Origin of the sequence: Streptococcus mitis SK564 (assembly GCF_000148525.1) — a bacterium.
GTDB lineage: Bacteria > Bacillota > Bacilli > Lactobacillales > Streptococcaceae > Streptococcus > Streptococcus mitis_H.
The window spans coordinates 1-50,276 of record NZ_AEDU01000003.1; the positions used below are offsets into that span (position 1 = coordinate 1).

At 40.2% G+C, this 50,276-nt stretch carries 44 protein-coding genes and 4 pseudogenes; 45 read left to right on the forward strand and 3 right to left on the reverse strand.

Annotation, left to right across the window (positions count from 1 at the left end; translation table 11 throughout):
• From SMSK564_RS0101920 to SMSK564_RS03455, 13 genes are all read left to right on the forward strand, one after another.
• Positions 1-529 (forward strand): LPXTG cell wall anchor domain-containing protein (locus tag SMSK564_RS0101920; RefSeq protein ID WP_000296811.1); only part of this gene is annotated, 529 nt, incomplete at its 5' end.
• Between the two features lie 163 nt (positions 530-692).
• On the forward strand, positions 693-983 hold the full coding sequence (gene rpsF / locus SMSK564_RS03400) for a 30S ribosomal protein S6 (protein WP_001151778.1): 291 nt from the start codon (positions 693-695) through the stop codon (positions 981-983).
• A gap of 11 nt (positions 984-994) precedes the next feature.
• Positions 995-1,465, forward strand: coding sequence for a single-stranded DNA-binding protein SsbA (gene ssbA, locus SMSK564_RS03405; protein ID WP_000609603.1), 471 nt, complete (start codon positions 995-997; stop codon positions 1,463-1,465).
• 31 nt (positions 1,466-1,496) lie between these two features.
• A complete protein-coding gene (rpsR, locus tag SMSK564_RS03410; protein ID WP_000068664.1) occupies positions 1,497-1,736 on the forward strand; it encodes a 30S ribosomal protein S18 in 240 nt (79 codons plus the stop codon).
• 210 nt (positions 1,737-1,946) lie between these two features.
• Complete coding sequence (locus SMSK564_RS03415; protein WP_000858587.1) at positions 1,947-2,456, forward strand: GNAT family N-acetyltransferase; 510 nt, start codon at positions 1,947-1,949, stop codon at positions 2,454-2,456.
• 81 nt (positions 2,457-2,537) lie between these two features.
• Positions 2,538-3,938, forward strand: coding sequence for a bifunctional Cof-type HAD-IIB family hydrolase/peptidylprolyl isomerase (locus SMSK564_RS03420; protein ID WP_000339007.1), 1,401 nt, complete (start codon positions 2,538-2,540; stop codon positions 3,936-3,938).
• Between the two features lies 1 nt (position 3,939).
• Positions 3,940-4,302 carry a S1 RNA-binding domain-containing protein gene (locus tag SMSK564_RS03425; RefSeq protein ID WP_000689590.1) on the forward strand — a complete coding sequence of 121 codons (363 nt, stop codon included), beginning with the start codon at positions 3,940-3,942 and terminating at the stop codon, positions 4,300-4,302.
• Positions 4,303-4,354: 52 nt separating this feature from the next.
• Entirely contained in the window at positions 4,355-5,104 is a 750-nt protein-coding gene (locus SMSK564_RS03430) for a tRNA1(Val) (adenine(37)-N6)-methyltransferase (RefSeq protein ID WP_000390771.1), read from the forward strand.
• Positions 5,094-5,378 carry a GIY-YIG nuclease family protein gene (locus tag SMSK564_RS03435; RefSeq protein ID WP_000349610.1) on the forward strand — a complete coding sequence of 95 codons (285 nt, stop codon included), beginning with the start codon at positions 5,094-5,096 and terminating at the stop codon, positions 5,376-5,378. Before SMSK564_RS03430 ends, SMSK564_RS03435 begins: the two co-directional genes overlap by 11 nt.
• A gap of 85 nt (positions 5,379-5,463) precedes the next feature.
• Complete coding sequence (locus SMSK564_RS03440; RefSeq protein WP_000036054.1) at positions 5,464-6,399, forward strand: manganese-dependent inorganic pyrophosphatase; 936 nt, start codon at positions 5,464-5,466, stop codon at positions 6,397-6,399.
• Positions 6,400-6,485: 86 nt separating this feature from the next.
• The gene (locus tag SMSK564_RS03445; protein ID WP_000892235.1) at positions 6,486-6,998 is read left to right on the forward strand and encodes a YiiX/YebB-like N1pC/P60 family cysteine hydrolase; all 513 of its coding nucleotides are present in this window, start codon (positions 6,486-6,488) and stop codon (positions 6,996-6,998) included.
• A complete protein-coding gene (locus tag SMSK564_RS03450) occupies positions 6,982-7,632 on the forward strand; it encodes a DUF1803 domain-containing protein (RefSeq protein WP_000614469.1) in 651 nt (216 codons plus the stop codon). Before SMSK564_RS03445 ends, SMSK564_RS03450 begins: the two co-directional genes overlap by 17 nt.
• Positions 7,633-7,733: 101 nt before the next feature.
• Positions 7,734-7,925, forward strand: coding sequence for a CsbD family protein (locus SMSK564_RS03455; RefSeq protein ID WP_000051188.1), 192 nt, complete (start codon positions 7,734-7,736; stop codon positions 7,923-7,925).
• A 47-nt stretch (positions 7,926-7,972) separates the two neighbouring features.
• Here the strand turns inward: SMSK564_RS03455 and SMSK564_RS03460 are convergent, their stop codons facing one another.
• A complete protein-coding gene (locus SMSK564_RS03460) occupies positions 7,973-9,418 on the reverse strand; it encodes a UDP-N-acetylmuramoyl-L-alanyl-D-glutamate--L-lysine ligase (protein WP_000590325.1) in 1,446 nt (481 codons plus the stop codon).
• A gap of 105 nt (positions 9,419-9,523) precedes the next feature.
• On the opposite strand from SMSK564_RS03460, the gene SMSK564_RS03465 reads away from it, so the two are divergent.
• From SMSK564_RS03465 to SMSK564_RS03525, 14 genes and pseudogenes are all read left to right on the forward strand, one after another.
• Positions 9,524-11,146: a putative polysaccharide biosynthesis protein gene (locus SMSK564_RS03465; protein WP_000064187.1), complete on the forward strand. Its 1,623-nt coding sequence runs from the start codon at positions 9,524-9,526 to the stop codon at positions 11,144-11,146.
• Between the two features lie 207 nt (positions 11,147-11,353).
• Positions 11,354-13,312 carry a peptide ABC transporter substrate-binding protein gene (locus tag SMSK564_RS03470; protein ID WP_000748896.1) on the forward strand — a complete coding sequence of 653 codons (1,959 nt, stop codon included), beginning with the start codon at positions 11,354-11,356 and terminating at the stop codon, positions 13,310-13,312.
• 312 nt (positions 13,313-13,624) lie between these two features.
• A complete protein-coding gene (locus tag SMSK564_RS03475) occupies positions 13,625-14,080 on the forward strand; it encodes a hypothetical protein (RefSeq protein ID WP_000500946.1) in 456 nt (151 codons plus the stop codon).
• Positions 14,081-14,244: 164 nt separating this feature from the next.
• Complete coding sequence (locus tag SMSK564_RS03480) at positions 14,245-15,339, forward strand: cystathionine gamma-synthase (RefSeq protein ID WP_000031955.1); 1,095 nt, start codon at positions 14,245-14,247, stop codon at positions 15,337-15,339.
• Positions 15,340-15,346: 7 nt separating this feature from the next.
• Positions 15,347-16,513 carry a MalY/PatB family protein gene (locus SMSK564_RS03485; RefSeq protein ID WP_000521357.1) on the forward strand — a complete coding sequence of 389 codons (1,167 nt, stop codon included), beginning with the start codon at positions 15,347-15,349 and terminating at the stop codon, positions 16,511-16,513.
• Between the two features lie 92 nt (positions 16,514-16,605).
• Complete coding sequence (locus SMSK564_RS03490; RefSeq protein WP_001096276.1) at positions 16,606-19,704, forward strand: pilus expression-regulating Snf2 family helicase; 3,099 nt, start codon at positions 16,606-16,608, stop codon at positions 19,702-19,704.
• A gap of 47 nt (positions 19,705-19,751) precedes the next feature.
• Entirely contained in the window at positions 19,752-20,369 is a 618-nt protein-coding gene (locus SMSK564_RS03495) for a divisome accessory protein ZapJ (protein ID WP_000808227.1), read from the forward strand.
• Positions 20,370-20,379: 10 nt separating this feature from the next.
• Positions 20,380-21,714: a UDP-N-acetylmuramate--L-alanine ligase gene (murC, locus tag SMSK564_RS03500; RefSeq protein ID WP_001127122.1), complete on the forward strand. Its 1,335-nt coding sequence runs from the start codon at positions 20,380-20,382 to the stop codon at positions 21,712-21,714.
• A gap of 9 nt (positions 21,715-21,723) precedes the next feature.
• Positions 21,724-22,206: a GNAT family N-acetyltransferase gene (locus tag SMSK564_RS03505; RefSeq protein ID WP_000405281.1), complete on the forward strand. Its 483-nt coding sequence runs from the start codon at positions 21,724-21,726 to the stop codon at positions 22,204-22,206.
• Positions 22,182-22,676 (forward strand): GNAT family N-acetyltransferase, encoded by a 495-nt coding sequence (locus tag SMSK564_RS03510; RefSeq protein ID WP_000405745.1) that lies wholly within the window; start codon positions 22,182-22,184, stop codon positions 22,674-22,676. Before SMSK564_RS03505 ends, SMSK564_RS03510 begins: the two co-directional genes overlap by 25 nt.
• 79 nt (positions 22,677-22,755) lie before the next feature.
• Positions 22,756-23,089: pseudogene (locus SMSK564_RS13915) on the forward strand (endolytic transglycosylase MltG); the annotation flags it as partial.
• Between the two features lie 71 nt (positions 23,090-23,160).
• A pseudogene (gene mltG / locus SMSK564_RS03515) lies at positions 23,161-24,498 on the forward strand (endolytic transglycosylase MltG); the annotation flags it as partial.
• A gap of 61 nt (positions 24,499-24,559) precedes the next feature.
• Positions 24,560-25,042, forward strand: coding sequence for a transcription elongation factor GreA (gene greA / locus SMSK564_RS03520; RefSeq protein ID WP_000818767.1), 483 nt, complete (start codon positions 24,560-24,562; stop codon positions 25,040-25,042).
• 184 nt (positions 25,043-25,226) lie between these two features.
• The gene (locus SMSK564_RS03525; protein WP_000095646.1) at positions 25,227-26,591 is read left to right on the forward strand and encodes an amino acid permease; all 1,365 of its coding nucleotides are present in this window, start codon (positions 25,227-25,229) and stop codon (positions 26,589-26,591) included.
• 244 nt (positions 26,592-26,835) lie between these two features.
• On the opposite strand, the pseudogene SMSK564_RS12480 reads toward SMSK564_RS03525, so the two are convergent.
• Positions 26,836-26,974: pseudogene (locus SMSK564_RS12480) on the reverse strand (IS630 family transposase); the annotation flags it as partial.
• Between the two features lie 236 nt (positions 26,975-27,210).
• Between SMSK564_RS12480 and SMSK564_RS03530 the strand changes: the two are divergent.
• Together SMSK564_RS03530 and SMSK564_RS03535 are read left to right on the forward strand one after the other, a co-directional pair.
• Positions 27,211-27,774 (forward strand): DivIVA domain-containing protein, encoded by a 564-nt coding sequence (locus SMSK564_RS03530; protein ID WP_000247238.1) that lies wholly within the window; start codon positions 27,211-27,213, stop codon positions 27,772-27,774.
• Between the two features lie 2 nt (positions 27,775-27,776).
• Positions 27,777-35,159, forward strand: coding sequence for an SIALI-17 repeat-containing surface protein (locus tag SMSK564_RS03535; protein WP_004236020.1), 7,383 nt, complete (start codon positions 27,777-27,779; stop codon positions 35,157-35,159).
• Positions 35,160-35,485: 326 nt separating this feature from the next.
• Here SMSK564_RS03535 and SMSK564_RS13100 read toward each other — a convergent pair.
• Positions 35,486-35,623, reverse strand: a pseudogene (locus tag SMSK564_RS13100) (IS630 family transposase); the annotation flags it as partial.
• 90 nt (positions 35,624-35,713) lie between these two features.
• Here SMSK564_RS13100 and SMSK564_RS03545 point away from each other — a divergent pair.
• The 16 genes from SMSK564_RS03545 to SMSK564_RS0101930 form a co-directional block, all read left to right on the forward strand.
• The gene (locus tag SMSK564_RS03545) at positions 35,714-36,124 is read left to right on the forward strand and encodes a GNAT family N-acetyltransferase (protein WP_000273899.1); all 411 of its coding nucleotides are present in this window, start codon (positions 35,714-35,716) and stop codon (positions 36,122-36,124) included.
• 381 nt (positions 36,125-36,505) lie between these two features.
• Positions 36,506-37,351 (forward strand): ABC transporter ATP-binding protein, encoded by an 846-nt coding sequence (locus SMSK564_RS03550; RefSeq protein WP_000452053.1) that lies wholly within the window; start codon positions 36,506-36,508, stop codon positions 37,349-37,351.
• Positions 37,352-37,366: 15 nt separating this feature from the next.
• Positions 37,367-38,095, forward strand: a complete 729-nt coding sequence (locus SMSK564_RS03555) for an ABC transporter permease (protein WP_000773483.1) — start codon at positions 37,367-37,369, stop codon at positions 38,093-38,095.
• Positions 38,096-38,471: 376 nt separating this feature from the next.
• A complete protein-coding gene (locus SMSK564_RS03560; RefSeq protein WP_001107500.1) occupies positions 38,472-38,681 on the forward strand; it encodes a helix-turn-helix transcriptional regulator in 210 nt (69 codons plus the stop codon).
• Positions 38,671-39,159, forward strand: a complete 489-nt coding sequence (locus tag SMSK564_RS03565) for a DUF6773 family protein (RefSeq protein WP_000247411.1) — start codon at positions 38,671-38,673, stop codon at positions 39,157-39,159. The genes SMSK564_RS03560 and SMSK564_RS03565 overlap by 11 nt, the downstream gene beginning before the upstream one ends.
• Positions 39,160-39,274: 115 nt before the next feature.
• Complete coding sequence (locus tag SMSK564_RS03570) at positions 39,275-40,735, forward strand: nicotinate phosphoribosyltransferase (RefSeq protein ID WP_000283123.1); 1,461 nt, start codon at positions 39,275-39,277, stop codon at positions 40,733-40,735.
• Entirely contained in the window at positions 40,732-41,556 is an 825-nt protein-coding gene (gene nadE / locus SMSK564_RS03575) for an ammonia-dependent NAD(+) synthetase (protein ID WP_000058025.1), read from the forward strand. Before SMSK564_RS03570 ends, nadE begins: the two co-directional genes overlap by 4 nt.
• 157 nt (positions 41,557-41,713) lie before the next feature.
• Entirely contained in the window at positions 41,714-42,265 is a 552-nt protein-coding gene (locus SMSK564_RS03580) for a GNAT family N-acetyltransferase (protein ID WP_000835664.1), read from the forward strand.
• 146 nt (positions 42,266-42,411) lie between these two features.
• Positions 42,412-43,311, forward strand: coding sequence for an Rpn family recombination-promoting nuclease/putative transposase (locus SMSK564_RS03585; protein ID WP_000603352.1), 900 nt, complete (start codon positions 42,412-42,414; stop codon positions 43,309-43,311).
• Between the two features lie 328 nt (positions 43,312-43,639).
• Entirely contained in the window at positions 43,640-44,350 is a 711-nt protein-coding gene (ccdA2, locus tag SMSK564_RS03590; protein WP_000368752.1) for a thiol-disulfide oxidoreductase-associated membrane protein CcdA2, read from the forward strand.
• Positions 44,351-44,363: 13 nt separating this feature from the next.
• Positions 44,364-44,927: a redoxin family protein gene (locus SMSK564_RS03595; protein WP_000759260.1), complete on the forward strand. Its 564-nt coding sequence runs from the start codon at positions 44,364-44,366 to the stop codon at positions 44,925-44,927.
• Between the two features lie 9 nt (positions 44,928-44,936).
• The gene (gene msrB / locus SMSK564_RS03600; RefSeq protein ID WP_000998574.1) at positions 44,937-46,049 is read left to right on the forward strand and encodes a peptide-methionine (R)-S-oxide reductase MsrB; all 1,113 of its coding nucleotides are present in this window, start codon (positions 44,937-44,939) and stop codon (positions 46,047-46,049) included.
• Between the two features lie 70 nt (positions 46,050-46,119).
• Entirely contained in the window at positions 46,120-46,857 is a 738-nt protein-coding gene (locus SMSK564_RS03605) for a response regulator transcription factor (RefSeq protein WP_000222630.1), read from the forward strand.
• The gene (locus SMSK564_RS03610) at positions 46,854-48,545 is read left to right on the forward strand and encodes a cache domain-containing sensor histidine kinase (RefSeq protein WP_000831066.1); all 1,692 of its coding nucleotides are present in this window, start codon (positions 46,854-46,856) and stop codon (positions 48,543-48,545) included. Before SMSK564_RS03605 ends, SMSK564_RS03610 begins: the two co-directional genes overlap by 4 nt.
• Positions 48,546-48,659: 114 nt before the next feature.
• Positions 48,660-49,223, forward strand: a complete 564-nt coding sequence (locus SMSK564_RS03615) for a TIGR01440 family protein (RefSeq protein WP_000659513.1) — start codon at positions 48,660-48,662, stop codon at positions 49,221-49,223.
• Positions 49,224-49,225: 2 nt separating this feature from the next.
• A partial coding sequence (locus SMSK564_RS0101930) for a G5 domain-containing protein (RefSeq protein ID WP_001232694.1) occupies positions 49,226-50,276 on the forward strand: 1,051 nt, incomplete at its 3' end.

The following is a 50,276-nucleotide window of genomic DNA, read 5'->3' on the forward strand; positions in this document are numbered from 1 at the left end:
CCCAGAGTACAGATTCGTAGAAACGAAGAAACTGCCAAATGGAGATACAGAACATGTTTACGAAAAAGTAACACCACCAGCTCCAACACCTTTACCTGTTCCTCAACCAAATCCAGGTAAGCAAAATACAACTACTTGGACTGATGAGAATGGAAATCCATTGAAACCAACTGAGCCAGGTTCTAAAGAACCGGGAACAATTCCAGGTTACGAATATGTGAAGACTGTGACAGGTTCAAAAGGAAATATCAGACATATCTTCCGCAAAGTTGAGATGCCAACTCCAACACCGGTTGAACCAGTACAACCAGTTTCTCCACAAGAGCCAGAGACCCCAGAGCAACCAGTGACTCCGGAAATGCCAACAGTACCTGAGCAACCAAAACAACCAACAACACCTAAATATGTTGATGGTCAAAAAGAATTGCCATATACTGGTACAGAAGCTAACGCTAGTCTTGCAGCACTTGGACTTCTTGGAGCCCTTAGTGGATTTGGACTTCTTTCTCGCAAGAAAAAAGAAGACTAAAAACTCATAGTTTTTGAGAAGATGATTCGTCATCTTCTTTTTTTATTTCGGTGTTTTTACTTGCGTAAAAAATTTTTTTCTAGTATAATAGTTTATTGTGAGCGAACCTCACTTACCCCTTGCAAAGTCTTGGGGTCATTAGACCAAAAGGAGGAACATATCAATGGCTAAATACGAAATTCTTTATATCATTCGTCCAAACATTGAAGAAGAAGCTAAAAACGCTTTGGTAGCACGTTTTGACTCTATTTTGACTGACAACGGTGCAACTGTTGTTGAATCAAAATCTTGGGAAAAACGTCGTCTTGCATACGAAATCAAAGATTTCCGTGAAGGACTTTACCACATCGTTAACGTTGAAGCAAACGACGACGCAGCTCTTAAAGAGTTTGACCGTCTTTCAAAAATCAACGCTGACATTCTTCGTCACATGATCGTCAAAACTGACGCGTAAGAAGGTAAACTATGATTAACAATGTTGTACTTGTAGGGCGTATGACACGTGACGCTGAGTTGCGTTATACCCCATCAAATGTAGCAGTTGCGACTTTTACTCTTGCAGTAAACCGTACATTTAAGAGTCAAAATGGCGAACGTGAGGCTGATTTTATCAATGTCGTTATGTGGCGCCAACAGGCTGAAAACCTTGCTAACTGGGCTAAAAAAGGCTCACTTATCGGGGTGACAGGTCGTATCCAGACTCGTAGTTACGATAACCAGCAAGGACAACGTGTCTACGTGACAGAGGTCGTGGCTGAGAATTTCCAAATGTTGGAAAGCCGTAGTGTGCGTGAGGGTCACACAGGCGGAGCTTATTCTGCACCAAGTTCAAACTATTCAGCACCTACAAATTCAGTACCAGACTTTTCACGTGATGAAAATCCATTTGGAGCAACAAATTCATTGGATATTTCAGATGACGATTTACCATTCTAATGGACAACTAAAATTATAAAGGAGAAAAAACATGGCTCAACAACGTCGTGGCGGATTCAAACGCCGTAAAAAAGTTGATTACATCGCAGCAAACAAAATTGAATATGTTGATTACAAAGATACTGAGCTTCTTAGCCGTTTCGTTTCAGAACGTGGGAAAATCCTTCCTCGTCGTGTAACAGGAACTTCAGCTAAAAACCAACGTAAAGTAACAACAGCTATCAAACGCGCTCGCGTAATGGCTTTGATGCCTTTCGTAAACGAAGATTAAAGAAAAGACCCCGACGGGTCTTTTTTTCACGAGCCTTGAAATGAGAGAGCGAGTTGGGGTCCAGTGGACCTTTTTTTCAGACTTTTCCAGGACTCTGTTAGAATGGAGTCCCCTTTTGACCTAGTAAGATTCTTTTGTCTTACTAGGTTTTTTCTTTTAATCTTTATTATCGTGCTATAATGGTAGGAGAAAGCTTTAAAGGAGCAACTTATGAAGACGACATGTTCAATTAGAAAAATGCAAGAATCTGACATTAAAGATCTATCTCGAGGATTTATGAATCAAGGTTGGCCTGGTAGAGAGGGAATTTTGGCTAGATATTTTCTGGAACAGGAAAGTGGGGAGAGAGAAGTCTTAGTTGCAGAGATTGATGCTGCTGTAGCGGGCTACGTTACTATTTTGCCCTCTGCTAAACATGGTCCTTTTGCAGAAGTCTATCCAGAATTATCAGATTTTAATGTGTTTGAGCCTTTTCGAAATCAAGGGATTGGGAATCAACTGCTAGAAGAAGCAGAAAAACGAGTCAGGGTTGTTTCGAGTAAGGTCACTCTTGGTGTAGGTTTGCACTTAGGCTATGGCCCTGCCCAGAGATTGTATATCAGACGGGGCTACATTCTAGATGGGACAGGTGTCTGGTATCGAAATCAACCCTTGGAAATGAATGCAACTAGCCAAAATAATGATGATTTGGTTTTGTATCTAGTAAAGGAATTCGGATAAGAGATAAGGATTTTATTGGGGATGTGGGATTTCTCTACTTTATGGTATAATGGAAAGAGTTAGATTGAAAGAGGTAGTGAGATGGATGCCAAATTAAGATACAAGGCAAAAAAGATTAAGATTGTCTTTTTTGATATCGATGATACATTGCGGAATTCAAAGACAGGTTTTATTCCAGCTTCAATCCCAACTGTTTTTAAGCAATTACGTGAGAAAGGAATCTTGACAGGTATTGCTTCTGGACGAGGGATTTTTGGTGTCGTTCCAGAGATTCGTGAACTCAAGCCTGACTTTTTTGTAACCCTGAATGGGGCTTATATCGAAGATAAAAAAGGTCAGGTTATTTATCAACATCAGATCGAGAAGTCAGATGTTGAGGAGTATATCTCTTGGGCTAAGCAAGAAGGAATTGAGTATGGCTTGGTTGGGAGTCATGATGCTAAACTCTCCGCTCGAACTGAGATGATCAGTGAGGCTATTGATCCGATTTATCCAAACTTGGACGTGGATCCTGACTTCCATGAAAAAGTAGATATTTATCAGATGTGGACTTTTGAAGATAAGGGAGATGACTTGCACTTGCCTGACAGTCTCTCAGACAAACTTCGCATGGTTCGTTGGCATCAACATTCGTCTGATATTGTGCCGATTTCAGGCTCCAAAGCGACGGGTGTGGAAAAGGTTGTGGAACATCTTGGCTTGAAACCAGAGAACGTCATGGTTTTTGGAGATGGGCTGAATGACTTGGAACTCTTTGATTATGCTGGAATCAGCGTTGCAATGGGAATTTCTCATGATAACATCAAAGAAAAAGCAGATTATATTACAAAAACATTAGAAGAAGGTGGCATTTTTGATGCCTTAGAAGGATTTGGTATGGTAGAAAAAGAATTGCATTTCCCACAAGTAGACATTGAAACAGTAGAAGGTCCTCTTGCGACTATTAAGACTAATCATGGAGACTTGCGTATTAAGCTCTTCCCTGAACATGCTCCTAAAACAGTAGCTAACTTTGTAGCTCTTTCAAAAGATGGCTACTATGATGGTGTCATTTTCCACCGTATTATAAAGGATTTTATGATCCAAGGTGGAGACCCAACTGGAACTGGTATGGGTGGCGAGTCAATCTACGGCGAATCATTTGAGGATGAATTCTCAGAAGAACTTTACAATATCCGTGGTGCCCTTTCCATGGCCAATGCTGGTCCAAATACCAACGGCAGTCAGTTCTTTATCGTGCAAAATCAACATTTGCCTTATTCTAAGAAAGAAATTGCTCGTGGTGGTTGGCCAGAACCGATTGCGGAAATCTATGCAGAGCAAGGAGGAACTCCTCACCTAGACCGTCGTCATACTGTATTTGGTCAGCTAGCTGATGAAGCTTCTTACGCTGTCTTGGATGCCATTGCTGCTGTTGAGACTGGGGCTATGGACAAGCCAGTTGAAGATGTCGTGATTGAAACTATTGAAATCGAGGACTAAGATGAAAATCGGTGATAAGCTAAAGGGGCGTATTACAGGGATTCAGCCCTACGGTGCCTTTGTTGAACTAGAGACGGGTGATACGGGGCTGATTCACATTTCGGAGATTCGGACAGGATTTATTGAAAATATTCATGAAGCCTTGAAAGTCGATGAAGAGGTTCTGGTTCAGGTAGTGGATTTAGATGAATTTACAGGGAAAGCTAGTCTTTCAATCCGCACTTTGGAGGAAGAAAAGCACCAGTTTCCGAGACGGCGACGCTTTTCAAGCGACCGTTTTAACTACGGCTTTGCTCCTCTTAAACGAATGATGCCAATTTGGACCAAGGAAGCCCTTCAACATTTGAAGAAGCAGAAGCACTAGTTAGAAATCTCTATCTTTTGTAATGTTAATATAAATTTGCTATAATAGAACCATGGAAGAAGAACAATTATTAAAATCAGGAGAGCGCATTAACCAGCTCTTTTCGACAGATATTAAAATCATTCAAAATAGAGAGGTTTTTAGCTATTCGGTGGATAGTGTTCTCTTGTCACGATTTCCACGTTTTCCTAAAAAGGGCTTGATAGTGGATTTCTGCGCTGGGAATGGAGCAGTGGGGCTTTTTGCCAGCACCCGTACTCAGGCACAGATTTTGGCTGTTGAGATTCAGGAGCGTTTGGCGGATATGGCTGAACGCTCTGTCCGTTTGAATGGTTTGGAAGAGCAGATGGAGGTCATCTGTGATGATTTGAAAAATATGCCTTCTCGTATACAGGGAAGTAAGGTGGATATGATTTTGTGTAATCCGCCTTATTTCAAGGTGGATCCTCATTCAAACCTGAACGAGAGCGAACATTATCTCTTGGCGCGCCATGAAATCACGACCAATTTGCAGGAAATCTGTCGTAGTGCCCAGAGTATTCTCAAGTCTAATGGACGGTTGGCCATGGTTCATCGTCCTGATCGACTTCTGGATATTTTGGATACCTTACAACGGCATAATCTAGCCCCTAAGCGCCTGCAGTTTGTTTATCCAAAAAGAGAAAAGGAAGCCAATATGCTTTTGATTGAGGCTATCAAGGATGGCTCAACAAGCGGTTTTAAGGTCTTGCCACCTCTCATTGTCCACAATGATGATGGCTCTTATACGCCGGAACTCGAAGAGATTTATTATGGATCATAAGGCTTATATGTACGTGCTGGAGTGTCGTGATGGATCTTACTATACAGGCTATACGACTGATGTGAGAAGACGCCTCGCTGTCCACAATAGTGGGAAGGGAGCCAAATACACACGAGCACGCTTGCCAGTCAAACTCATCTATGCTCAAGGTTTTGCCAGTAAGGCAGAAGCCATGTCGGCTGAAGCCCTTCTAAAGCGTAAGAAGAGGTTACAGAAGGAGCAATTTTTATCTGAAAATCAAGATAGAAATTTGCTCAGTTATTTTGAAGAGTAGCGGGGAGTCCTTTGACTCCTCTTACTTTTGTCAAAAAGCGAAAAAAATGCTACAATAAAGAGAATAAACAAAATGAGGTATTATCATGTCTAAGATTCTAGTATTTGGTCACCAAAATCCAGACTCAGATGCCATCGGGTCATCTGTAGCCTTTGCCTACCTTGCAAAAGAAGCTTACGGTTTGGATACGGAAGCTGTTGCCCTTGGAACTCCAAATGAAGAAACAGCCTTTGTCTTGAACTATTTTGGTGTGGAAGCACCGCGTGTTATCACTTCTGCTAAAGCAGAAGGTGCAGAGCAAGTTATCTTGACTGACCACAATGAATTCCAACAATCTGTATCAGATATCGCTGAAGTAGAAGTTTATGGTGTTGTAGACCACCACCGTGTGGCTAACTTTGAAACTGCAAGTCCACTTTACATGCGTTTGGAGCCAGTTGGTTCAGCGTCTTCAATCGTTTACCGTATGTTCAAAGAACATGGTGTGGCTGTGCCTAAAGAGATTGCTGGTTTGATGCTTTCAGGTTTGATTTCAGATACTCTTCTTTTGAAATCACCAACAACACACCCAACAGATACAGTCATTGCTCCTGAATTGGCTGAATTGGCTGGTGTCAACTTGGAGGAATATGGTTTGGCAATGTTGAAAGCTGGTACAAACTTGGCCAGCAAATCTGCTGAAGAATTGATTGATATCGATGCTAAGACTTTTGAATTGAACGGAAATAATGTCCGTGTTGCTCAAGTAAATACAGTTGACATCGCTGAAGTCTTGGAACGTCAAGCAGAAATTGAAGCTGCAATGCAAGCGGCCAACACAGCAAACGGCTACTCTGACTTTGTCTTGATGATTACAGATATCGTCAACTCAAACTCAGAAATCTTGGCTCTTGGTGCCAATATGGGCAAGGTCGAAGCGGCTTTCAACTTCAAACTTGAAAACAACCATGCTTTCCTTGCTGGTGCTGTTTCACGTAAGAAACAAGTGGTGCCTCAATTGACTGAAAGCTTTAATGCTTAAGATTTTGGGTGTCAGTTCAAAATCGGAAAGTCTAGTTTGAATTATATCGAAGGGAGTTTCGGCTCCTTTTTTTCTAGGAGTGAAGTATGTTAGAAAATGGCGATTTGATTTTTGTGAGAGATGAGTCAGATATGGGACAGGCCATCCTGACTTCCACAGGCAACTATAACCATGTTGCCATTTATTTGGATGGGATGATTTACCATGCTAGTGGAAAATTTGGTGTTATCTGTCAAGAACCAGCAGACTTCTTTGAGTCCAATCATTTGTACGACCTCTATGTCTACCCAGAACTAGACATCCAGTCTGTCAAGGAAAGAGCTTGCAAACATCTTGGGGCTCCCTACAATACTTCTTTCTATCCAGATGGAGCTGGTTTCTACTGTTCCCAGTATATGGCAGAAATCCTACCGATTTTTGAAACCATACCTATGAAATTTGGGGATGGGGAGCAGGAGATTAGTGATTTTTGGAGGGAGTATTATAGAGAACTAGGTCTGCCTGTTCCTCTAAACCAAGCTGGGACCAATCCCAGTCAGTTGGCAGCATCGCCTCTGTTAAAATGTAAAGAAAGGAATCTTCATGATTCAGATTTTTAATCCATCTCGTTTGACGAGACAGCCATTTTTTGGAGAATTAATCCGCTATCTGGACCAGCATGAGGATGTGATTCTACGGGAAATTAAGGCCAAGTTTCCAGATGTAGCAGTTGACAAACTCATGGAAGAGTATATAAAGGCAGGTTTGATTCTACGGGAAAATAAGCGCTATTACCTTAGTCTTCCTATGCTTGAATCACTCGATAGTCTTGAACTGGATCAAGAGATTTTTGTCAAAGAAGATAGTCCGACCTATCAAGCTTTGTTGCAGAAGAGTTTTGAGACAGAATTGCGCAATCAGACCAATGCAGCTATTTTAGTTGAAAAGACGGACTTTGCTAGATCAAAAATGACCCTGTCCAATTATTTCTACAAGGTCAAACATCAGTATCCTTTGACAAAAAAACAGCAGGAGCTCTATGACATTTTGGGAGATGTCAATCCTGAGTATGCTCTCAAATATATGACGACTTTTTTGTTGAAATTTCTTAAAAAAGCCCAGCTTATGCAGAAACGCCGTGATATCTTTGTGGACAGTTTAGTTCTCCTAGGTTATATTGGCCAAAATGAAGATGGAAAGTATGAGTTGGCTATCGATTTGGATAAGGAAAGATTAACTTTCTACTTGGTCTGATTTCTTGTTTCTGAGCACATTGTTTGACTTTCCTTAGTATTCGGTATAAACTATATGTAACCGGTAACACATATCGGAATAAAACTAAAGGAGACAATCAAATGTCACTTGAAAACAAATTGGAACAAGCAACAGGCGCTATCAAAGAAGGATTTGGTAAAGTTACTGGGGATAGCAAGACAGAACTTGAAGGAGCTGTTGAAAAGACAGTTGCTAAGGCAAAAGAAGTAGTTGAAGATGCTAAAGATGCTGCAGAAGGTGCTGTTGAAGGTTTGAAAAACGCTTTCAAATAAAGATAGAAAAAATCAAGGGTTTCATTTCCCTTGATTTTTTTACTATCTTATAAATAATTTTCTGCGACAGCTGCATCTCCAGGATAGGCTTCTTTCTTGCCTTGGACGATTTGGTAGCAATCTGCTCCCTTACCAGCAATAATAACTGCATCTAATTCGTGATTTGTGATAGCCATCGCTGCCTTGATGGCTTCTTGGCGATCCGCAATTTTTTCAACAGGATGATCGATATAGCTACTAATTTCATCCGCAATAGCCATTGGGTTTTCGTAGTTGGGGTCATCAGCAGTCAGAAAGACTTGAATCTCAGGATGTTGATTAAGGAGGAGGCCAAAGTCTTTACGACGGCTTTCTCCTTTATTTCCTGTTGAACCCAGAACCAGAGCAATTTTTCCAGTTTGATGAGTTTCAACCACATTGATGAGTTTTTTGAGACTATCACCATTGTGGGCATAGTCGATGAAGACCTTGGCTCCATTTTTCTGGGTGAGGACTTCCATACGACCAGGAACACGGGTTGCTGCGATTCCTTTTTTGATGTCCTCAAGACTAGCGCCCAGACGGAGACAGGCAAGTCCTGCAGCGACTGCATTTTCTTGGTTGAAGTGGCCAATCAGTTGGATATCATAATCACCAGCGAGTTTACCAGTAGCTGAAAAGCTAAAGGCTTTGGAATTCTCGATTTGGTTACTTGACTGGCTACCATAGAAATCATGCTCTTGATCTTCCACCTGTTCTTTCAAGACTGAGAAATGGTCCATGTCACTATTAATGATGACTGCTCGGCTATTTTCCATCAAGAGTCGCTTGTGGTAGAAGTAGTCTTCAAAGCTAGGGTGTTCAATAGGGCCAATATGGTCTGGGCTGATATTGAGGAAAACTCCCACATCAAAGGTTAGACCATAGACACGTTTGACCAGATAGGCTTGACTGGATACTTCCATGATGAGGTGGGTACGGTCATTTTGCACAGCTTGATTCATCATATCAAAGAGGTCAATGCTCTCAGGAGTTGTCAATGCAGACTTAAAGAAAGTTTTGCCGTCTAGAGTTGTATTCATGGTCGAGAGCATAGCAGGTCGATGCCCTTGAGACAAAATGTTATAGGCGAAGTAGGCTGCTGTTGTCTTACCCTTGGTTCCAGTAAAGGCCAGGAGTTTAAGTTTTTCCTGTGGATTGCCGTAAAACTCCATAGCAATCAAACTCATGGCTTTCTTTATATCACTGACGATAATGGCAGGAATACCAACCTCATAGTCCTTTTCAGCCACATACCAACCGAGGCCTTGAGAGATGGCTGAAAGAAGAAATTCCTTCTTAAAGGCAGCACCTTTGACGAAAAAGAGGCTCTTCTCTTTGGCCTTGCGGCTGTCATAGCAGATGGTGTCAAAGACGACATCGCTATAGTTGTAGTGGTAATGTCCTTGGTCAATAATCTCACGGAAGAGACTATCTTTCTTTAATATATCTAATACGGTTTCAATCTTAATCATACTTTCTATTGTAAACCGAAAGTCGTAAATTTACAAGTGACAAGGAAAAGTTTATAATGGAAGATGAGGAATTTTTCCTAGTGATTAAAATAAAATGAGGAATCTATGTCTAACGAAAACAATCACCAGCAGGCCCAGATGTTACGGGGGACTGCTTGGCTAACGGCTAGTAACTTTATCAGTCGCCTGCTAGGGGCCATTTATATTATCCCCTGGTATATCTGGATGGGGTCTTATGCGGCTACGGCCAATGGTCTCTTTACCATGGGCTACAATATCTATGCCTGGTTCTTGCTAGTTTCAACAGCGGGTATTCCAGTTGCGGTGGCCAAGCAAGTTGCCAAGTATAATACCATGCGAGAAGAGGAGCATAGCTTTGCCCTGATTCGGAGTTTTTTAGGCTTTATGACGGGACTAGGTCTGGTCTTTGCTCTGGTCTTATATGTCTTTGCTCCTTGGCTAGCAGATTTGTCGGGTGTAGGGAAAGACCTGATCCCAATTATGCAGAGCTTGGCTTGGGCGGTCTTGATTTTCCCATCTATGAGTGTTATCCGAGGCTTCTTCCAAGGAATGAATAATCTCAAACCTTATGCCATGAGCCAAATCGCTGAGCAGGTCATTCGTGTTATCTGGATGCTCCTAGCTACCTTTATGATTATGAAAATGGGCTCAGGAGATTATCTAGCAGCAGTTACCCAATCCACCTTTGCTGCCTTTGTCGGCATGGTAGCCAGTTTTGCAGTTTTGATTTATTTCCTTGCAAAAGAAGGTTTACTAAAAAGAGTTCTTGAAACAGGGGATAAGATTAATAGTAAGCGTCTCTTGGTCGATACCATTAAGGAAGCCATTCCTTTTATCCTGACAGGGTCTGCCATCCAACTTTTCCAGATTCTGGACCAGATGACCTTTATCAATAGTATGAGTTGGTTTACCAATTATAGCAATGAAGACTTGGTTGTCATGTTTTCTTATTTCTCAGCCAACCCTAATAAAATCACTATGATTTTGATTTCTGTTGGGGTTTCGATTGGGAGTGTAGGCTTGCCACTTTTGACTGAAAACTACGTCAAGGGAGATTTGAGGGCAGCTTCTCGTCTCGTTCAGGACAGTATTACCATGCTTTTCTTATTCCTACTGCCAGCAACGGTTGGAGTGGTTATGGTAGGAGAACCTCTCTATACTGTCTTCTATGGCAAGCCAGATAGTTTGGCTATGGGCTTGTTTGTATTTGCAGTTTTGCAGTCTACTATTTTAGGCTTGTACATGGTCTTGTCTCCAATGCTTCAGGCCATGTTCCGCAACCGCAAGGCTGTTCTCTATTTTATCTATGGTTCAATTGCCAAGCTAGTCTTGCAAATTCCAACCATTGCCCTCTTCCACAGTTATGGTCCCTTGATTTCTACAACCATCGGTCTTATCATTCCTAACATCTTGATGTATCGGGATATTTGTAAGGTAACAGGTGTCAAGCGCAAGATTATTGTGAAGCGAACCATTTTAATCAGTTTGTTAACTCTTTTCATGCTTCTTGTAGTAGGAACAATACAGTGGATTTTAGGATTTGTCTTCCAACCAAGTGGACGTTTGTGGAGCTTCCTTTATGTAGCTCTTGTTGGTGCCATGGGAGGAGGAATTTACGGATTCTTGAGCCTTCGTACTCGTTTATTGGACAAGGTGATTGGACAAGCTCAAGCAGATCGCCTGCGATCAAAATTAAAAATTTCTTAAAAAATAATTTATAAATAAAATGAATAAGTTGAGTTTTTTTAAAATCAAAACACTCTCTTATTCATTTTTTATTGTTAGAATTGGATATGAAATGTAAAACAGAGAATAAATAACGAAAGTAATTGAATTTTATGTCAAAAAAACACTTGACTAAAAAGTAGTTAGTTTGTATAATAAAACAAATATTTAAATCAGGAGGTTCTGGAGATGAAAAAGTCTAAGGTCAAGTATGCAACACTTGCAGGTGTCGTGTTAAGTGCAGGTATTTTATTAAGCGCGTGTGGAAATTCTAGCACAGGGTCAAAAACATATAACTATGTTTACTCAAGCGATCCATCTAGTTTGAACTATCTAGCAGAAAATCGTGCAACAACAAATGATATTGTGACCAATCTGGTAGATGGTCTCATGGAAAATGACCAATACGGGAACTATGTTCCATCCTTGGCAGAGGATTGGAGTGTTTCTAAGGACGGTTTGACCTATACCTACAAACTTCGTAAGGATATTAAGTGGTATACTTCAGATGGGGAAGAATATGCTCCTGTAACTGCCCAAGATTTTGTGACAGGTTTGAAATATGCGGCTGATAAAAAATCAGAAGCCTTGTACTTAGTGCAAGAATCTGTTGCTGGTTTAGATGACTATATCACTGGTAAAACAACAGACTTTTCAACTGTCGGAGTCAAGGCTCTTGATGACCAGACTGTTCAATATACCTTGACACGACCTGAATCTTACTGGAACTCAAAAACAACGTCAACTATTCTCTTCCCAGTTAATGCAGATTTCTTGAAATCAAAAGGGGATGATTTTGGCAAGGTAGACCCATCTAGCATTTTGTATAATGGACCTTTCTTGATGAAATCCTTTGTTTCAAAATCTGTCATCGAATTCAAGAAAAATCCTAACTACTGGGATGCTAAAAATGTCTTTGTAGATGATGTGAAATTGGCTTATTTTGATGGTAGTGACCAAGATGCACTGGCTCGTAACTTTGTGGAGGGGGCTTATAGCTACGCTCGTCTCTATCCAAATAGTTCAAGTTTTGAAGGGATTAAAGAAAAGAATAAGGACAATATCATTTATAGCATGCAAGATGCTACATCTTATTTCTTAAACTTTAACCTGGATAGAAAATCTTATAAATTTACTTCCAAGACAAGTGATGCTGAAAAGAAATCGACTCAGGAAGCGGTTCTTAATAAAAACTTCCGTCAAGCCATTAACTTTGCCTATGACCGTACAGCTTACGGGGCTCAATCTCAAGGAGAGGATGGTGCAACTAAGATTTTACGTAACCTCGTCGTTCCTCCAAACTTCGTAAGTATCAATGGAAAAGACTTTGGTGAAGTAGTAGCCTCTAAGATGGTGAATTATGGCAAAGAATGGCAAGGAATCAACTTTGCAGATGCCCAGGATCCATACTACAATCCCGAAAAAGCCAAGGCTAAATTTGCAGAAGCTAAGAAAGAACTTCAAGCCAAAGGAGTCCAATTCCCTATCCACTTAGATAAAGCAGTAGATTTGACGAATAAGGCAGAGATTCAAGGAATTAATTCCATGAAACAATCAATTGAATCTGTCTTGGGTTCAGATAATGTTGTGATTGATGTTCACCAACTCTCTACTGAAGACTTTGATAATACAAGCTATTTGGCTCAAACTGCTGCTCAGAAAGATTATGATCTTTACAATGGTGGTTGGAGTGCAGATTATCAAGACCCTTCAACCTATCTTGATGTCTTTAATGTTAATTCTGGTGGTTTGATGCAAAATCTAGGTTTAGAGCCAGGTGAAGTCAATGACAAGGCCAAGGCTGTTGGATTGGATGTCTACACTCAAATGTTGGAAGAAGCCAATAAGGAGCAAGATCCAGCTAAACGTTATGAAAAATATGCTGATGCTCAGGCTTGGTTAGTAGATAGCTCTCTAGCAATTCCAAATGTTTCACTAGGCGGAACACCAACATTGAGAAAAATTGTTCCTTTCTCAACACCATATTCATTGGCTGGTAATAAAGGGGTTGAATCATATAAATACCTCAAATTACAAGATAAGACAGTCACAAAAGACGAATATGAAAAAGCCAAAGAAAAATGGCTAAAAGAAAAAGAAGAATCTAATAAAAAAGCTCAAGAAGAATTGGCAAAACACGTCAAATAAGGATTTTTCCAGCAAAACGATGGTTTCGAAAGAAGCTGTCGTTTTTTAATAGAATGATGGTAAATTTGGAAGAAAAATCTCACATTTTTTTCTTTGTTTCTTGAGTTTATGTTATAATGAATATAACATAAATGTGAGACGCTATTTTCGAAAATCTACCCAATGTTGATTGAAGTATGCATATGCTAGGGTAATGTTATAGGAGGGATGCCGTCTACTGAAAAAGTAAGATAAAACGTAATAATTGATAAGTTCTTCTTTATGTGAAGAATTCTTATCTGCCTATTTACTAATCGTTATGGAGGTATCATCATGGGCGCTATTATGGAGTTTGCAACAGAAAAACAGATTGAATCATTTCTCTCAACTTGCCACATTGAAGGGCAAAAGAATTTTCTGATGGCTTTCAAGAAAAAGACATGGTTCAAATCCTTTATTGATTTTTTCATAATAGGTGGTTCCTACTATGTTCAGTCGAGTGTGAAGCCTAAGATTCTGGCATTCACACCTAAGGGAATCTACTTGATGGACATCAGTGGTGTAACTGGAAATCGTTCTAATCACGTCGTAGAGATGCCTTGGAATCAAGTTCAAGATTTTACTTATAAGCCAGTCTTGAATACGATTAGGCTGAACTGGAACTATCAAAATGAAGCCTATATTTTTTCCGTGGATGTCGGTCAGATTAGTCAGCATGTAGGTCAGTATCAATTTAACAAAGACCATTATGACTATTTATCCCAACAGGATTTCTTTCAGTCTAAGTAAGCCCTAGCAATCATTTTCACAAAAGAATCTGGAGTGTTTTCTGGATTCTTTTTAGCTTTACTCGATAAGTCTATAGTTTGAAACTATAACTAGCTCTTGAAAAGAAGAAAATGAGTTGGTGAAAATAAGTGGTACAATAGTTACTATAGATTTGGAGGAATTGTATGAGCAAGGAATTACACATTAACACAATTTTGGCCCAGGCGGGTATTAAGTCAGATGAAGCGACAGGTGCATTGGTGACACCGCTTCATTTTTCAACGACCTATCAGCATCCAGAGTTTGGTCAATCTACTGGATTTGACTATACGCGCACCAAAAACCCAACTCGCAGTAAGGCAGAAGAAGTCTTGGCAGCTATTGAGTCCGCAGACTATGCCCTAGCTACTAGCTCAGGAATGTCAGCAATTGTATTGGCCTTTAGTGTCTTCCCAGTAGGAAGTAAGGTCTTGGCTGTCCGTGACCTTTACGGTGGTTCTTTCCGCTGGTTCAATCAAGTGGAGCAGGAAGGCCGTTTCCATTTTACCTATGCCAATACAGAAGAAGAGTTGATTGCCGAGTTAGAAAAGGACGTGGATGTTCTCTATATCGAAACGCCAACCAATCCCTTGATGTTGGAATTTGATATCGAAAAACTAGCAAAATTGGCTCATGCTAAGGGTGCCAAAGTGGTGGTGGACAATACCTTCTACAGCCCTATCTACCAACGTCCGGTTGAAGATGGAGCAGATATCGTTCTTCATTCAGCAACCAAGTATCTAGCAGGCCACAATGATGTCTTGGCTGGAGTGGTTGTGACCAATAGTTTAGAACTATACGAAAAGCTTTTCTACAATCTCAATACGACAGGGGCAGTCTTGTCTCCATTTGACAGTTATCAATTGATTCGTGGTCTCAAGACCTTGTCTCTTCGTATGGAGCGCTCAACAGCTAACGCCCAAGAAGTGGTTGCCTTTTTGAAGGATTCTCCAGCAGTTAAGGAAGTTCTTTACACTGGTCGTGGAGGCATGATTTCCTTTAAAGTAGCGGATGAAACACGCATTCCTCATGTTTTGAACAGTCTTAAGGTCTTCTCTTTTGCGGAAAGTTTGGGTGGGGTAGAAAGTCTCATTACTTATCCAACGACGCAAACTCACGCTGATATTCCAGCAGAAGTACGTCATTCTTATGGTTTGACAGATGATCTCTTGCGCTTGTCAATTGGGATTGAGGATGCTAGAGATTTGATTGCAGATTTGCGCCAAGCATTAGAAGGATAAGACAAAGATGGGAAAATATGATTTTACAAGCCTGCCCAACCGTTTAGGGCACCATACCTATAAATGGAAAGAAGCAGAAACGGATAGTGAAGTCCTACCAGCTTGGATAGCGGATATGGACTTTGTAGTCTTGCCTGAAATCCGCCAAGCTGTGCAGACTTACGCAGACCAACTGGTTTATGGCTATACTTATGCCAGTGAAGAGTTAATTAAGGAAGTTCAAAAGTGGGAAGCCACACAACACGGTTACCACTTTGACAAAGAGGCTCTTGTCTTTATCGAGGGTGTGGTACCAGCCATCTCAACAGCTATTCAAGCTTTCACAAAAGAAGGCGAAGCGGTTCTGATTAACACACCTGTCTATCCCCCCTTTGCTCGTAGTGTCAAGTTGAACAACCGTAGATTGATTACCAATTCTTTGGTGGAAAAGGATGGTCTGTTTGAGATTGACTTTGACCGACTTGAAAAGGATTTGGTGGAAGAGGATGTCAAACTTTATATTCTCTGCAACCCTCACAATCCTGGTGGACGTGTTTGGGAAAAGGAAGTGTTGGAGAAGATTGGCCAACTCTGTCAAAAACACGGTGTTTTCTTGATTTCGGATGAGATTCATCAAGATTTGGCCCTCTTTGGTCACAAACACCAGTCTTTCAATACTGTCAACCCTGACTTTAAAGAATTTGCGATCGTCTTGACCAGTGCAACTAAAACCTTTAATATTGCTGGAACAAAAAATTCCTATGCAGTCATTGAAAATCCTAAGTTGAGACTGGCTTACCAGAAACGCCAGTTGGCCAATAACCAGCATGAAATTTCAGGCTTGGGCTATTTGGCGACAGAAGCTGCTTATCGCTATGGGAAGGATTGGCTAGAGGAGCTCAAGCAAGTCTTTGAAGAACACATCAACTATGTGGTCGATCTATTTGAAAAAGAAACTAAAATCAAGGTTATGAAACCGCAAGGAACCTACTTGATTTGGCTTGATTTTTCAGCCTATGACCTGACTGATGAAATATTGCAAGAGCTGTTGAGAAATGAAGCCAAGGTTATCCTCAACCGTGGTTTGGATTTTGGGGAGGAAGGGAGTCTCCATGCCCGTCTCAATGTAGCCATGCCTAAATCCCTGCTGCAAGAAGTTTGTCAGCGAATTGTGACGACTTTTGCCAAACGTTAAAAATCCAGCCTTCTAGGAGAAAAGTATCTCTAGAAGGCTATTTTCATAGGGGAAAATATGGTATAATAAAAAGATAAGGTAAAGGTGAAAATATGGCTAAATTGATTCCGGGGAAAGTCCGTATCGAAGGCGTTGCCCTTTATGAAACTGGTAAGGTTGACATCATCAAGGAAAAGAACAATCGGCTCTACGCTCGCGTTGCAGAAGAAGAACTGCGCTATAGTTTAGAGGATGATTTGGTTTTTTGTGCCTGCGATTTTTTCCAAAAGAGGGGCTACTGCGTGCATTTGGCGGCTCTGGAGCATTTTTTAAAAAATGATGAGCGTGGTCAGGAAATCTTGCAGAGTCTGGAAGAAGGTCATGAGGAAAAAGAGGCCGTTGAAACCAAGGTGACCTTGGGTGGCAAATTTTTGGACCGAATCTTGTCTCCAAAATCAGACCGAGCCTATGAGTTATCGGCTGTGGGGCAAGTGGAAGCAGGAACCAATCATATCTTGTGGACCTTGAGAATCGGGAAAATCAATAGCCAAAAATACTATGTCATTCGAGATATTCCACTCTTTTTAAGGATTGTCGAGAAAAGAAAGTCTTATATGATTGGCAAGATTTATGAGGAATCCTTGTCTTGGGAATCCTTTGATGAGGCCAGTCAAGAACTTCTGACTTTCTTACGCGGACTAACGGAAGAAGAACAGGCTCCAGATTTCTTTTTCCAAAACCAAGGTCGGCACCTCTTTTTCCCTCTGACTTTTTTTGAGCAGGGTGTGAATTTACTGATGACCTTGCCTCATTTTCAATTTGACCATCAAGTGGATAGCTACCAGACTCTGCTTTTTCAGGATATGCATGCTGATGCCAATCTATTTGCCTTTACAGTAACAGAATACTCGGACTATTTTGAAATGGAAATCAGTGAGAGTCCAAGAGTTAATGCCTTTTATCAGGGAGCTGTGCTTTTCCATAAAGGACAGGTTTATTTTCTAACAGACCAGCAGATGCGTCTTCTCAAGGAAATCAAAGCGCTGCCTTTGGATCAACATGGAAAGAAATACCTGCAATTTGATAGTAGTGACCGAGATAAGTTAGCTTCCTGTCTAACGCTCTTTAGCCAGATGGGCACCGTTTCAGCTCCAGAACGGTTACAAATCAAAACTTTTTCGCCCTCTTTTTACTTTGACAGGGAAGAAGATAATCGGATTCGTTTAGAAATTCAGTTTGATTATGGGGATAGGCAGGTATCTAGCCGACAAGAGTTAGAAGAATTACCATTTTCGAGTGACGCGGACTTAGAAGAAAGAATTTTCCAAGTCTGTTTGCTTGCAGGTTTTGAAGCAGACTTTCAATCTTGGCGTCAGGCCCTAAAAGCAGAGTCTGTTTATCATTTCTTCCACGAAATCATTCCAGTCTTTGAAAAACTCGGGAATGTTGACCTATCAGACAAGCTAGAAGAGCTTTATAGCCTAGCGAGTCCTCAAGTGCAGATTGCTTCCAAGGGAGGCCTCTTGGAAATCCAATTTGATTTTCAAGATATTGCCCAAGAGGAAATCGACCAAGCCATGCAGGCCTTGGTTGCCAATCAAGATTTTTACATTGATTCGTCTAATCAAGTCTACTTTTTCGATGAAGAAACCAAGAAAATTCGTCAAAATCTACAGGAGCTGGGGCAGTTTGAACTAAAAGATGGCTCCTTGCAGGCTCGGAAATCCTTGGCTTATAGTTTAGCTCATCTTTTTGAAGGGCGAGATCGTGTTTCTTTTTCACAAGAATTCCAGAATCTGGCTCATGATTTGACGCATCCAGAGGACTTCCCTAGACAAGCAACTCAGGTTCAGGCTGATTTGCGAGATTATCAGGAAAAGGGAATCTGCTGGCTGCAAATGCTCCATCATTATGGTTTTGGTGGGATTTTGGCTGATGATATGGGACTTGGTAAAACCCTGCAGACTATTGCTTTTTTGACCAGCCAAGTGACAAAAGAAAGTCGGGTCTTGATTTTAGCTCCGTCAGGTTTGATTTACAACTGGGCAGATGAGTTTCAAAAATTTGCCCCACAGTTGGATGTGGCTGTTGTTCATGGTTTGAAAGCTAGTCGTGAAGAGATTCTTGCTGAGAGCCATCAAATCTATGTGACCAGCTATGCCACCTTCCGTCAGGATAGTGAACTTTATCAGGGGATGGCCTTTGACTTCCTTTTCTTAGATGAGGCTCAGGTCATGAAGAACGCCCAGACCAAGATTGCCCAGACCTTGAGACAATTTGTGGTGCCGTCAGTTTTTGCCTTGTCAGGAACTCCTATTGAAAACCATCTGGGTGAGTTGTGGTCTATTTTCCACATCGTCATGCCAGGACTTTTGCCAAGCAAGAAAGAATTTATGAAATTGCCAGCCGAGCGTGTGGCTCAGTTTATCAAGCCTTTCGTGATGAGGCGCAAGAAAGAAGAAGTTCTGACCGAATTGCCAGACTTAATCGAAGTAGTTTATAAGAATGAACTGGAAGACCAGCAAAAGGCTATTTACCTAGCCCAGTTGCAACAGATGCGGGACCGTCTGGCTCAAGTGTCAGACCAGGAATTTCAGCGAAGTCGTGTGGAAATCTTGTCTGGTCTGATGCGCTTGCGTCAAATCTGTGATACCCCTGCCCTCTTTATGGAAGATTATCAGGGAGCCAGTGGCAAACTGGATAGTCTCCGAGACCTGCTGGTCCAGGTGGCAGACGGCGGACACCGTGTCTTGATTTTCTCGCAGTTCAAGGGAATGTTGGAGAAAGTTGAACAAGAACTGCCAGACTTGGGCATGACATCTTTTAAAATTACCGGTTCAACCCCAGCCAAGGAAAGACAAGACATGACCAAGGCCTTTAATCAAGGGGAAAGAGATGCCTTTCTGATTTCCCTCAAGGCTGGTGGTGTCGGTCTGAATCTGACAGGTGCTGATACGGTTATTTTGGTTGACCTTTGGTGGAATCCTGCGGTGGAAGCGCAAGCCATTAGCCGTGCCCATCGGATGGGACAGGAAGAAACGGTTGAGGTCTATCGCTTGGTGACCAAGGGAACCATTGAAGAAAAAATTCAGGAACTCCAAGAACAGAAGAAACATCTGGTGTCACAAGTATTGGATGGCACAGAGTCACGTGGCAGTCTCACCCTAGCAGAAATTAGAGAAATTTTGGGAATTTCTGAAGCCAGCACTTGAAAAATCAAGACAATACGCTATAATGAAGTGTTGAAAGGAAATAGAAAATGAAACAAGAACGATTTCCATTGGTGTCAGATGACGAGGTCATGTTGACTGAAATGCCAGTCATGAATCTCTATGATGAGTCTGATCTGATCAGTAATATCAAGGGTGAGTATCGAGATAAAAATTATTTAGAATGGGCTCCTATTACTGAAGAGGCGCCAGTAAAACCGATTGAAAAGCAAGTAGAGAAACCTAAAAAGGCTCCTTTAGGGGTTAAAAAAGAAGGAAAGAGTTATGCTGAGGTGGCGCGTGAAGAAGCGCGTGCAGACTTGAAAAAGAAACGCTCTGCTAACTATTTAACTCAGGATTTCAGCCGTGCGAGACGTCATTCTAAATCAGGCCTTCTTAGACAGGGCAATCAACCTACCGCGCCTTTCCAAAAGGAAAATCCTGGAGAATTGGTTAAATATAGCCAAAAATTGACCCAGTCTCAGTACATCTTGGCGGAAGAAGTTCATTCTATCCCTACCAAGAATGAAGAAGTGTCAGCACCTGCTCCAAAGAAAAACAACTATGATTTTCTAAAGAAGAGCCAAATCTACAATAAAAAAAGTAAACAAACAGAACAAGAACGTCAGGTTGCCCAAGAGTTGAATCTGACAAGAATTACAGAATAGGGGAGAAAACATGCCAAAGACATATCATTTTATCGGAATTAAGGGATCAGGGATGAGTGCCTTGGCCTTGATGTTGCACCAAATGGGGCATAAGGTACAGGGATCAGATGTTGAAAAGTACTACTTTACTCAACGTGGTCTTGAGCAGGCAGGAATTACTATTCTTCCTTTTGATGAAAAGAACCTAGACGGTGATATGGAAATTATCGCTGGAAATGCCTTTCGCCCAGATAACAACGTTGAAATTGCCTATGCGGACCAAAATGGCATCAGCTACAAACGTTACCATGAGTTCCTAGGTAGCTTTATGCGTGACTTTGTTAGCATGGGAGTAGCTGGAGCGCATGGAAAAACTTCAACGACAGGTATGTTGTCTCATGTCTTGTCTCACATCACAGACACTAGCTTCTTGATTGGGGATGGGACAGGTCGTGGTTCGGCCAATGCCAAATATTTTGTCTTTGAATCTGACGAATATGAGCGCCACTTTATGCCTTACCATCCAGAATACTCTATTATCACCAACATTGACTTTGACCATCCAGACTATTTCACAAGTCTAGAGGATGTTTTCAATGCTTTTAACGACTATGCCAAACAAATTACCAAGGGTCTTTTTGTCTATGGTGAAGATGCAGAATTGCGTAAAATTACGTCTGATGCACCAATTTATTATTATGGTTTTGAAGCTGAGGGTAATGATTTTGTAGCTAGTGAGCTTCTTCGTTCTACGACTGGTTCAACCTTCACCGTTCATTTCCGTGGACAAGACTTGGGTCAATTCCACATCCCAACCTTTGGTCGTCACAATATCATGAATGCGACAGCCGTTATTGGTCTTCTTTACACAGCAGGATTTGATTTGAACTTGGTGCGTGAGCACTTGAAAACATTTGCCGGTGTTAAGCGTCGTTTCACTGAGAAAATTGTCAATGACACAGTGATTATCGATGACTTTGCTCACCATCCAACAGAAATTATTGCGACCTTGGATGCGGCTCGTCAGAAATACCCAAGCAAGGAAATTGTAGCAGTCTTCCAACCGCATACCTTTACAAGAACCATTGCCTTGTTGGACGAATTTGCTCACGCTTTGAACCAAGCGGATGCTGTTTACCTAGCGCAAATTTATGGGTCAGCTCGTGAAGTAGATCATGGTGACGTTAAGGTAGAAGACCTAGCCAAAAAAATCAACAAAAAACACCAAGTCATCACTGTTGAAAATGTTTCTCCACTCCTAGACCATGACAATGCTGTCTATGTCTTTATGGGAGCAGGAGACATCCAAACCTATGAATACTCATTTGAACGTCTCTTGTCTAACTTGACAAGCAATGTTCAATAGGATGCTCCCATGGAAATTCCAATTAAGATTATTCAGGCAAGCAAGTCTGATTTGCCTGAGATAGAGGCACTTCAGACCTCGTCTTTTCCAGCTGAAAAGCAGCAACCTTCTCATATTTTAGAAGAAAGTATCCGTAAGTGTGCGGATACCTTTCTTCTAGCTAGGGATGAAAATCAACTTTTAGGCTATATTTTATCAAGTCCCCAGTCAGACAATCCGCAATGTCTAAAAGTACATTCTTTAGTCATTGAGTCTGACCATCAGAGACAGGGCTTGGGAACACTTCTTCTTGCAGCCTTGAAAGAGGTGGCAGTTGAGCTGGATTACAAAGGGATTCGTTTGAAGAGTCCTGATGAGTTGCTTTCCTATTTTGAAATGAACGGTTTTATTGATGAAGAAACTTCCCTTTATGAAACTAGCCAGGGTTTTAGTATGATTTGGTTTAATCCCTTTTATCTGGAGGCACAATGGAAATTAGGAAAGCAAGATTAGAAGATTTGGATCGGATTGTTGAGATTGAACTAGAAAATTTCTCGATTGAAGAAGCCATTCCTCGCTCTGTTTTTGAGGCGCATTTGCGAGAAATTCAGACCTCGTTTCTGGTTGCAGAAAAAGAGGGTAGAATCATGGGGTATATAGAAGGACCAGTTGGCCCCCACCGCTATCTGCAAGACCAGTCTTTTACAGAGGAGATAGAAGACCATAGTCATGAGACTGGTGGCTATATCTCTGTGACCTGTCTCTCTATTGCCAAGGAGGCACAGGGACTCGGACTGGGTCAGAAATTGCTAACAGCCTTGAAAGACCTGGCTCTTACCAACGAAAGAGAAGGTATTAATTTAACCTGTCATGACTATCTCATCGCCTACTATGAAAAGAATGGATTTGTCAATGAAGGTCTGTCTCAGTCAACCTTTGCAGGGGAAACCTGGTATGATATGGTCTGGGAAGCTAAAAAATAGGCTAGAAAAGCATGCTAGGTTGCTTTTCTTTCGTTTTTAAGATATAATATTATGGATTGTCAACGAGGAGGAAAAACTTTTGAGTGAAAAATCAAGAGAAGACGAAAAATTAAGCTTTAAAGAGCAGATTTTACGTGATTTAGAACGAGTTAAAAAACATGAAGAAGATCAGGAAGAAGTTAATTTAGCTTCAATAAAACCCCAACTTTCTTCTAAAAATGATCAGTCAATAGAAGATTTGATGGAAGATTCTCTATCAGCTGTAGAGGATATTATGAGAAACGCTCCTACCGTGCCGACTCACCCCAGCCAAGATTTACCAGCTTCTCCATCAGATGAGATAAAAAGAGAAACTCTTACTGTTCCAAGCCATCCAAGTCAAGATGTTCCTTCTTCTCCCGCAGAAGAGGCTGCAAGACAAGCTTCACTTACTACTAGTCACCCGAGTCAAGAAGGACCTTCTATTCCATCAGCGGAAGGAGTATCAAGACCAACTCCAGAACCTGTTAGTCCTAGAAACATAGAGAAGGAATTTAATGAAATCCCAACAAGGGTAGCTGTTTCTTATAAGACAGAAGGTCAGAGAGAGGTAAAAAGAGAAGTTCCTACTTCAAAACCAGTAGTGGAAAAGAAAGCTGTAGAAGAAATGCCTGAAACTCCACGTCGTAGTCGCCGTGAGACAGTTAAACCAGTTAAGAAGAAAAAATCACATTTGAAGGCTTTCTTCATTTCACTACTCATTTTCCTAGGTTTGATTTCAGCAGGTGCTTACTTCGGTTATCAGTATGTTCAGTCATCTTTACAGCCTGTGGATGCTTCATCTAAACAATATGTGACAGTGCAAATCCCAGAAGGAGCTAATGTTCAAACAATTGGTTCAACTCTTGAAAAGTCTGGTTTGATTAAACACGGAGTGATTTTTGCTTTTTATGCGAAATATAAAAATTATTCAGATTTGAAGTCTGGCTATTACAATTTGCAAAAGAGTATGAGTACAGAAGATATCATCCATGAATTGCAAAAAGGTGGAACAGCTGAAGCTCAAGAACCTGCGCTTGCGAATTTAACAATTCCAGAAGGTTATACGATTGATCAAATGGCACAAGCGGTAGGTCAATTGCAAGGTGACTTCAAAGAGCCTTTGACAGCGGATGCCTTTCTGGCAAAAGTTCAAGATGAAAACTTTATTAGTCAAGAAGTTGCCAAATATCCGAGTCTACTTGAAAGCTTGCCTACAAAGGAAAGTGGGGCTCGTTATCGTTTGGAAGGATACCTTTTCCCAGCTACATACTCTATCAAGGAAAGCACAACTGTTGAAAGCTTGATTGATGAGATGTTGGCGGCTACGGATAAGAACCTATCTCCTTACTATAGTACTATCAAATCTAAAAACTTGACTGTCAATGAGTTGTTGACCATTGCTTCCTTGGTCGAAAAAGAAGGTGCCAAGACAGAAGATCGTAAGCTCATTGCAGGTGTATTCTACAATCGTTTGAATCGTGATATGCCACTTCAAAGTAATATTGCAATCTTGTATGCCCAAGGAAAACTGGGGCAAAATATCAGCCTAGCTGAGGATGTTGCGATTGATACCAACATTGATTCACCTTATAATGTTTATAAAAATGTAGGTCTCATGCCTGGTCCAGTCGATAGTCCAAGTCTGGATGCGATTGAGTCAAGCATCAATCAAACTAAGAGCGATAACCTCTACTTTGTAGCAGATGTCACAGATGGCAAGGTCTACTATGCTAACAATCAAGAAGACCACGATCGCAATGTTGCTGAACATGTCAACAGCAAATTAAACCAAACAAACTAAAATTATGTGATACTTCACATAATTTTCTTTCGAAAATATCATCAGAAGAAAGTTGAGAAAAATGGCAGAAAAAACATATCCTATGACCCTTGAGGAAAAGGAAAAACTTGAAAAAGAATTAGAAGAATTGAAATTAGTTCGTCGACCAGAAGTGGTAGAACGCATTAAGATTGCCCGTTCATACGGTGACCTTTCAGAAAACAGTGAGTACGAAGCAGCTAAGGATGAACAAGCTTTTGTCGAAGGACAAATCTCTAGCTTGGAAACAAAAATCCGTTACGCTGAAATCGTCAATAGTGACTCAGTTGCAGATGATGAAGTAGCGATTGGTAAAACAGTCACTATCCAAGAAATTGGTGAGGACGAAGAAGAAGTTTATATTATTGTAGGTTCAGCGGGTGCGGATGCCTTTGCAGGTAAAGTTTCAAATGAAAGCCCAATTGGACAAGCCTTGATTGGCAAGAAAACAGGTGACACAGCAACCATTGAAACACCTGTTGGTAGCTATGATGTAAAAATCTTAAAGGTTGAAAAAACAGCCTAAAAACAAAAAAGGAGTGGGGAGGCTGTGCGCTTCACTCACTCCTTTTTCCATTTTGCTACTCTTCGAAAATCAAATTCAAACCACGTCAGCGTAGCCTTGCCGTACTCAAGTACAGCCTGCGGCTAGCTTCATAGTTTGCTCTTTGATTTTCATTGAGTATAAATTAAATTGAATTGGAGACGATATGAGTTCAAAGAAGAAAAAAAATAAGATGGAGCGTGGTCTGACCAATCGTCACGTGCAGGTTATGGCCATTGCTGGGACAATCGGAACAGGACTCTTTTTGGGAGCAGGTCGCTCAATTAGCCTAACAGGTCCTTCCATTGTATTGATTTATATGATTACTGGGGCTTTCATGTTCCTCATGATGCGTGCGGTTGGAGAAATGCTCTACCAAGACCCTGAGCAACATACCTTTATCAACTTTATCACGCGCCATTTGGGTAAGGGCTGGGGCTATTTCTCAGTTTGGTCTTACTGGCTATCCGTTGTCTTTATCGGTATGGCGGAAATCACAGCTATCTCTCACTATGTTCAGTTTTGGTTTCCTAGCTGGCCAAGTTGGATGATTGAGATTGGATTTTTGACCATTCTAGCCTTAGTCAATCTGATTGCAGTGAAGCTCTTTGGGGAAGTTGAGTTTTGGTTTGCTATGGTCAAGATTGTGGCTATTTTAGCCATGATTGCAACAGGGGTCTTTATGGTCTTGACAGGCTTTAAGACACCACATGGAGTAGCAAGTTTGGCCAATATCGCCGATAATTTCTCCCTCTTCCCAAATGGTGGAGTGAACTTTGTCATGGCCTTTCAGATGGTTTTCTTTGCTTATCTAATGATTGAGTTTATTGGAGTAACAACTTCTGAAACCAAAAATCCACGTCAGGTCTTGCCAAAAGCCGTTAAGGAAATTCCTTTGCGAATCGCCTTTTTCTACGGTGGTGCCCTCTTAGCCATCATGGCTATCATTCCGTGGCGTGAACTTGCATCGGCTGATTCTCCTTTTGTAACAGTATTTGAATTGGCAGGTATCAAGTGGGCAGCGGCCTTGATTAACTTTGTCGTTTTGACGTCAGCAGCATCTGCTCTTAATTCAACCCTTTATTCAACAGGTCGTCATTTGTATCAGATTGCCCATGATTCGCCCAATCCATTCTTAAAGGCTATCAAGGCAGATACTCTTTCCCGTCACAACGTACCACAAAATGCCATCATCGCCTCAGCAATTTTGATTGCCCTAGCAGCCTTTATCAACGTATTGCCAGGTGTTTCCGATGCCTTTGCCTTGATTACGGCATCATCATCAGGTGTCTATATCGCCATTTATATCTTGATTATGCTGGCTCACCTTAAATACCGCAAGTCACCAGACTTTATGGTAGATGGTTATCTCATGCCCCATTATCGTTTCCTAAATCCTTTAACCATGCTCTTCTTTGCCTTTGTCTTTGTAACCCTCTTTTTACAAGAGTCTACATTTGTCGGAGCAATCGGTTCAGCTATTTGGATTATCGGTTTCGGGATTTATAGCCAGTGGAAATTTAGAAAATAGATTTGAAACTCATCAACTAAGGTTGGTGGGTTTTTCTTTGTTTAAAAATATAGCGGCTTGGATCTAGGATAGTACGCTGTATTATATCAGTATTATTTTTGAGCTGTCAGGTTTAATCTCTTAGGAAAACAGGAGCTACGTAAAGAAAATGTAATAAAAACTTAACATAAAAATCATTGACAATTTCGGGGGGGGGGTAATAGAATTAATATGAGACTTTGTGTAACTAAAGTAAAGAGCATGGTCAATTGAAACAAGAAGAGAATAAAATAGTCTCGTAAAATGTATTGCAACTTGGTAATACTTTTTGAGGCGCTTTTTGATTGAGCCCATGTTTTCTCAATGGGATTGTACTCAGGTGAGTAGGGAGGAAGAGGTAAAAATGTATAGTTGTTAAAATAGCATACGGAAAATAAGTTAGAAACCATGTAATGTTATAAATTTTATATGTTTTTGGTGCATATATATTTTAGTTAAATGAAAGTTGAGGAAAGGAACAATGATGAAAAATCACTTGGATTTCAAGTTGATAATAATGATGGTTTGGTGAAGTAGAATAAAGAAATACAAATGTGGTAAATCTGACTATGTATCAGGCGTTGCAAAAGAGGAAATAAATATGGTGAATATAAGAAGAAGTCTTTTTGGATATAACAAAAAGGAAGTTGATGATGTGATTAGCAGTTTAGAGGGGGATAAAGAACGCCTCAAACAAGAACTTGAAGGGAAAGCACAAATGATTGAAGAGTTGAATGTTCAACTACATGGATTTCGCTCTCAAGAGGAGCTTATTTCTGAGGTTATTATTGATGCGAAACAATTGTCAAAACGTTTAGTGGAAGAGGCTAAGCAAGAAGCAACGGAGTTGCTATATAATGCTAACAAAACAATATCAGATGAATTTGCACGTTTTCATCAATCGATGGAAATTTTAAACGGAATCAAAAATAGAGTTGTTGCGCAGAAAGAGGAGTTATCTAAAGAATTGCAAGACACTTTGAGACGATATAAAGATGCTTTTGAAAACTCGGAGACCGAGGACTTTGCTCGAATAAAAGAACAAATAGAAATAGATATTACTCGAACAGAAGATGTTTGTGAGAATTCAAAACAGGTTATCTTTCTCCCGCGCCTTAATAAATCAAATTGTATTAAAGTAGAAAAAATAGAAAAGGAGAACTAGTAGTGAAAAAAGAACATAAGGAAATCTTTTCAATCCGTAAGTATAAGGCATATGGAGCTAATTCGGCTTTGATTGGATTAGTGGGTCCGGCTGTTTTAATGGGGGTACTGATGTCTCCTGTACAAGCAGAAGAAAGTGCTTCTATTCCTGATTTGAAGCCATTGGATAGGGCGGAGAGTAGTGAATCAAGTACCCGAGATATTGAAACAAATCATCTTATTGTTACATCGTCTCATCCAGAAGAAAATGCGACTGAAACAGCTGCTTCAGGGGTAGAAACAGGAATAAGAGCAAGTGAAGAACTTACAACTCCTAAAAGAGCAGTAAGTATTGTCTATAAAGTACGCTATGTAGATCGCAAATCTCATCAAGTAGTTCATGAGGTAACGAAGACGAAGACGGTAGAAACTACTGAAGCAAAAGCAAAAGTTATCGTTACAGAAATTGGTGGAGAGCTAGCAAATGATAGTCAATTAGAAAGTTACTATGTTCCAGATGGTAATCCAACAACCTTTACAAAAGAAATTGTTGAAGGGGAGGACAATGTTTTTGTCTACGAAGTAGAGGGATTTGGGAAATCAGAAGCTACAGACCGTACTGTCACGCTTAAGTATACAGTTGAATACGTTGATGAAAAGACGGGGCTTGTCCTAGATAGTGAGGACAAGGAAGAAACGGTTTCTACCTTTGAAGCAGTTGTGAAAAAGGAAGTGACTGTTCAAGCTTCCATTGATGGAAACGAATCCCTCAAGGGATGGAGTATCTCTGATAATGCGACAAGTCATCAAACTATTACCTTATCAGAAGGGGTTCCTGTAAAGGTTATTTTTAAACTCCATAACTCTGATAAGGGAAAGGTGAGGCAAAAGAGGAAAGTAGAGTATCCTTCCCCTGCCGTTACTGGGCAACCATACTTAACACTAGAAAAGATAACTCCGGGCAATTTAGGTGAAGAAAGTATTACTCTTGCTGGAAATGCTCAGCATACTTATGAAATAAGGTATAAGGTTGGTTTTTCAAACATTGATGCTTCGGACCTGGAAATGACTCAAGGGGCAAAGGATTTAGGCTTTAATTTAGACTTGGAAGGTGGCTGGTTAACTGCTACCCTTAAGCCAACAAGAGCAATGGGAGGAAACTATGAAGTTGGATTCCAATCCCGTTCACATCCTGAAGTGAAAGTAGCTGGATTTATAAACATTACGACAACAACTCACTTTGGATTTATGGTGTTAGCAACTTCAGGGAAAGAAAATCGTTTGTTGTATTTTTCCAATAATAGAGATGATAGGACTGAGTCAACATATGATGGTAGCATAACAGATCCTTATCGAACTTCTCCTGTTATTTATAAAGGAGTAAGTGATTTGAATAATCTATATAAAGATTCTTCTGGACCAAAAACAGACATCACGATTGATGGAATCAGAATGCCAACGACTCCCTTTGGTTATTTTATGGATTCTGGTAATCAAACTGTTGAAAATGCTACTGCAGATACGAAACGTTATTATGCCATGATTCCAATCTTTGCTCCAATGGATCGTTCTACAGATTATGCTAATAATAATAAACAAGGATTATCTATTACAGATTTTCGGTTGTTATCCGCTTCAGATGGAGTAGAAGTTAAGTTGGTGGACTTGAGGAAAGACAAGGCTCCAGATAAGGGAGTTTACAGTAATACTGTAGATTTCCAAACAATGCCAGGGTATGATTTGTCAAGTGGATTGTTGAAAGATGACATGCGTGGTATCTTGGATAAAACTCCATATTATCTTCAATTTACGAAATTGCCTAAAACAGCAGGTAACTATTCAGTGAAATTTCAAATGACTGATAGCTTGAACTTAGTCAAAACGATTACATTGAATTTTACAACTTATGAAAATTCTATTTCTAGTGAACGCTCAGACTCCAACGCTTCAGATAATCGTACTTATGCGCTAACCAATGCAGATGCTCTTTTTGAACCCAATGAAGACTATGTAGATAAATCTACTGATAAGGTTACGCTTCCGATTTCTGATGAAGAACAAATCTTAGGAAAAGTAACTCTCAATAAAGATAATGCCTATATAAAAGCAGATAGTTTTCCAGCAGGGGTTGAGTTGAGGGCAGTTCCTGGAAAGGTTACGGAAGGACATCCGACAGAAGCCTATGTTGTCAAAAAATCAGGTATTAAAGTTGCGAAGGGAAAATATTCTTTTTCAGTGAATGCCTATGATGGTCACTATCAGACTGGTGCTCCGCGGACATTTGAGTTTGAGATAGTAGACGCTATTAATCCGATTCCAAACCAGCATTGGCATGAGGGAACAGTTCCAACCCCTATTCCAGTTTCTATGGAAAACAACTCCAAAATAACAGGAATTCGTGTGGAATCAAGTGGCGGTTATGCCTTTTTTGAAGGGAACCCTAATGACTCTACTATTTCTATTTACGGTTTGAAACACACGTCGTCACAACAAAAGGCGCGTGTTTATGTGACATTTACAGATGACGAAGGGAAAAAACATGAAACCTTTACCGATTTTTATTATGTGATAGAATCTAATACAGTAGACGATTTAGCGGTTAATGTTACTAATACAGATCAAACAATTTCCGAGGGTGAAGATTGGAAAGAAATGGTCATCACAACGACTCCAAGTGAAGGTGTGACCATTAAAGTTGATAAGACAAAACTTCCAAAAGGGACACGATTTGTTGATAATAAAATTATAGGGAAAGGTCTTTATGAAGGGCAGTATGAAGTTCCAGTACTTGCTGTTAAGGGAGATGTTGTTAAGTCGACTGTTGTGCGTCTAACTGTGAAGCCGAAGGAATTTGTCGTTCCTCCAGAAAACACAGAAGTTTCGGTCTTATCCAAGGTATCTGCTCTTGGATTGCAAGAGGTACCTGACGATGCAGTGGTAACTTATCGTGCGAATGATTCCTATAATTTTTCTAATTCTGGTCTAAAAATTAGTAATGATGGGACTAAAATTACAGGGATACCGACTGCAGTTGGTCGCTATGAGCTCACTGCAACAATTAGTAGAAGAGGTTCAAATGGGCTTGTTCGTACTACAACTACTACCTATACCATTAACGTAACAGGGCTAAGTCCGAGCTTGACAATCGGATCAGGAACTCAAGCAACAGATGCTTATACTTCTAATGAAACACGTCTCCTAGCATCGATTGGAACAGAGATTCCACCTATTACAATCAAGCATGATTCGCATTCAAAACTGACAGTCGATTCAAATTCTTTACCAGCTGGTTTGAGTTATTCGTATGATGAGTCGACACATACAGGAACTATTACAGGAATTCCAAGTGCAATGTCCTACGAGGGATATGTTTATCAAATTTTAGTTCAGACCGAAATGCCGTATAACTATGCAGATAGCAACGTTCGCAGAACTATTTGGAAGACAATTTATATTGAAGTTACTCCTATAACATCAGCTCTTAGTATTAACAATGAAAACCAGACATTTGCTGCAGATAAAGAGATGATTCCAATTACGGTATCGGATTTTGATGAACGTGCAACAATTGATTTAGAGAATGCTCCGTCTGGAGTGAGATATGATGCATCCAATCATCAAATTATAGGAAGTCCAACAGAAGGGGTAGGTACCTATGAATTTAATATTCGGGCGGTTATGCCACAGGCACTTGGAGGTCAAGTGACAAGAAGGCAGGTAACTCTTCGTGTAGAACCGTTAACACCGATTTTAGAGGCAGATAGGTCATCTGTTGAAGTAACAGCCGAGGATTCTATTCCGACTATTACAGTCACCAAGGAACCACATTCTACCTTACAACTAAATGTACTGGTGAAGGAACGTGACTATAGTTATTTTGGTTCTCTATCTGATATTGGCTTAAGCTATGATGCGTCAACAGGTAAGATTACGGGAATACCTACAGTCGTTGGGAATCACAGAATCTATTTGTCAACATTCTTAGACAAAAATTTCACAGGAGTTGCTGGTGGTGTTAGAAATGAATTAACGATTCCATTGACGGTGACTGCTAAGGAATTTAACTTTATGGATAATCAGGAACGACATACGACTGTTATGTCAGCGATTGCTCCAGTGGCGGTGAGTGTACCAGATGGGATAGAGGTTAGTGTAGAAAGCGGGACTCTTCCTCAGGGGATTATTTACAATAGCGATAAGAAGGTGATTGAAGGAACGCCTACTCAAGCTGGAACCTTTACAATTACAATGGTTGCTAACCCAAGTGGTATACGTGGTAATGAAAGAAAAGCTACAGTGACTATTCAGGTAGATCCACTTCCAGCTACTATTAGGATTCCCCACAATCATCAAACCATCCAAGTAGGGACTCCTATGGAACCCTCAACGATAGAACTAAATGATCATGCAAAGATTTACGGTAGTGATGCATTACTTGATTCTTTTGGCAGTAGTGGATATATTAATCATGCTAGTGAAAGAGGTATGGAGGAATCGTACATTGATGCATTCTTAAAGATGTTTTATGGATTGACCTATGACGCCAGCACACACACCATTAGTGGGACTCCTACGCGAACGGGTACTATAACTTTTACTTTTATTGCGCGAAATGATGATCTATTAGGTAGTGGTGAAGCTAGAGAAACCTTTGTCTTGAATGTAGTAGAAGTTATTTCTAAGATTCCTATTATTACAGATGCGAAAGAAGGTTCTAATGTAATTAAAGGAAGCGGTGTTGCAGGAGCTACGGTTACCGTTACGCTTCCAGATGGAGTTGAGAAAACAGCTTTAGTGGTAGAGGATGGAACATGGATGGTAGATACGCCAGCACCTCTTGTAAAAGGACAAAGTATTTCTGCTCGACAAAAAGAAGTAAACAAAACGATTAGTAATGACATCAGTGCCACTGTTGTTCCTCAATCGGGATTAGTTGTATCCAAGGAAGCGATGGTAGATGCCATTATCGAAGGTGTTACAACGATTACAGGAACAGGGATAACAGATTCTACTATTAGTGTTACCCTTCCAGATAGTACCGTTAAAACAGCTACAGTTTCGGAGGGAACATGGTCAGTTACTTTAGACAAAGCCGTGGTGAAAGGTGATAATATTTTTGTAACACAAACTGAACCAAATAAAGCTACTAGTCCATTAGTTACAGCAACTGTGGTTCCTAAAATTACAAAAGGTGATAAAGGTGAAACAGGAGCAAACGGAGCAGATGGTAAATCACCAGTTGTAACGATGACAGATAATGGAGATGGCACATACTCTATTACAGTACGCAATGGAGATGGCTCTGAATCAACTACTAAAGTCAAAGATGGCAAAGACGGTAAAACTGCTACTATTACAACAACAGATAATCCAGATGGAAGTCATACAATCACTGTAACAAATCCAGACGGAACAACAAAAGAAACAGTTGTTAAAAACGGTAAAGACGGTAAGACTCCAAAAGTTGAAGTGACTGATAACAATGATGGAACTCATACTTTTAAAGTTACGGATGAAGATGGCAATGTTACGAATGCTATTATCAAAGATGGTAAAGACGGTAAAACTGCCAATATCACAACAACAGAAAATCCAGATGGAAGCCATACAATTACTGTAACAAATCCAGATGGAACAACTAAAGAAACAGTTGTTAAAAACGGTAAAGACGGCAAGACTCCAAAAGTTGAAGTAACAGATAATAACGATGGAACTCACACTGTTAAAGTGATAGATGGAGAAGGTAATATTACAAATGCTATTATCAAAGATGGTAAAGATGGTAAAGCTGCTTCAGCTACAACAAGAGAAAATCCAGACGGAAGCCACACAGTAACTATTACAAACCCAGATGGAACTAAGAATGAATTTGTTGTGAAAAATGGACGTGACGGTGTTGACGGACGTACTCCAACCGCATCAGTTCGTGATAATGGAGACGGAAGTCATACAATCGTTATTACAAATCCAGAAGGTGTGACAACTGAAACTACAGTTCGTGATGGTAAATCACCAAAAGTTACTATAACTGATGAACAAAATGGAACACATAAGATTTCAGTTTTAAATGGAGATGGAACAACTACTGAAACCATTGTTAAAGATGGTAAATCACCAGTAGCCACTGTTACTGATAACCATGATGGTACTTACACAATTCGTGTAGAAAACGGTAATGGTACTGTTTCTGAAACTACAGTTCGTGACGGTAAATCACCAACTGCTAAGGTTGTGGCTAACGGATATGGAACTCACACTATCACAGTTGTGAACTCAGACGGTACAACTACAACAACTACAGTTCGTGATGGTAAAGCACCAAAACTTGAAGTGATTGATAACAACAATGGTTCACACACTATTAAGGTGACAGGAACTGATGGTAAAGAAACGACAACTACAATCTTTGATGGTAAATCACCAAAAGCGAACATCGTTGATAACGGAGACGGAACTCACACCTTAACAATCGTTGATTCTGATGGTCGTGAATACAAATCTATTATCAAAGATGGCAAAGATGGCGTTTCACCAACTGTAACTGTTAAAAATAATAACGATGGAACTCACGTTGTTACAATTATTAATCCTGATGGAAGTAAGACAGAAATGGTGATTAAAGACGGTAAAGATGGTAAATCACCAAAAGTTTCTGTTGAAGATAATGGAGATGGTAGTCATACAATCACAATCATCAATTCTGACGGAACTGTGACAAAAATAGTTGTTAAAGACGGTAAAGATGGTCGTGATGGACGTGATGGCAAAGACGGTAAGGATGGCAAAGATGATAAATGTGGATGCCAAGACAAACCAGTAACACCATCAAATGACAAACCAGTTCCTCCAACACCAAATGTGCCAGAAGGACCAACATTTGCAATGCCAGAACCACCAGTTCATGAATTGCCAGAATTCAACGGTGGTGTGCCAGGAATGCCAGAAGTTCATGAATTGCCAGAATTCAATGGTGGAGTACCAGGAATGCCTGAAAATCACGAATTACCAGAATTCAATGGTGGAGTACCAGGAATGCCTGAAAATCACGAATTACCAGAATTCAATGGTGGAGTACCAGGAATGCCAGAAGTACAAGAGGTACCAAAATTAGATATTCCAACAGTACCAGCGCAACCAACACCAAATGTGCCAGTACAACCAACTCCAGTTGTTCCAACTCCAGTTGTTCCAACACCAGAAGTACCGGTTAAACCAGAACCACCAGTAGTACCAACACCGGGTCAACCAGCAACTCCAGTAAATGCTAACCCAGTAGTAGCAACTCCAGTTAAAGAAAACCATGGGGAAAAATTACCAGAAACTGGAAGTCAATCTGATTATATATCTGTTCTTTTAGGTAGCGGTATTCTATTGAGCCTATATGTAGGTCGAAGAAAAGAAGATTAAATATAATGTGTAAGATTAGCAGAGGAATATTGTAGCTGAAAATATAGTTAAAAATTATGTTATTTAAACTTTTGTAAGCGTCTCATGATATTTGATATACAAGCGATTTGAAGTTTTGGAACATATCCTACTGATTATTTCTTACTTGATTGGATAGATAGGTTTCCTGCATAACGATTAATATTTTATATTTGTTATGCAGGTATTTTACGGTGTACATCTAATAATGGAACATTAAGGTTATTTATACAGATTATAATTCGTTTAATACAGTTCCTCTTAGTCTCTTTACAAAATGACGAGCAATTAAATTGGAGATTTTATAGTCAATTGAAAAAATAACAAGACAAAAGAGCCTCAAAAAAAGTATTGCAACTTGGTAATACCTTTTTGAGGTGCTTTTTGATATGAGCCCATGTTTTTTAAATAGGATTGTACTCAGGTGAGTAGGGAGGAAGAGGTATAGTATATTGAATCTAGAATAGTGCACCGCAACTTCTAAATCCTTGTAATAAATTTATAATCAAGCTGTATCAGTTTTCAAGGAGGTTTAGATGTACTTTAGATTGGAAAATAAGGAGTCTCAGAAAGCACAAGAAATTGGGAATTTGATTCGTGCTTATAACCGTTCAAAAAGAGAAGAGGCTGAAAGTGAGCCACTTAATCTTTATGTCGAAGATGAAAAGGGCAATCTCCTGGCAGGTTTGATAGCAGAGACTTTTGGAAATTGGCTAGAAATCGAGTATTTGTTTGTGAAAGAGGAGCTACGAGGACAAGGAATCGGTTCAAGACTATTGCAGCAAGCAGAAACTGAAGCTAAGAATCGAAACTGTCGTTTTGCTTTTGTCAATACCTACCAGTTTCAAGCTCCAGATTTTTATAAAAGGCATGGCTACAAGGAAGTCTTTACCTTACAAGACTATCCCTACATTGGGCAAAGATATTATTACCAAAAGGATTTGTAAGGAGAATATGAAAGCATAAATCAAAGAGGGGGGATTGACATAAGTATGAAGTAGATTCTCGATAAATACCAGTTAAATCCTACACATTGTGTCTTTCTAGGTGATATTGAGGACAATACAATTGCATCTGAGAAATTGGGAATCAAGTCTTATCAGGTTAAGAAAAGAAGTGATGTCGTCGATATTTTGAAATCCTATATTTAAACTTAACACTCTCTATTTTGTGGTAGAGAGTTTTTTTGTTAATAAAATTTTACAAAATGACATTTATATATTGCATTGAGTTAGATATATGATATAATGTTGTTAAAAAGAGGCGCAACTTTTTAAAATTAATGAGAATCAAAGAGAAAACCAAGAATATTAATGGAGGAATAAAAAATGGAAGTTATAAATGTAAGTAAGCATTATGGTCATTCAATCATTCTCAAAGATATAAATTTTACACTTAATAAGGGTGAAATTGTTGGTCTAGTAGGGAGAAACGGAGTTGGCAAGAGTACATTGATGAAAATTCTTGTTCAGAATAATCAACCGACTTCAGGGAATATTATAAGTAGTGATAATGTCGGGTATTTAATTGAAGAACCAAAATTATTTTTATCTAAAACAGGTTTTGAGAATTTAAAATATTTGTCAAATTTATATGGTGTTAACTACAATCAAGAAAGATTTGGGAGTTTAATTCAAGAGTTAGATTTGATTCAGTCTATTAATAAAAAAGTAAAGACCTATTCTTTGGGTACAAAACAAAAATTAGCTTTGCTTCTAACCCTCGTTACGGAACCTGATATATTGATTTTAGATGAACCGACTAATGGTTTAGATATTGAATCATCACAAATAGTTTTGGCAGTTCTAAAAAATTTAGCTTTACATGAAAATGTGGGAATTTTAATATCGAGTCATAAATTAGAAGACATTGAAGAAATTTGTGAGAGGGTTCTTTTCTTGGAGAACGGGTTTTTGACATTCCAAAAAGTAGGAAAAGATAGTCATAATTGCTTGTTTGAGATAGCTTTTTCATCAGCTACAGATAAAGACATTTTCATTACCAAACAAGAATTTGGGGATATTGTTCAGGAAGAGGGACTGAGAATTACTATGTCTGGGAATATTCAAAGTAGTGAGCTTTTTAAATTTTTTAACGAAAACTCTATTAAAGTAGTTGATTTTGAAACTAAAAAAGAGACGCTTAAAGATATTTATCTAAATCGTTCAAAATAAAGGAAGGTTATAATCATGAAATTAAATAAATTGAATTTTCTTAAGGAAAATATAAGGGATTTATATTCATCAGGCGTAATATATCTCGGTTTGATTATCTCGTTTATACCGCCGATACTGGTTACATTCTTTATTCTAAAGACTCAAGGGACATCGCTTGGTATTAAGCATATTTCAAACTTTTATGCTATGCTCGGTATGTTAATGGCTGTTATACATGCTAACCGAATTATTAGCAGGGATTTTTCCCACAATACGATAAGTTTATTTTATAATCAACAGAAAAATCGGATGATTTACGTCTTGTCTAATTTTCTATATGCCATCTCAGTTTCCATTATTTATGCTTTGAATGGTATTGTGTTACTAGTCATCGTAAGTAAATTGGGTGTTCCAGGTGCTTTAGGATTAGATTTTATAGTAGCCATTGTAGTCAATACAATTTTGTTAGTCCTATTTTATTTTCTATTATCTTACATTTTCTATTTATACAAATTGAAAAGTGGCTTGGTATTTGGTATTTTAGTAGCTTTACTACTCTTTATCCCTAATATATTAAATACAATTATGATGAATACTAGTAATGATTTGTTTATCAAAGTAATTGAACTTCTTCCTTTTTATTCTTTACCTGTATTTGTGGCTTCAAATACGATGTCTATTAGTCAGTATCTTGTGGCAACCGCTACAATCATTTTATTGTACTTGTTCACTCTCAAGAAAAGCAAGGAGTATTCATTTTAGTTTTATTTAGTATTATTTTGCAGACTTAAAATCCAGCAAAAAATCAGTCATCTTGCTATGCTCCTGCTCTTGTTGTGTACACGTTTTTGTCTTATGCTAGACTCATTTCCAAAAGCATTATATAATAGTGATATGAAATCAACTAAACAAGAAATACAAGCAATCAAAACTCGTTTAAAAGATCCTACTAAAGCTAATATTAAATAAAAATAACAGGGTAAACTAGGAAGTTTATTTCAAACAACAACATACTGATTTTAGGCTGAAGATAATATTGGAGTGCTAATTAATGAGGTTATAATAAATAGCTGACAACTTGTGTTGGTTTTGGATTTTTTAAGAGTAGATGAGTATTAAAACTATAAGGAGGACACAAGTGGCTAAAAATTTAAAATTAAAATTAGCTCGTGTAGAGCTTGATTTAACTCAAGGTCAACTGGCAGAGGCTGTTGGGGTGACGCGCCAGACTATTGGTTTGATAGAGGCGGGAAAATATAATCCCAGTCTCTCGCTCTGCCAGTCCATTTGCAGATGTTTAGGGAAAACCCTAGACCAACTATTTTGGGAGGAAGAAGATGGTAAATAAATTCATTCATTATCAATTACTTGACGAAAGAGAAGAACAACTAATCAATAAAGCTGGAGCGGAATCCTTTACCCTCTTCATTGGACTTGTGCTTCTAAGCTATTTGGTGGCTGTATTAGCTCCCTCTCTTTTTAATCCGAATTTTCTAGTCTATACTCTGATAGTAGGAATTTTCTTCTTTTTCAACCGTGCCCGTTATCTGGGAGTGACCTACTATAGTCGTTTTCATTTTACGATTTTGGGTTGTTTTTTCCTAACATTGGCTATTACGGCTCTTTTGATGTTACAGAATTATCAATTTAACATAGAAATTTATCAGCACAATCCTTTGAACGTTAAATACCTGTCTGCTTGGGCAATTACTTATGTCATTTACCTTCCTTGGGTTTTTATCGGCAATCTTGGTCTGAAGAGCTATGGTGAATGGGCTCAGAAAAAATTTGAGCAAGATATGGATGAATTGGAGAGTGGTGAATAGCTTGTTACTCTTTTCTCAATCCAGCTAAAATGTGATATAATAGTACTAATTTATTGGAATACATGAAAGTTCTTGAAAATTTTCATGTATTTCTAGCTAAGGAAGTAGGAAAAGTATGTATCCAGATGATAGTTTGACATTGCACACGGACTTGTACCAGATCAACATGATGCAGGTTTACTTTGACCAAGGGATTCACAATAAAAAGGCGGTCTTTGAGGTGTATTTCCGCCAACAGCCTTTTAAGAATGGCTATGCGGTTTTTGCAGGTTTGGAAAGAATTGTGAACTATCTTGAAGACTTGCGTTTTTCAGATAGTGATATTGCCTATTTGGAGTCGCTTGGTTATCATGGGGCATTCTTGGACTACCTCCGCAATTTCAAGTTGGAGTTGACTGTTCGTTCTGCCCAAGAAGGGGATTTGGTCTTTGCTAATGAACCGATTGTGCAGGTGGAAGGCCCTCTAGCCCAATGTCAGTTGGTTGAAACAGCCCTTTTGAACATCGTCAACTACCAGACCTTGGTGGCGACTAAGGCAGCTCGTATTCGTTCGGTCATCGAAGATGAACCCTTGATGGAGTTTGGGACACGTCGGGCTCAAGAGATGGATGCGGCTATCTGGGGAACACGCGCAGCGGTGATTGGTGGTGCCAATGGAACTAGCAACGTGCGTGCTGGTAAACTCTTTGAAATTCCTGTTTTGGGGACCCATGCCCATTCTTTGGTACAGGTTTATGGTAACGACTATGAGGCTTTCAAGGCTTATGCTGCGACCCATAAAAATTGCGTCTTTCTTGTGGATACCTATGACACTCTTCGTATCGGTGTACCAGCGGCCATTCAGGTGGCGCGTGAGCTGGGTGACCAGATTAACTTTATGGGTGTGCGGATTGACTCTGGGGATATTGCCTACATTTCCAAGAAAGTCCGTCAGCAACTGGATGAGGCTGGCTTTACAGAGGCTAAGATTTATGCTTCTAATGATTTGGATGAAAATACCATCCTCAACCTCAAGATGCAAAAGGCCAAGATTGATGTCTGGGGCGTGGGTACCAAGCTGATCACAGCCTATGACCAGCCAGCTCTTGGGGCAGTTTACAAGATTGTTGCAATCGAAGATGAAAATGGTCAGATGCGCAATACCATCAAGCTGTCTAATAATGCGGAAAAAGTGTCTACGCCAGGTAAGAAGCAGGTGTGGCGCATTACCAGTCGTGAAAAAGGCAAGTCAGAGGGTGACTACATCACTTATGATGGTGTGAATGTGAGTGACATGACAGAAATCAAGATGTTCCATCCGACCTATACTTATATCAAGAAGACGGTTCGTAATTTTGATGCTGTGCCTCTCTTGGTGGATATTTTCAAGGACGGGAAATTGATTTATAACCTGCCTAGTTTGACTGAGATTCAGGACTATGCTCGTAAGGAATTTGACAAGTTGTGGGATGAGTACAAGCGCGTGCTCAATCCGCAGCATTATCCAGTGGATTTGGCGCGTGATGTATGGCAAGACAAGATGGACTTGATTGACAAGATGCGCAAGGAATCCCTTGGTGAAGGAGAAGAAGAATGAGTTTGCAAGAAACGATTATCCAAGAGTTGGGTGTGAAACCAGTGATTGATGCCCAGGAAGAAATCCGTCGTTCCATTGATTTCTTAAAAAGATATCTGAAAAAACATCCCTTCCTAAAAACCTTTGTACTAGGGATTTCTGGAGGACAAGACTCAACCTTGGCAGGACGCTTGGCCCAATTAGCTATGGAAGAACTGCGAGCTGAAACGGGCGATGACAGCTACAAATTTATCGCTGTCCGTCTGCCTTATGGAGTGCAAGCTGATGAAGCAGATGCTCAAAAAGCTCTTGCTTTCATCCAACCAGATATTAGCTTGGTTGTGAATATCAAGGAATCAGCTGACGCCATGACGGCAGCAGTTGAAGCGACAGGTAGTCCTGTCTCAGACTTCAACAAGGGCAATATCAAGGCTCGTTGTCGTATGATTGCTCAGTATGCCCTTGCAGGTGTCCATAGCGGAGCGGTCATTGGTACAGATCATGCTGCGGAAAATATCACAGGTTTCTTTACCAAGTTTGGTGACGGTGGTGCGGATATTCTCCCTCTTTATCGCCTCAATAAACGCCAAGGAAAACAACTCTTACAGGAACTTGGTGCAGACCCAGCCCTTTATGAAAAAATCCCAACGGCAGACCTGGAAGAAGACAAACCAGGCCTAGCTGACGAAGTAGCCCTCGGAGTCACTTATGAAGAGATTGACGACTACCTAGAAGGCAAAACAATCAGCCCAGAAGCCCAAGCGACCATTGAAAACTGGTGGCATAAAGGCCAACACAAACGCCACCTACCAATCACCGTCTTTGATGACTTTTGGGAGTAAAAAGGTCCGGGGGACCTTTTCAGCCTCTCACCTTGAAATAAGAAAGTGAGAGAAGGTCCAGTGGGCCTTTTTAGCTTATTACCTTGAAATTAAAAAGTAAAACAAATTTCAATGGAGATTGGACAGAGAATCATCTATCAGAAAGTGAGGTAGTATCGTGAAATCTATCGGTACACAAATATTACAAACAGAACGTTTGATTTTAAGAAGATTTGTGGAGAGTGATGCAGAAGCCATGTTTCAAAATTGGGCTTCATCCGCTGAGAATCTGACCTATGTTACCTGGGATCCCCATCCTGATGTCGAAATTACTCGAAACTCCATTCGAAATTGGGTTGCCTCCTATACCAATCCTAACTATTACAAATGGGCCATTTGTCTCAAAGAGAACCCAGAACAAGTGATAGGAGATATCAGCATCGTTGCAATAGATGAGAACGATTCTTCTTGTGAAATTGGCTATGTTTTAGGAAAAAACTATTGGGGTCGTGGTCTTATGACAGAGGCCTTAAAAGCTGTCTTGGACTTTTGTTTTACTCAAGTAGGCTTTCAAAAAGTCAAAGCTCGATATGCCAGTCTCAACCCAGCTTCAGGTCGTGTCATGGAAAAGGCTGGAATGTCCTATCTACAAACGATTGTTAATGGTGTAGAGAGAAAAGGCTATCTTGCGGATCTTATTTATTATCAGATAAGTAAGAAGGATAGATAAGCTTAACATTTATTGCTTATCCGCTGTTCTTATTTTTTTATTTACTATTTCATTTATCCTTTCTTTTCCGAATAAATAAATAGATAGAGTCAGTGAATCTAGTAATCCTAGATTAAAAAATGTGCTATAATGAAAGGAGAGAAAGAATGATTCTCAGACATCCGGGCATCAGCCCGACCAACGATTTGGTTGCTAAGAAGATTTTTAGCAATCCAGAAATCACTTGTCAATTTATTCGCGATATGTTGGATTTACCTGCAAAAACTGTAACGATTTTGGAGGGAAGCAATATTCATGTCTTGCCTACCCTGTCGTACTCGGCGCAGGATTTCTATACCAGTATAGACGTCTTAGCGGAGTTGGACAATGGGACACAAGTAATTATTGAGATTCAGGTGCATCATCAGAATTTTTTCATCAATCGCCTGTGGGCTTACCTGTGTAGTCAGGTCAATCAAAATCTTGAAAAAATTCGCCAGCAAGAAGGCAATACTCACCAGAGTTATAAACACATCGCACCAGTATACGCTATCGCAATTGTAGATAGTAACTACTTTCAAGATGATCAAGCTTTTCATAGCTTTAGTATGCGAGAGGACACGACAGGTGAGGTCTTAACCATAACAAATAACGGTCAAGAAAACCATCTGGTCAAGATGGCATTCTTGGAATTAAAAAAATACAGAGAAACCAGCAAAGACAAGGTTCGCAAGCCGTGGTTGGAGTTTTTTGGGAACAAGCCCTTTACCCAACAACCTGAGCGAGCCATCAGCCAAGCAGACCAACTGCTGGACTACAAGAGCTGGTCCGAGGAGGACAGGAAAATGTTTAGTCAACTACGTATGCGAGAAGAACAAGCATTATTGGCTCATGACTATGCCTTGGAGCAAGCTGAAGAAAAAGGCTTAGAACGTGGCCGTGCAGAGGGAATCAAAGAGGGGTTAAAAGTAGGTTTAGTAAATCTAGTTCGCCAAGGTCTTCTAACACCTGAGGTTGCCAGCCAGCAATTGGGAATGACCGTTGCTGAGTTTGAGGCCTTGTTGTAAGACTATTACCAATAATGGTTAAAATGGGGTTCTTAGAACTAAAAAATACAGAGGAACCAGCAAAGATAAGGTTCGTAAACCGTGGTTGGAGTTTTTGTAAATCAGTAAATCAATGACAGATTTTTCCGCGATAGATGGAAGAATCTGTTTTTTAATTTACTAAATGTTGGCTCAAAAAACTAAGATAGCTTACCCTTTTACTCATGTTTTTTTGATTTATTTGAAGTATAACCTGATTAAATTCCTATTTTTCCCTATCATTTTCCCTATTTTTTCTGGAGTTTTGGGGCTATAATAGTCCTATCAAATCAAAGAATGGAGGAAGGCAATGGATAATATAATCTTTTTTATCAGTGTTTTTCTTGCTGGAATTCTTTCCTTCTTTTCTCCTTGTATTTTACCCTTGTTACCGGTTTATGCAGGGGTCTTGTTGGATGACAAAGATGGTGCTCAGGCTTCTAGTGGAAAATATTCAATCTCAGTTGTTAGTTTATTGCGAACTCTGGCCTTTATAGCGGGTATTTCTTTTATCTTTATCTTACTGGGATATGGTGCTGGTTTTTTAGGCAATTTGCTGTATGCTTCTTGGTTTCAGTATGTGACGGGTGCGGTTATCATTCTCTTGGGCTTGCACCAGATGGAAGTCTTACATTTGAAAGGACTTTACAAGGAAAGAAGGTTACAATTAAATAGACAAGGGCAAAAGGGTAAGGAATATAGTCAGGCATTTTTACTGGGCTTGACCTTTAGTTTTGCTTGGACGCCATGTGTGGGACCGGTTCTGGGCTCTGTTTTAGCCTTGGCGGCTTCAGGTGGCTCAGGTGCTTGGCAGGGAGCTGGTCTCATGTTGGTTTACACGCTGGGTTTGGCACTACCATTCTTGGTTCTAGCTCTTGCCTCCAGCTATGTTTTGAAACATTTCCGAAAACTTCATCCCTACCTTGGAACCCTCAAAAAAGTAGGTGGTTTCCTCATTATCGTGATGGGAATCTTGGTGCTTTTGGGAAATGCTTCTATTTTAACAAGATTATTTGAATAGAGAGGAATAAGAAATGAAAAAATGGCAAACATGTCTCCTTGGAGTAGGCTCAATTTGTTGCTTGGCAGCCTGTTCGGCTAAAAATATGTCAGACGAATCTACCATGAAGGAGCAAACAAAAACAGAACAAGTCAGTGCGCAAACTGCGACTAAAGGTCAGGCGGTTGCTGATTTTGAACTAACGGGAGTAGACGGCAAGACATATCGCTTGTCTGATTACAAGGGCAAGAAAGTCTATCTCAAATTCTGGGCTTCTTGGTGTTCCATCTGTCTAGCTAGTCTTCCTGACACGGATGAAATTGCTAAAGATGCTGGAGACGACTATGTGGTCTTGACAGTGGTGTCTCCTGGACATAAGGGGGAACAAGCAGAATCAGACTTTAAGAACTGGTACAAGGGCTTGGATTATAAAAATTTCCCAGTTCTAATTGACCCATCAGGTAAACTTTTGGAAACTTATGGTGTTCGTTCTTATCCAACTCAAGCCTTTATAGACAAGGAAGGTAAGCTAGTCAAAACGCAACCTGGTTTTATGGATAAGGATATGATTTTAAAAACATTGAAAGAAATGGGGTAGAGAAAGGTCATGAATGATAAAGTAAAATTGTTTGTCTTGGCAGGAATCTTTTTCCTAGCCATAACCGGTTTCTATTTTCTATTGATGCGAAATGCAGGGCAGACAGATAGCTCGCAAATTGAGAAAGCATCAGTTAGCCAAGGAGGAAAAACAGTGAAAAAAACAGAAGTGAGTAAAGATGCAGACTTGCACGAAATTTATCTAGCTGGTGGATGTTTCTGGGGAGTTGAGGAGTATTTTTCTCGCGTTCCTGGTGTGACAGATGCCGTATCAGGCTATGCAAATGGTAGAGGGGAAACAACCAAGTACGAATTGATTAACCAAACAGGTCATGCGGAGACTGTCCATGTTACCTATGATGCCAAGCAAATTTCCCTCAAGGAAATCCTGCTTCATTATTTCCGCATTATCAATCCAACCAGCAAAAATAAACAAGGAAATGATGTGGGAACCCAGTACCGTACTGGTGTTTATTACACAGATGACAAGGATTTAGAGGTGATTAACCAGGTCTTTGATGAGGTAGCGAAGAAATACGATCAACCTCTAGCAGTTGAAAAGGAGGCCTTGAAGAATTTTGTGGTGGCTGAGGACTATCACCAAGACTATCTCAAGAAAAATCCAAATGGCTACTGCCATATCAATGTCAATCAGGCGGCTTATCCTGTCATTGATGCCAGCAAATATCCCAAACCAAGTGATGAAGAATTGAAAAAGACCCTGTCACCTGAGGAGTATGCAGTTACCCAGAAAAATCAAACAGAACGGGCTTTCTCAAACCGCTACTGGGATAAATTTGAATCTGGTATCTATGTGGATGTGGCAACTGGCGAACCCCTCTTTTCATCAAAGGATAAGTTTGAGTCTGGTTGTGGCTGGCCTAGTTTCACCCAACCAATCAGTCCAGATGTTGCCACCTATAAGGAAGATAAGTCCTACAATATGACACGCATGGAAGTGCGGAGCCGAGTTGGAGATTCTCACCTTGGTCATGTCTTTACGGACGGCCCACAGGACAAGGGTGGCTTGCGCTACTGTATTAATAGTCTCTCTATCCGCTTTATTCCCAAAGACCAAATGGAAGAAAAAGGCTACGCTTATTTACTAGATTATGTCGATTAAGAGGGCTTTCCTAAGCAGTTAGAGGAGAATTTTGCTATACTGATACTAGTAAGTGACAAAGGAGAGAAGCATGACCTATACAATCTTAATTGTAGAAGATGAATATCTGGTAAGACAAGGCTTGACCAAACTGGTTAATGTAGCAGCCTACGATATGGAAATCATCGGTCAAGCTGAAAATGGAAGACAGGCTTGGGAATTGATACAAAAGCAAGTTCCAGATATCATTCTAACCGATATCAACATGCCTCAGTTAAATGGCCTTCAGTTAGCCAGTCTGGTCCGAGAAACCTATCCTCAGGTTCATCTAGTTTTTTTGACAGGCTACGATGATTTTGATTATGCCTTATCTGCTGTCAAACTAGGTGTGGACGATTACCTTCTCAAGCCCTTTTCTCGTCAGGATATTGAGGAAATGCTGGGGAAAATCAAGCAGAAGTTGGATAAGGAAGAAAAGGAGGAGCAGTTACAAGATTTATTGACTGATAAGTTTGAGGGAAATATTGCTCAGAAAATCCAGTCCCATCTGGCTGATAGCCAGTTTGGTTTAAAGTCTTTAGCCAGTGACTTGGGCTTTAGTCCGACTTATCTGAGTTCTTTGATTAAGAAAGAATTGGGTCTGCCTTTTCAGGATTATCTGGTGAGAGAACGTGTCAAACAAGCCAAGCTTTTGCTTTTAACTACAGATCTGAAGATTTATGAGATCGCAGAGAAGGTTGGTTTTGAAGATATGAACTATTTTACCCAACGTTTTAAACAGATTGCAGGTGTGACACCTCGTCAGTTTAAGAAGGGGGAAGGTCGATGAAGCGTTCTTCTCTCCTAGTCAGAATGGTGATTTCCATCTTTCTGGTCTTTCTCATTCTCCTAGCTCTGGTTGGGACTTTCTACTATCAATCTAGTTCTTCAGCCATTGAGGCTAGCATTGAGGGCAATAGCCAGACGACTATTAGCCAAACTAGCCACTTTATCCAGTCTTATATCAAAAAATTAGAAACCACCTCGACTAGTTTGACCCAGCAGACGGATGTCCTAGCCTATGCTGAGAATCCCAGTCAAGACAAGGTCAAGGGAATTCGAGATCTATTTTTGACTATATTGAAGGCAGACCAAGACTTGAAAACGGTGGTACTGGTCACCAAATCCGGTCAGGTCATTTCTACAGATGATAGTGTGCAAATGAAAACTTCCTCTGATATGATGGCTGAGGATTGGTACCAAAAGGCCATTCATCAGGGAGCCATGCCAGTTTTGACTCCAGCTCGTAAATCAGATAGTCAATGGGTCATTTCTGTCACTCAAGAACTTGTTGATGCAAAGGGAGTTAATCTGGGTGTGATTCGTTTGGATATTTCTTATGAAACTCTGGAAGCCTATCTAAATCAACTTCAGTTGGGTCAGCAGGGCTTTGCCTTTATTATCAATGAAAACCATGAATTTGTTTATCATCCTCAACACACAGTCTATAGTTCGTCTAGCGAAATGGAGGCCATGAAACCCTATATTGAGACAGGGCAGGGCTATACTCCAGATCACAAATCCTATGTCAGTCAGGAAAAGATTGTAGGAACTGATTGGACGGTTATAGGTGTGTCTTCGTTGGAGAAGTTAGACCAGGTTCGGAGTCAGCTCTTGTGGACCTTGCTTGGTGCCAGTGTCACCTCTCTTCTTGCTTGTCTCTGTTTGGTATGGTTCAGTCTCAAGCGCTGGATTGCTCCTTTGAAGGATTTGAGAGATACCATGCTGGAGATTGCTTCTGGTAATCAGAATCTTCGTGCCAAGGAAACTGGTGCCTATGAACTGAGAGAAGTGACTCGTCAGTTCAATGCCATGTTGGATCAGATTGATCAGCTGATGGCGGATATTCGCAGGCAGGAAGAAACAACCCGTCAGTACCAACTTCAAGCCCTATCGAGCCAGATTAATCCGCATTTCCTCTATAATACCTTGGATACCATCATTTGGATGGCTGAATTTCAGGACAGTCAGAGGGTGGTTCAGGTGACCAAGTCCTTGGCGACCTACTTCCGCTTGGCGCTCAATCAAGGCAAGGACTTGATTTACCTGTCTGACGAAATCAACCATGTCCGCCAGTATCTCTTTATCCAGAAACAACGTTATGGGGATAAGCTGGAATACGAGATTGCTGAAAATCCTGCCTTTGATCATCTAGTCTTGCCCAAGCTGGTGTTACAACCTCTGGTGGAAAATGCTCTTTACCATGGCATCAAGGAGAAGGAAGGTCAGGGACATATTAGAGTTTCTGTCCAGAAACAGGATTCGGGCTTGGTCATCCGCATTGAGGATGATGGCGTTGGCTTCCAAGTTGCTGGCGATAGTAGTCAAAGTCAGCTCAAACGTGGGGGAGTTGGTCTGCAAAATGTTGACCAACGGCTCAAACTTCATTTTGGAGAACATTACCAGATGAAGATCGATTCTATTCCCTCAAAAGGGACGACGGTTGAAATATACATAAATAGAATAGAAACTAACTAACTCTCAGTCAATTCTGGGAGTTTTATGCAGGTTGGAGTAAGATTTTCAGGTTGTCTATCTTGCTAAAAACAAGAAAAAACGATATGATAGATAGTGACAAAAGAGGTATCAAGTATGAAGGAAAAAGACATTCAAAGAGAAACAAGCCAGATTGTAAAAGATGTATTGGAAAAGGCCAATTTGAAGCAAGAATCCATCTTTGTTTTGGGCCTTTCTTCTAGTGAAGTGATAGGTGGTCAGATTGGCAAGGAATCCAGCCAAGAAATTGGCGAAATCATTGTGAAGACTATCCTAGATATCCTAGAGGAAAAAGGAATTCATCTAGCTGTTCAAGGTTGTGAACATGTCAATCGGGCCCTCGTTGTTGAACGTCAGGTGGCAGAGCAGTTTGGTCTGGAAATGGTCAGTGTCCTTCCTACCCTTCATGCAGGAGGTTCAGGTCAGTTGGCAGCCTTCAAGTTTATGCAAGATCCAGTTGAGGTTGAATTTATCAAGGCTCATGCTGGATTGGATATCGGAGACACTGCAATTGGCATGCATGTCAAGCATGTTCAGGTTCCGATTCGCCCTCTTTTGAGAGAGATTGGTCATGCCCACGTAACGGCGTTGGCTAGTCGTCCAAAATTAATTGGAGGTGCGCGTGCGTATTATCCACAAGATTCTATTAGAAAGTCGTGAAAATGAGAAAAACAAAACAACAACTAGAAAAAATCACAAAATATTCAATTCGTAAGTTAACTGTTGGGGTAGGTCCTGTAGCAATCGGTGCTTTCCTTTTTGGTGCTAGTACTCTTTCAGTAGATAAGGTTCAAGCCAATGAAGTTGGCGGTGCTCACAGTGTTCATTACCGTTATTTGGCGGAGCAGGAATTGACCGAGTCTGAAAAAGCCCTGATTCACCATGAGGTTCCTACAGAATTTCAAGATGATGATATTCTATATGTAGTTTATCGTAAGAAGGCAACTAACAGTCAACAACTTCCTTATACAGGAAGTAAGGAACTAGCTTTGGCAGGTCTTGGCTTGGCAACGGCTTCTCTAGCAGTCTTTTTGGTGTCCAAAAAAGGTCGCAAAGAGGTTCTAGGTGTTCTCTTGATTGGTTCTTTAGGAGCTAGCACGTTTGTGCCTTACGGGACATTTGCATTTGAAAATAAAGAATTGCTTTCTTATAACCAAACTATTTCGGCTACTACACATGAAGGTTTAGCTGAAGGGATTATTCATATTGATGGCTATGAATACATTGGCTACTTCAAGGAAGCAGAACTCCATCCATCAAGACCAGTTTCTGAGAAGCCTCAGTTGCCAGTCGAAAAGCAAAGTTCAAAAGAAATCGAGAAAACAGAAGTCGTTCAAGAAAGACCTGCTGTCACTCCAGAAACTGTCATCGAAAAACCTGTAGTAGAGACTCCAGTTGCTCCTGCTGTTGAACCAGTTTCTGAGAAGCCTCAGGTTAGACAGGAAGAGAGCTTGGTGGAGATTCCTTTTGAAACGGTCACAAGTCCAGATGCGAATCTAGCAGAAGGAAAGACTCGTATCGTCACAGCAGGAGTAAAGGGTCAGCGTCGTCTTGTAACTAAAGTATCGATGGTCAATGGTCAAGAAGTTAGAGAAGTCATTGAAGACCAAGTGGTTCAAAATCCTGTGCCGCAAGTCATTGCAGTCGGAACTAAGAAAGAGGTGCAACCTGCCCCAACTCCAGTACCACAAACTGAACCAAGCCACCAAGTAG

Bases quoted from the DNA above. Each gene is read 5' to 3' on its own strand.
- nadE (WP_000058025.1), top strand. From the start codon at position 40,732: ATGAGTTTGCAAGAAACGATTATCCAAGAGTTGGGTGTGAAACCAGTG.
- SMSK564_RS03595 (WP_000759260.1), top strand. From the start codon at position 44,364: ATGAAAAAATGGCAAACATGTCTCCTTGGAGTAGGCTCAATTTGTTGC.
- SMSK564_RS03480 (WP_000031955.1), top strand. From the start codon at position 14,245: ATGAGCAAGGAATTACACATTAACACAATTTTGGCCCAGGCGGGTATT.
- SMSK564_RS03510 (WP_000405745.1), top strand. From the start codon at position 22,182: ATGGAAATTAGGAAAGCAAGATTAGAAGATTTGGATCGGATTGTTGAG.
- SMSK564_RS03615 (WP_000659513.1), top strand. From the start codon at position 48,660: ATGAAGGAAAAAGACATTCAAAGAGAAACAAGCCAGATTGTAAAAGAT.
- greA (WP_000818767.1), top strand. From the start codon at position 24,560: ATGGCAGAAAAAACATATCCTATGACCCTTGAGGAAAAGGAAAAACTT.
- SMSK564_RS03525 (WP_000095646.1), top strand. From the start codon at position 25,227: ATGAGTTCAAAGAAGAAAAAAAATAAGATGGAGCGTGGTCTGACCAAT.
- SMSK564_RS03425 (WP_000689590.1), top strand. From the start codon at position 3,940: ATGAAAATCGGTGATAAGCTAAAGGGGCGTATTACAGGGATTCAGCCC.
- SMSK564_RS03555 (WP_000773483.1), top strand. From the start codon at position 37,367: ATGAAATTAAATAAATTGAATTTTCTTAAGGAAAATATAAGGGATTTA.
- SMSK564_RS03505 (WP_000405281.1), top strand. From the start codon at position 21,724: ATGGAAATTCCAATTAAGATTATTCAGGCAAGCAAGTCTGATTTGCCT.
- SMSK564_RS03455 (WP_000051188.1), top strand. From the start codon at position 7,734: ATGTCACTTGAAAACAAATTGGAACAAGCAACAGGCGCTATCAAAGAA.
- SMSK564_RS03565 (WP_000247411.1), top strand. From the start codon at position 38,671: ATGGTAAATAAATTCATTCATTATCAATTACTTGACGAAAGAGAAGAA.
- SMSK564_RS03585 (WP_000603352.1), top strand. From the start codon at position 42,412: ATGATTCTCAGACATCCGGGCATCAGCCCGACCAACGATTTGGTTGCT.
- msrB (WP_000998574.1), top strand. From the start codon at position 44,937: ATGAATGATAAAGTAAAATTGTTTGTCTTGGCAGGAATCTTTTTCCTA.
- SMSK564_RS03610 (WP_000831066.1), top strand. From the start codon at position 46,854: ATGAAGCGTTCTTCTCTCCTAGTCAGAATGGTGATTTCCATCTTTCTG.
- SMSK564_RS03465 (WP_000064187.1), top strand. From the start codon at position 9,524: ATGTCTAACGAAAACAATCACCAGCAGGCCCAGATGTTACGGGGGACT.
- SMSK564_RS03490 (WP_001096276.1), top strand. From the start codon at position 16,606: ATGGCTAAATTGATTCCGGGGAAAGTCCGTATCGAAGGCGTTGCCCTT.
- SMSK564_RS03430 (WP_000390771.1), top strand. From the start codon at position 4,355: ATGGAAGAAGAACAATTATTAAAATCAGGAGAGCGCATTAACCAGCTC.
- SMSK564_RS03470 (WP_000748896.1), top strand. From the start codon at position 11,354: ATGAAAAAGTCTAAGGTCAAGTATGCAACACTTGCAGGTGTCGTGTTA.
- SMSK564_RS03530 (WP_000247238.1), top strand. From the start codon at position 27,211: ATGGTGAATATAAGAAGAAGTCTTTTTGGATATAACAAAAAGGAAGTT.
- ccdA2 (WP_000368752.1), top strand. From the start codon at position 43,640: ATGGATAATATAATCTTTTTTATCAGTGTTTTTCTTGCTGGAATTCTT.
- SMSK564_RS03460 (WP_000590325.1), bottom strand. From the start codon at position 9,418: ATGATTAAGATTGAAACCGTATTAGATATATTAAAGAAAGATAGTCTC.
- SMSK564_RS03420 (WP_000339007.1), top strand. From the start codon at position 2,538: ATGGATGCCAAATTAAGATACAAGGCAAAAAAGATTAAGATTGTCTTT.
- SMSK564_RS03495 (WP_000808227.1), top strand. From the start codon at position 19,752: ATGAAACAAGAACGATTTCCATTGGTGTCAGATGACGAGGTCATGTTG.
- SMSK564_RS03445 (WP_000892235.1), top strand. From the start codon at position 6,486: ATGTTAGAAAATGGCGATTTGATTTTTGTGAGAGATGAGTCAGATATG.
- SMSK564_RS03415 (WP_000858587.1), top strand. From the start codon at position 1,947: ATGAAGACGACATGTTCAATTAGAAAAATGCAAGAATCTGACATTAAA.
- rpsF (WP_001151778.1), top strand. From the start codon at position 693: ATGGCTAAATACGAAATTCTTTATATCATTCGTCCAAACATTGAAGAA.
- SMSK564_RS03475 (WP_000500946.1), top strand. From the start codon at position 13,625: ATGGGCGCTATTATGGAGTTTGCAACAGAAAAACAGATTGAATCATTT.
- murC (WP_001127122.1), top strand. From the start codon at position 20,380: ATGCCAAAGACATATCATTTTATCGGAATTAAGGGATCAGGGATGAGT.
- SMSK564_RS03485 (WP_000521357.1), top strand. From the start codon at position 15,347: ATGGGAAAATATGATTTTACAAGCCTGCCCAACCGTTTAGGGCACCAT.
- ssbA (WP_000609603.1), top strand. From the start codon at position 995: ATGATTAACAATGTTGTACTTGTAGGGCGTATGACACGTGACGCTGAG.
- SMSK564_RS03570 (WP_000283123.1), top strand. From the start codon at position 39,275: ATGTATCCAGATGATAGTTTGACATTGCACACGGACTTGTACCAGATC.
- SMSK564_RS03450 (WP_000614469.1), top strand. From the start codon at position 6,982: ATGATTCAGATTTTTAATCCATCTCGTTTGACGAGACAGCCATTTTTT.
- SMSK564_RS03545 (WP_000273899.1), top strand. From the start codon at position 35,714: ATGTACTTTAGATTGGAAAATAAGGAGTCTCAGAAAGCACAAGAAATT.
- SMSK564_RS03440 (WP_000036054.1), top strand. From the start codon at position 5,464: ATGTCTAAGATTCTAGTATTTGGTCACCAAAATCCAGACTCAGATGCC.
- SMSK564_RS03550 (WP_000452053.1), top strand. From the start codon at position 36,506: ATGGAAGTTATAAATGTAAGTAAGCATTATGGTCATTCAATCATTCTC.
- SMSK564_RS03435 (WP_000349610.1), top strand. From the start codon at position 5,094: ATGGATCATAAGGCTTATATGTACGTGCTGGAGTGTCGTGATGGATCT.
- SMSK564_RS03605 (WP_000222630.1), top strand. From the start codon at position 46,120: ATGACCTATACAATCTTAATTGTAGAAGATGAATATCTGGTAAGACAA.
- rpsR (WP_000068664.1), top strand. From the start codon at position 1,497: ATGGCTCAACAACGTCGTGGCGGATTCAAACGCCGTAAAAAAGTTGAT.